The organism is Streptomyces griseoloalbus, assembly GCA_014650015.1.
GTDB lineage: Bacteria > Actinomycetota > Actinomycetes > Streptomycetales > Streptomycetaceae > Streptomyces > Streptomyces griseoloalbus.
In genome coordinates this window covers 1-57,550 of record BMUD01000023.1, presented here as the reverse complement: position 1 = coordinate 57,550, position 57,550 = coordinate 1, and the positions used below count along the sequence as shown (strand labels likewise).

The 57,550-nt window shown below is 72.8% G+C and carries 48 protein-coding genes and 2 pseudogenes (1 of these 50 cut by a window edge); 24 read left to right on the top strand and 26 right to left on the bottom strand.

Annotation, left to right across the window (positions count from 1 at the left end):
• Nucleotides 1–450: the 5' portion of a MarR family winged helix-turn-helix transcriptional regulator gene (locus IE178_RS28210; RefSeq protein WP_193514291.1), read on the bottom strand. It extends 15 nt beyond the left edge of the window; 450 of the gene's 465 nt are visible here — the first part of the coding sequence; the start codon lies at nt 448–450; the stop codon falls past the left edge of the window.
• A gap of 159 nt (nt 451–609) precedes the next feature.
• On the opposite strand from IE178_RS28210, the gene IE178_RS28205 reads away from it, so the two are divergent.
• Genes IE178_RS28205 through pcaDC form a run of 6 tightly spaced genes read left to right on the top strand, consistent with a single transcriptional unit; the run spans nt 610 to nt 5,848 of the window.
• Nucleotides 610–1,365, top strand: coding sequence for a CoA transferase subunit A (locus IE178_RS28205; RefSeq protein WP_193514254.1), 756 nt, complete (start codon nt 610–612; stop codon nt 1,363–1,365).
• Entirely contained in the window at nt 1,365–2,009 is a 645-nt protein-coding gene (locus IE178_RS28200) for a CoA transferase subunit B (RefSeq protein ID WP_193514253.1), read from the top strand. The genes IE178_RS28205 and IE178_RS28200 overlap by 1 nt, the downstream gene beginning before the upstream one ends.
• Nucleotides 2,006–2,785 carry a protocatechuate 3,4-dioxygenase subunit beta gene (gene pcaH / locus IE178_RS28195; RefSeq protein ID WP_193514252.1) on the top strand — a complete coding sequence of 260 codons (780 nt, stop codon included), beginning with the start codon at nt 2,006–2,008 and terminating at the stop codon, nt 2,783–2,785. The genes IE178_RS28200 and pcaH overlap by 4 nt, the downstream gene beginning before the upstream one ends.
• Nucleotides 2,786–2,790: 5 nt before the next feature.
• Nucleotides 2,791–3,396 (top strand): protocatechuate 3,4-dioxygenase subunit alpha, encoded by a 606-nt coding sequence (gene pcaG, locus IE178_RS28190; protein WP_193514251.1) that lies wholly within the window; start codon nt 2,791–2,793, stop codon nt 3,394–3,396.
• On the top strand, nt 3,393–4,724 hold the full coding sequence (gene pcaB / locus IE178_RS28185; protein ID WP_193514250.1) for a 3-carboxy-cis,cis-muconate cycloisomerase: 1,332 nt from the start codon (nt 3,393–3,395) through the stop codon (nt 4,722–4,724). The genes pcaG and pcaB overlap by 4 nt, the downstream gene beginning before the upstream one ends.
• A complete protein-coding gene (pcaDC, locus tag IE178_RS28180; RefSeq protein ID WP_184763198.1) occupies nt 4,721–5,848 on the top strand; it encodes a bifunctional 3-oxoadipate enol-lactonase/4-carboxymuconolactone decarboxylase PcaDC in 1,128 nt (375 codons plus the stop codon). The genes pcaB and pcaDC overlap by 4 nt, the downstream gene beginning before the upstream one ends.
• A 142-nt stretch (nt 5,849–5,990) precedes the next feature.
• On the opposite strand, the gene IE178_RS28175 is transcribed toward pcaDC, so the two are convergent.
• Nucleotides 5,991–8,675: an ATP-binding protein gene (locus tag IE178_RS28175; RefSeq protein WP_193514249.1), complete on the bottom strand. Its 2,685-nt coding sequence runs from the start codon at nt 8,673–8,675 to the stop codon at nt 5,991–5,993.
• Between the two features lie 332 nt (nt 8,676–9,007).
• Here IE178_RS28175 and IE178_RS28170 point away from each other — a divergent pair, with 332 nt between their 5' ends.
• The gene (locus tag IE178_RS28170; protein WP_193514248.1) at nt 9,008–9,976 is read left to right on the top strand and encodes a DUF2510 domain-containing protein; all 969 of its coding nucleotides are present in this window, start codon (nt 9,008–9,010) and stop codon (nt 9,974–9,976) included.
• Between the two features lie 168 nt (nt 9,977–10,144).
• On the opposite strand, the gene IE178_RS28165 is transcribed toward IE178_RS28170, so the two are convergent.
• Nucleotides 10,145–10,759 carry a TetR/AcrR family transcriptional regulator gene (locus tag IE178_RS28165; RefSeq protein ID WP_184763196.1) on the bottom strand — a complete coding sequence of 205 codons (615 nt, stop codon included), beginning with the start codon at nt 10,757–10,759 and terminating at the stop codon, nt 10,145–10,147.
• Nucleotides 10,760–11,089: 330 nt separating this feature from the next.
• On the opposite strand from IE178_RS28165, the gene IE178_RS28160 reads away from it, so the two are divergent.
• Nucleotides 11,090–12,070 carry a DMT family protein gene (locus tag IE178_RS28160; RefSeq protein WP_318280284.1) on the top strand — a complete coding sequence of 327 codons (981 nt, stop codon included), beginning with the start codon at nt 11,090–11,092 and terminating at the stop codon, nt 12,068–12,070.
• Between the two features lie 34 nt (nt 12,071–12,104).
• Here the strand turns inward: IE178_RS28160 and IE178_RS28155 are convergent, their stop codons facing one another.
• Nucleotides 12,105–14,159, bottom strand: a complete 2,055-nt coding sequence (locus tag IE178_RS28155) for a phosphocholine-specific phospholipase C (protein ID WP_193514247.1) — start codon at nt 14,157–14,159, stop codon at nt 12,105–12,107.
• Between the two features lie 679 nt (nt 14,160–14,838).
• Between IE178_RS28155 and IE178_RS28150 the strand changes: the two genes are divergently transcribed.
• Nucleotides 14,839–15,435, top strand: coding sequence for a response regulator transcription factor (locus IE178_RS28150; protein ID WP_318280283.1), 597 nt, complete (start codon nt 14,839–14,841; stop codon nt 15,433–15,435).
• A gap of 39 nt (nt 15,436–15,474) precedes the next feature.
• Here the strand turns inward: IE178_RS28150 and IE178_RS28145 are convergent, their stop codons facing one another.
• The 4 genes from IE178_RS28145 to lanKC form a co-directional block, all read right to left on the bottom strand.
• Entirely contained in the window at nt 15,475–17,451 is a 1,977-nt protein-coding gene (locus IE178_RS28145) for an ATP-binding cassette domain-containing protein (protein ID WP_193514245.1), read from the bottom strand.
• Nucleotides 17,448–19,241 carry an ATP-binding cassette domain-containing protein gene (locus IE178_RS28140; protein WP_193514244.1) on the bottom strand — a complete coding sequence of 598 codons (1,794 nt, stop codon included), beginning with the start codon at nt 19,239–19,241 and terminating at the stop codon, nt 17,448–17,450. The genes IE178_RS28145 and IE178_RS28140 overlap by 4 nt, the downstream gene beginning before the upstream one ends.
• 170 nt (nt 19,242–19,411) lie before the next feature.
• Nucleotides 19,412–19,540, bottom strand: coding sequence for a mycelium formation morphogenetic lantipeptide SapB (gene ramS / locus IE178_RS28135; RefSeq protein WP_006130296.1), 129 nt, complete (start codon nt 19,538–19,540; stop codon nt 19,412–19,414).
• A gap of 40 nt (nt 19,541–19,580) precedes the next feature.
• Nucleotides 19,581–22,199, bottom strand: a complete 2,619-nt coding sequence (gene lanKC / locus IE178_RS28130) for a class III lanthionine synthetase LanKC (RefSeq protein WP_193514290.1) — start codon at nt 22,197–22,199, stop codon at nt 19,581–19,583.
• Nucleotides 22,200–22,340: 141 nt separating this feature from the next.
• Between lanKC and IE178_RS28125 the strand changes: the two are divergent.
• Nucleotides 22,341–22,545: pseudogene (locus IE178_RS28125) on the top strand (ABC transporter ATP-binding protein); the annotation flags it as partial.
• Nucleotides 22,546–22,548: 3 nt separating this feature from the next.
• Here the strand turns inward: IE178_RS28125 and IE178_RS28120 are convergent.
• The 14 genes from IE178_RS28120 to IE178_RS28055 all read right to left on the bottom strand — a co-directional run bounded on the left by IE178_RS28120 (nt 22,549) and on the right by IE178_RS28055 (nt 37,541).
• Nucleotides 22,549–22,920: a group I truncated hemoglobin gene (locus tag IE178_RS28120; RefSeq protein WP_193514243.1), complete on the bottom strand. Its 372-nt coding sequence runs from the start codon at nt 22,918–22,920 to the stop codon at nt 22,549–22,551.
• Between the two features lie 164 nt (nt 22,921–23,084).
• Nucleotides 23,085–25,226 carry a discoidin domain-containing protein gene (locus tag IE178_RS28115; RefSeq protein WP_438874419.1) on the bottom strand — a complete coding sequence of 714 codons (2,142 nt, stop codon included), beginning with the start codon at nt 25,224–25,226 and terminating at the stop codon, nt 23,085–23,087.
• A gap of 187 nt (nt 25,227–25,413) precedes the next feature.
• Nucleotides 25,414–27,000 carry a glycoside hydrolase family 13 protein gene (locus IE178_RS28110; protein ID WP_193514241.1) on the bottom strand — a complete coding sequence of 529 codons (1,587 nt, stop codon included), beginning with the start codon at nt 26,998–27,000 and terminating at the stop codon, nt 25,414–25,416.
• Between the two features lie 36 nt (nt 27,001–27,036).
• The gene (locus tag IE178_RS28105; RefSeq protein ID WP_193514240.1) at nt 27,037–27,903 is read right to left on the bottom strand and encodes a carbohydrate ABC transporter permease; all 867 of its coding nucleotides are present in this window, start codon (nt 27,901–27,903) and stop codon (nt 27,037–27,039) included.
• Nucleotides 27,900–28,850: a carbohydrate ABC transporter permease gene (locus tag IE178_RS28100; protein ID WP_193514239.1), complete on the bottom strand. Its 951-nt coding sequence runs from the start codon at nt 28,848–28,850 to the stop codon at nt 27,900–27,902. Before IE178_RS28100 ends, IE178_RS28105 begins: the two co-directional genes overlap by 4 nt.
• Nucleotides 28,851–28,855: 5 nt before the next feature.
• On the bottom strand, nt 28,856–30,199 hold the full coding sequence (locus IE178_RS28095; protein WP_193514238.1) for an ABC transporter substrate-binding protein: 1,344 nt from the start codon (nt 30,197–30,199) through the stop codon (nt 28,856–28,858).
• A 136-nt stretch (nt 30,200–30,335) separates the two neighbouring features.
• Nucleotides 30,336–31,334: a LacI family DNA-binding transcriptional regulator gene (locus IE178_RS28090; protein WP_193514237.1), complete on the bottom strand. Its 999-nt coding sequence runs from the start codon at nt 31,332–31,334 to the stop codon at nt 30,336–30,338.
• A gap of 57 nt (nt 31,335–31,391) precedes the next feature.
• On the bottom strand, nt 31,392–32,060 hold the full coding sequence (locus IE178_RS28085; protein WP_193514236.1) for a GntR family transcriptional regulator: 669 nt from the start codon (nt 32,058–32,060) through the stop codon (nt 31,392–31,394).
• Nucleotides 32,057–33,058, bottom strand: a complete 1,002-nt coding sequence (locus IE178_RS28080) for a proline racemase family protein (RefSeq protein WP_184763184.1) — start codon at nt 33,056–33,058, stop codon at nt 32,057–32,059. The genes IE178_RS28085 and IE178_RS28080 overlap by 4 nt, the downstream gene beginning before the upstream one ends.
• Nucleotides 33,059–33,068: 10 nt before the next feature.
• Nucleotides 33,069–33,959, bottom strand: coding sequence for a dihydrodipicolinate synthase family protein (locus IE178_RS28075; protein ID WP_193514235.1), 891 nt, complete (start codon nt 33,957–33,959; stop codon nt 33,069–33,071).
• Nucleotides 33,956–35,326, bottom strand: a complete 1,371-nt coding sequence (locus tag IE178_RS28070; RefSeq protein ID WP_193514234.1) for an FAD/NAD(P)-dependent oxidoreductase — start codon at nt 35,324–35,326, stop codon at nt 33,956–33,958. Before IE178_RS28070 ends, IE178_RS28075 begins: the two co-directional genes overlap by 4 nt.
• Nucleotides 35,316–35,615 (bottom strand): (2Fe-2S)-binding protein, encoded by a 300-nt coding sequence (locus IE178_RS28065; protein WP_184763181.1) that lies wholly within the window; start codon nt 35,613–35,615, stop codon nt 35,316–35,318. Before IE178_RS28065 ends, IE178_RS28070 begins: the two co-directional genes overlap by 11 nt.
• Complete coding sequence (locus IE178_RS28060) at nt 35,612–36,817, bottom strand: NAD(P)/FAD-dependent oxidoreductase (protein WP_193514233.1); 1,206 nt, start codon at nt 36,815–36,817, stop codon at nt 35,612–35,614. Before IE178_RS28060 ends, IE178_RS28065 begins: the two co-directional genes overlap by 4 nt.
• Nucleotides 36,818–36,881: 64 nt before the next feature.
• Nucleotides 36,882–37,541 carry an MmyB family transcriptional regulator gene (locus IE178_RS28055; RefSeq protein ID WP_193514232.1) on the bottom strand — a complete coding sequence of 220 codons (660 nt, stop codon included), beginning with the start codon at nt 37,539–37,541 and terminating at the stop codon, nt 36,882–36,884.
• 222 nt (nt 37,542–37,763) lie between these two features.
• Here IE178_RS28055 and IE178_RS28050 point away from each other — a divergent pair, with 222 nt between their 5' ends.
• The 3 genes from IE178_RS28050 (at nt 37,764) to IE178_RS28040 (ending at nt 39,379) form a co-directional block, all read left to right on the top strand.
• A complete protein-coding gene (locus tag IE178_RS28050; RefSeq protein ID WP_184763178.1) occupies nt 37,764–38,420 on the top strand; it encodes a helix-turn-helix domain-containing protein in 657 nt (218 codons plus the stop codon).
• Between the two features lie 31 nt (nt 38,421–38,451).
• A complete protein-coding gene (locus tag IE178_RS28045; protein WP_193514289.1) occupies nt 38,452–38,991 on the top strand; it encodes a toxin-antitoxin system, toxin component in 540 nt (179 codons plus the stop codon).
• Nucleotides 38,992–39,142: 151 nt separating this feature from the next.
• Complete coding sequence (locus IE178_RS28040) at nt 39,143–39,379, top strand: hypothetical protein (RefSeq protein ID WP_193514231.1); 237 nt, start codon at nt 39,143–39,145, stop codon at nt 39,377–39,379.
• 56 nt (nt 39,380–39,435) lie between these two features.
• Here the strand turns inward: IE178_RS28040 and IE178_RS28035 are convergent, their stop codons facing one another.
• Both IE178_RS28035 and IE178_RS28030 read right to left on the bottom strand, forming a co-directional pair.
• Entirely contained in the window at nt 39,436–40,113 is a 678-nt protein-coding gene (locus IE178_RS28035; RefSeq protein ID WP_193514230.1) for a 4'-phosphopantetheinyl transferase family protein, read from the bottom strand.
• Nucleotides 40,110–40,970, bottom strand: coding sequence for a metallophosphoesterase family protein (locus IE178_RS28030; protein WP_438874418.1), 861 nt, complete (start codon nt 40,968–40,970; stop codon nt 40,110–40,112). Before IE178_RS28030 ends, IE178_RS28035 begins: the two co-directional genes overlap by 4 nt.
• A gap of 232 nt (nt 40,971–41,202) precedes the next feature.
• On the opposite strand from IE178_RS28030, the gene IE178_RS28025 reads away from it, so the two are divergent.
• Nucleotides 41,203–42,336, top strand: a complete 1,134-nt coding sequence (locus IE178_RS28025; protein ID WP_193514228.1) for an ATP-grasp domain-containing protein — start codon at nt 41,203–41,205, stop codon at nt 42,334–42,336.
• A gap of 180 nt (nt 42,337–42,516) precedes the next feature.
• Here IE178_RS28025 and IE178_RS28020 read toward each other — a convergent pair whose 3' ends face one another.
• The gene (locus tag IE178_RS28020) at nt 42,517–43,854 is read right to left on the bottom strand and encodes a 6-phospho-beta-glucosidase (protein WP_193514227.1); all 1,338 of its coding nucleotides are present in this window, start codon (nt 43,852–43,854) and stop codon (nt 42,517–42,519) included.
• Between the two features lie 88 nt (nt 43,855–43,942).
• Here IE178_RS28020 and IE178_RS36280 point away from each other — a divergent pair.
• The 5 genes and pseudogenes from IE178_RS36280 to IE178_RS27995 form a co-directional block, all read left to right on the top strand.
• Nucleotides 43,943–44,178, top strand: a pseudogene (locus IE178_RS36280) (IclR family transcriptional regulator domain-containing protein); the annotation flags it as partial.
• Between the two features lie 83 nt (nt 44,179–44,261).
• A complete protein-coding gene (locus IE178_RS28010; protein WP_318280282.1) occupies nt 44,262–45,455 on the top strand; it encodes a sensor histidine kinase in 1,194 nt (397 codons plus the stop codon).
• Nucleotides 45,452–46,120: a response regulator gene (locus IE178_RS28005; RefSeq protein ID WP_193514226.1), complete on the top strand. Its 669-nt coding sequence runs from the start codon at nt 45,452–45,454 to the stop codon at nt 46,118–46,120. Before IE178_RS28010 ends, IE178_RS28005 begins: the two co-directional genes overlap by 4 nt.
• Nucleotides 46,121–46,249: 129 nt before the next feature.
• On the top strand, nt 46,250–48,358 hold the full coding sequence (locus tag IE178_RS28000; RefSeq protein ID WP_193514287.1) for an MMPL family transporter: 2,109 nt from the start codon (nt 46,250–46,252) through the stop codon (nt 48,356–48,358).
• Between the two features lie 278 nt (nt 48,359–48,636).
• The gene (locus tag IE178_RS27995) at nt 48,637–50,043 is read left to right on the top strand and encodes a glycoside hydrolase family 16 protein (RefSeq protein WP_193514225.1); all 1,407 of its coding nucleotides are present in this window, start codon (nt 48,637–48,639) and stop codon (nt 50,041–50,043) included.
• 162 nt (nt 50,044–50,205) lie between these two features.
• On the opposite strand, the gene IE178_RS27990 is transcribed toward IE178_RS27995, so the two are convergent.
• Nucleotides 50,206–51,120 carry a helix-turn-helix transcriptional regulator gene (locus IE178_RS27990; protein ID WP_193514224.1) on the bottom strand — a complete coding sequence of 305 codons (915 nt, stop codon included), beginning with the start codon at nt 51,118–51,120 and terminating at the stop codon, nt 50,206–50,208.
• A 165-nt stretch (nt 51,121–51,285) separates the two neighbouring features.
• Between IE178_RS27990 and tkt the strand changes: the two genes are divergently transcribed.
• The 5 genes from tkt to IE178_RS27965 form a co-directional block, all read left to right on the top strand.
• Nucleotides 51,286–53,361 carry a transketolase gene (tkt, locus tag IE178_RS27985; protein ID WP_193514223.1) on the top strand — a complete coding sequence of 692 codons (2,076 nt, stop codon included), beginning with the start codon at nt 51,286–51,288 and terminating at the stop codon, nt 53,359–53,361.
• Between the two features lie 19 nt (nt 53,362–53,380).
• Nucleotides 53,381–54,529, top strand: coding sequence for a transaldolase (gene tal, locus IE178_RS27980; protein WP_193514222.1), 1,149 nt, complete (start codon nt 53,381–53,383; stop codon nt 54,527–54,529).
• A gap of 167 nt (nt 54,530–54,696) precedes the next feature.
• On the top strand, nt 54,697–56,241 hold the full coding sequence (gene zwf / locus IE178_RS27975; RefSeq protein WP_193514286.1) for a glucose-6-phosphate dehydrogenase: 1,545 nt from the start codon (nt 54,697–54,699) through the stop codon (nt 56,239–56,241).
• Complete coding sequence (opcA, locus tag IE178_RS27970) at nt 56,238–57,173, top strand: glucose-6-phosphate dehydrogenase assembly protein OpcA (protein ID WP_184763168.1); 936 nt, start codon at nt 56,238–56,240, stop codon at nt 57,171–57,173. The genes zwf and opcA overlap by 4 nt, the downstream gene beginning before the upstream one ends.
• Nucleotides 57,166–57,550: phosphoglucose isomerase-related protein (locus IE178_RS27965; RefSeq protein WP_498370646.1), on the top strand; the 385-nt coding region annotated here is incomplete at its 3' end. The genes opcA and IE178_RS27965, both read left to right, overlap by 8 nt.

Below are 57,550 nucleotides of genomic sequence, written 5' to 3'. Positions count from 1 at the left end.
CAGGGAGGAGGCCGGATCGCGCAGACCTTCGGCCGCGTCCGCCACCCGTCGGATCAGGTCGATGAAGACCGCCTGCTCCTCGGGGCCGAGCGGGGCAAGGAAGACCTGGTTCATGCGCGCGGTGCGCACCGTGAGCCTGCGGTGCGTGCGTACACCGTCGTCGGTGAGGCGCAACAGGAAGCGGCGGCCGTCCTGGGGGTCGCGGACCTTGTCGAGCAGCCCGCGTCTGATGAGCCGGCCGATCACCTCGGCGATGGTGGACCGGTCCAGTCCGACCCGCTCCCCCACGGTGCGCTGGTCCAGCCCCGGTTCCGCGACGAGCGCGTTGAGGACCGCGAACTGCGGCGAGGTGATCTCCTCGGAGACCATCGTGTTCCACAGCAGGTAGTGCGCCTGCTGGAGCCGCCGGGCCAGATGCCCGGGATGGGTGGTGAGGTCCACGGCGGCCATCTGCGCTCCCACGGTCGGAGTCATCGGTGCACCGTTTCGTCGGTGCACTGATTTTTATTGGTGGACCGAACAATACTGGACAGCACTGTCATCTCGTGGAAATACTCAGTGCCCTGACTAATCGAGGTCGGGTCGTCTGCAAGGGATGGGGTTCCTCGGATGGACAAGGTGGTCGCCTCGGCTGCGGAGGCGGTGGCTGACGTGCCGGACGGCGCGTCACTGGCGGTGGGCGGTTTCGGCCTCAGCGGTGTGCCGGACGTGCTGATCCGGGCGCTGTACGGGCGGGGGGTCGGCGGTCTGTCGGTCGTCTCGAACAACTGCGGGGCGCTGGAGTCCGGGCTCGCGGTGCTGCTGGCGGCGGGCCGGATCGCCCGGGTGACCGGTTCCTACATCGGGGCGAACAAGGAGTTCGCGCGGCAGTACCTGGCCGGCGAGCTGGAGGTGGAGCTCATTCCGCAGGGCACCCTCGCCGAGCGGCTGCGCGCCGGGGGCGCCGGCATTCCGGCGTTCTACACCCCGGCCGGGGTGGGCACGCAGGTCGCCGAGGGCGGACTGCCCTGGCGCTACGACGGTTCCGGCGGGGTGGTGCTGGCCTCACCCGCGAAGGAGGTCAGGGAGTTCGACGGCACGGAGTACGTGCTGGAGCGCGGGATCCGTACCGACTACGCGCTGGTGCGGGCGGCGAAGGGCGACCGGCACGGGAACCTGGTCTTCAACAAGTCCGCCCGCAACTTCAACCCCCTGGCCGCGATGGCGGGCCGGGTGACGGTCGCGGAGGTGGAGGAACTGGTCGAGCCCGGCGCCCTCGACCCGGACGCGGTGCATCTGCCCGGCGTCTTCGTGCAGCGGGTGGTCGTCCTGAGCCCGGAGCAGGCGGCGGACAAGAGGATCGAGCGGCGGACGGTGAGCGGCTGATGGCCTGGACACGGGAACAGATGGCGGCGCGCGCGGCCCGGGAACTGAGGGACGGTCAGTACGTCAACCTCGGCATCGGCCTGCCCACGCTGATCCCCAACCACCTCCCGGCCGGCGTCGAGGTGGTGCTGGAGAGCGAGAACGGCATCCTGGGCACCGGCCCGTATCCCGCCGGGGACGCCGTCGACCCCGACCTGATCAACGCCGGGAAGGAGACCGTCACCGTCCTTCCGGGCGCCTCCTTCTTCGACTCGGCGCTCTCCTTCTCGATGATCCGGGGCGGACACATCGACGTCGCCGTCCTCGGCGCGATGCAGGTGTCGGGCCGCGGTGACCTGGCCAACTGGGCGATACCCGGCAAGCTCGTCACCGGTATCGGCGGCGCGATGGACCTGGTCCACGGGGCCCGCACCGTGATCGTGGTGATGACCCACACCGCGAAGGACGGCGCACCGAAGATCGTGCCGGAGTGCGCGCTGCCGCTGACCGGCAAGGCGTGCGTGGACCGCATCATCACCGACCTCGGCGTCCTCGACGTCACCGACGACGGGCTCGTCCTCGTCGAGACCGCTCCCGGCGTGACCGCCCGGGAGATCACCGCGAAGACCGGAGCCGAACTCACCATCGGGGAGGGCCTGTCGTGACCGACGCGCTGACGCAAGCCGACATCGACCAGGAGATCGCGGCCGAGCACGCCGCGTACGAGAAGCGGGTCGCCGACGGCGGGCCCGTCGAGCACCACCCGCGCCGCGACTACGCGCCGTACCGCTCCTCGCTGCTGCGCCACCCCGAGCAGCCGCCGGTCGCCATCGACGTGTCCCGGGACCCGGAACTGGTGGAGCTGTCCTCCCCCGCCTTCGGCGAGCGGGACATCACCGGGATCGACAACGACCTCACCCGGCAGCACAGCGGGGAACCCGTCGGGGAGCGCATCACCGTCTCCGGGCGGCTGCTGGACCGCGGCGGCCGTCCCGTGCGCGGTCAGCTGGTGGAGATCTGGCAGGCCAACTCGGCCGGCCGGTACGCCCATCAGCGCGAGCAGCACGACGCCCCGCTGGACCCGAACTTCACCGGCGTCGGCCGCACCCTCACCGACGCCGACGGCTTCTACCGTTTCACCACGATCCAGCCGGGCCCCTACCCGTGGCGCAACCACGTCAATGCCTGGCGTCCAGCGCACATCCACTTCTCCGTGTTCGGCTCGGCGTTCACGCAGCGGCTGGTGACGCAGATGTACTTCCCGAACGACCCCCTCTTCCCGTACGACCCGATCCTGCAGTCCGTCACCGACGACGCGGCGAGGCAGCGGCTGGTCGCGACCTACGACCACGGCCTGTCGGTGCCGGAGTTCTCCCTCGGCTACCACTGGGACATCGTGCTCGACGGGCCGCGGGCCACCCGGATGGAAGAAGGGCGCTGACCACCATGACGAAGATCGACACCACCGACCCGGACAACGTGCCGCCCACCCCCTCGCACACCGTCGGTCCCTTCTACGGCTACGCGCTGCCGTTCCGCGGCGGCGAGGACATCGCGCCCGTCGGCCATCCGGACACCGTGACCGTGCACGGGTACGTGTACGACGGCGCGGGCAGGCCGCTGCCGGACGCGCTGCTGGAAGTGTGGGGACCGGACCCCGAGGGCAGGGTGCCGACGGCGGACGGTTCGATGCGCCGGGACCCGGCGAGCGGCGGTTTCCTGGGCCGCAACGGCGTGGAGTTCACCGGCTTCGGGCGGATCCAGACCGACGCGAACGGCCACTGGTACGCCCGCACCCTGCGCCCCGGAGCACGCGGCCGCAACGCGCCGTACCTCAGTGTGTGCGTCTTCGCCCGGGGCCTGCTGGTGCACCTGTTCACCCGGATCTACCTCCCGGACGACGAGACGGTCCTGGCCGGCGACCCGCTGCTGTCCCGGCTCGACGCCGGCCGGCGCGACACGCTGATCGCGGGAGACGAGGGCGACGGCACGTACCGTTTCGACATCCGCCTTCAGGGCGAGGGCGAGACGGTCTTCCTGGAGTTCCAGTGACATCAGCCGATTCCGACACCGGTCTGCTCGCCCCCGGGTGGGCCGCGTCCCCGGCCGCCGCCGAGAGCGGTGACGGGGCGCTCCTGCGGGCGCTGCTCGACGCGGAGGCCGCGCTGACGCGGGCCCAGGTCACCCTGGGGATGGCCCCGGCGCGGGCGGCGACGGCGGTGACGGAGGCGGCCGACCCGAGCCGCTTCGACCTCGCGTCCCTCGCCGAACGGGCCCGGGCCGCCGGGAATCCGGTGATCCCGCTGGTCGCGGATCTCACCCGGGCGGCCGGCGAGGAGTACGGCCCGTACGTGCACCGGGGGGCGACCAGCCAGGACATCATGGACTCGGCGATGATGCTGGTCGCCCACCGCACCCTCGGCCCGCTCCTCGCCGACCTGGACCGCTGTCAGCGGAGCCTGGCCCGACTGGCCGCCGGGCACCGCGACACCCCGATGCCGGGCCGGACGCTCACCCAGCACGCCGTACCGACGACGTTCGGGCTGAAGGCCGCCGGCTGGCGGTCGCTGGCGCTGGACGCACGGGACCGGGTGACAGCGGTACGGGACTCCCTGCCGGCCCAGCTCGGCGGCGCGGCGGGAACCCTGGCCGCCTTCACGGCGTACGGGGCGCACGACGCGACCGCCCTCCCCGCCGTCTACGCGACGGAACTCGGGCTGCGCGCGCCCGCACTGCCCTGGCACACGCTGCGCACGCCGGTCGCCGATCTGGCCGGCTGTCTCGCCTTCACCGCCGGCGCGCTGGGCAAGCTCGCGGCGGACGTCCTCACCCTCTCCCGCACGGAGGTCGCGGAGGTGGCCGAGGGCAACGGTGGCGCCTCCTCCGCCATGCCGCACAAGGCGAACCCGGTGCGTTCGACCCTGATCGCGGCGGCGGCCCGGCGCGCACCGCACCTCGCGGCCACGCTGTACGGCGCACTGGTCGCCGAGGACGAGCGGCCGGCCGGGGCCTGGCACGCCGAGTGGGAACCGCTGAGGGATCTGCTCCGCCTGGTCGGCGGCGCCGCCCGGGACGCCGCCGAACTCACCGGGGGCCTGCGGGTGCGTCCGGACGCGATGCGCGAACACCTGGGTCTCACGCACGGGTTGATCGTCTCCGAGCGACTGTCCGCCGAGCTGTCGCCCGTACTCGGGCGGGCCCGGGCCAAGGAGCTGCTGACCGAACTCGCCCGACGGGCGTACGAGGAAGGACGCGAGCTGAGTGAACTACTCGCCGAGGAAGAGGAGTTGCGGGACTTCGACCTCTCCTCGCTCACCGATCCCGCCCACTACACCGGCTCCGCCGGAGAGCTCACCGACCGTGCCCTGGAGCGACCGTGACCGACACACTCCTCAACCACCGCGCCGAGGGCCCCGCTTCGGCGCCCCCGCTGCTGCTCGGGCCGTCGCTCGGCACGTCGTACGCCCTGTGGGACAAGGTGGCGCCCGAGTTGTCGGGCGCGCACCGGGTGGTCCGCTGGGACCTGCCCGGGCACGGCGGCTCGGCGGCGGGGCTGATCGGTCCCGGTGCGACCGTCGGCGATCTCGCCGGTCTGGTGCTCGCGCTGGCCGACGCGCTCGGCATCGAGAGGTTCGGGTACGCGGGCGTCTCGCTGGGCGGCGCGGTGGGGCTGCAGCTGGCCGTGGACCATCCGGACCGGGTGTCGTCGCTGGCCGTGATCTGTTCCTCGGCGCACTTCGACGGGGCGAAGCCGTGGGAGGAGCGGGCGGCGCTGGTGCGGCGCGAGGGTCTGTCGGGGCTCGCGCAGAGTGCGGACGCCCGCTGGTTCACGCCCGGGTTCACCGTGCCCGAGCTGGTACGCGATCACCGGGAGGCGGACCCGGAGGCGTACGCCGCCTGCTGTGACGCGCTGGCCGCGTTCGACGTGCGGGGGCGGCTCGGGGAGATCCGGGTGCCGACGCTGCTGGTGGCCGGCCGGGAGGATACGGCGACGCCGCCCGGGCATCTGCGGCAGATCGCGGACGCGGTGCCGGGCGCCGCGCTCGTGGAGATCCCGGGGGCCTCGCATCTGGCGCCCGCACAGTGCCCGGAGGCGGTGCTGACCGCGTTGCGGACGCACTTCGACGGTGCCGCCCGGCGCGGGACGGAGGTCCGGCGCGAGGTGCTGGGCGACCCGCACGTGGACCGGGCGCAGGCGCGGCAGACGCCGTTCACCGCTCGGTTCCAGGATTTCATCTCCCGCTACGCCTGGGGCGAGATCTGGACCGACCCGACGCTCACCCGCCGTGAACGCAGCATGATCACCCTCACGGCGCTGGTCGCGCACGGCCACTACGACGAACTCGCGATGCATGTCCGCGCGGCCCGGCGCAATGGACTCACCCCCGAGGAGATCGGCGCGGTGCTGCTGCAGACGGCCGTGTACTGCGGGGTGCCTGCCGCCAACTCGGCGTTCGCGACGGCCCAGCGGGTGCTGGCGGAGGAGGACGAGGAGGCACCGTAGACCAGCGGGGGCCGACGCGGAGAGCGGGGAGACGCCGCACATTCGGCAGGGGCCGGCGGGGACTGCGCGCAGACACCGCACACCAGCCGGGCCGGCGGGGGGACGCCGTGGGCCGGCGGATGCCGCGGTGTGGGGTGTCGTGCTATCGCAGCCCCACGCCCGTCTCCAGCTCCGCCCGTGCCCGCTTCACCAGGCCGTCCGCGCCGCACGACCGGGCCAGTGCCAGGCCCCGCTCCAGGTCGGGCACGGAGCGGGCGAGGACGCCGTACTCGATGCGGGCCGCGGCGTGTTCGTACTGACAGGGCGAGGACTCCAGGTAGGTGACCGCCTGGGCGGCGAGGCGGACCGCGCGCTGGCCGGTCTCCAGGGCGGCGGCGACGCGCAGGGCCTCTCCTATGGCGGTGTCCGTACCGAAGCGCTCGGCGTTCCGGCGGACGTCGACGGCCAGCCGGGCCGCACGGGCGGGGTCCTCGGTGGCGAGGACACGCGCGAGGTCGGCGGCCCCGTAGACGTGCACGGGGTTGTGGTGGCCCCGTGCGGCGGCCGCCTTCTCCGCCGCCTCCAGTTCGTTGATCCCGTCCTTGGTGCGGCCGACGGCCAGCAGCAGCCGGCCGCGCACGGAGCGCGGGTCGGGCAGCACGATCGTGGACGGGTAGGGCGGTGCGAAGCCGTGCCGTTCCGCCACCTCCCAGGCCTGGTCGACATGGCCGCGGGCGAGCAGGGTGTCGACGAGGTTGCAGGTGGCCGTCCAGTACAGGGGCAGTCCGCGCCCGACGCGCTCGGCGAGGCGCAGGGACTCGCGCAGGGAGGCCTCCGCCGCCTCCAGCCGTCCCCGTCTGCGGTGCGCGAGACCGACGTAGGCATGTGCCAGGGCGAGATGGCCACCGCCCCAGCCCGCCGTGTCGTAGGCGTGCAGGGCCTCGTGGTAGAGGCTTTCGGCGCGGTCGAGGCGGTCGGTGTAGGCGTAGGCATCGGCCAGCATCAGCAGCAGCTCGACGCCCCACTCGGAGTCGGTCCAGCCGAGGCCGGGCGCGAGGCGACCGTTGACGAGGGCGCGGTCGCAGATCTCGACGATCTCCTCGGCGTTCTCACCGCGCATCATGGCGTCGAAGCCGCGCACGATGAGCAGCGCGCGTTCGGAGTTGTCCCGGCCGGTGCAGGTGGCGGCCAGTTCGGCCAGCCGCTCGGAACGATCGGGGGAGGCGGCCTCGCCGGCGTAAATGCCCTCCCACATGAACTGTACGGTCCGCAGCCTCATCTGGGCGGGGCCGGGTTCGAGCCGGGCGGCCTCCGCCTCGACGGTGCGGACGGCCTCCTCCATCTGGTCGTTGTGCAGCAGCGCCTGGGAGAGGCGGACCACGGCGTCCACCCGTCGGTCGCCGTCGAGGCCGGGCATGCCGAGGGCGACCCTCAGATGGCCGATGGTGCGGGCGGGTGCGGTGAGGAAGGTGGCGCAGCCCAGTTCGTAGAGGACCTGCGCGTGGACCTCGGGACGGGGCGGTTCCTCCAGGGCGCGTTCGAGGCAGCGGCGGGCGGCGTCCGGGGCGCCGACGGCGAGGTGTTCGCGGGCGGCCTCGCGCAGTTGCCAGACGAGCTCCTCGTCGTCGTCCGGGTGCACCTCGAGGAGGTGGCGGGCCGCCGCGGCGGCGCCGCGGCCGGAGTCGGTGACGATGCGGGCGGCTATGCCGTGCATGGCACGGCGCAGGGCGTCGGGAATGGAGTTGTAGACGGCGGTGGCGATCAGGGGGTGGACGAACTCGAGGTCGGCGGGCCCGGTGCGGCCGGTGGCCGGGTCGGGGGAGGTGAGGATGCGGGCGGTGCGCAGGAGTTCGGCGCAGCGGACGGCTTCGTCGTGGGTGAGGGTGGCGAGCCGGGCCACCAGGTCGACGGTGATGTCGCTGCCGAGGATGGCGGCGGCCCAGGCGAACCGGGTGGCGTCTATGCCGAGCTGTTCCAGCCGGGCGACGAGGCCGCGCCCGCGGGCGGAGCGGTTCAGGTCGCGCAGTTCACCGGCGTGGGCCTCGACGGGGTCGAGTCCGCTGTCCTGGACCTTGGCGAGGAGTTCGACGGTCTCGTAGGGGTTGCCGCCGGTGACGGCCCACACCTCGCGGCAGAACGCGGCGTCCGCGGTCTCGCCCAGCGTGGCGCGGGTGAGTCCGGCGGTGGCTTGCGGGGTGAGGGCGCTGAGGGTGGTGACGGGGCGGTCGGCCGCGGCGGCGACGGCGTCCAGGTACCGGGCGCTCACTCCGGAGGTCTCGCCGGGCCGGCGGGCGACCACGACGAGGACGGACAGGTCGGCGAGGCGTTCGGCGAAGGCGGCGAGCCAGTAGAGGGTTTCCTGGTCGGCCCAGTGGGCGTCGTCGATGAGCAGGACCAGCGGCCAGTCCCTGTGGGCCAGCCGGCGAACGGCGGCGACCAGGCCCTCGCACACGCCCTGCGGGTCGGCGTGCCGGTCGCCGGGGGCCGCCATGCCGAGGGCGGGGCCGGCGATGTCGTACCACTCGCCCAAGTACTCGCGGGCCTCCTCCGGCAGCATCGACACCAGTGCGGGCTGGAGGAGTTGGCGTACGACGTTGAAGGGGACGGAGCTCAGGGTCTCGCCGCCCCGGGTTGACCACACCGTGCAGCCGCGCTGTTCGGCGATGCGCCGGGTCTCGGCCAGCAGCGCGGTCTTGCCGAGCCCCGCCTCGCCGCGGAGCACCAGCAGGCCGCCCGGTGAGGAACGGTCCGCGCACAGGGTGTCGACGGCCTCTGCGATGGCGGCGATCTCCTCGTCGCGCTCCCACAGGGCAGCCGAGGGAGCGGCCGGGGGCCGTACCTCCGTCATCCCGCTACCTCCCCGACTCGCCCGAATGACGTACAGGTCATGAGCGTAGCCGTCCGGCCGCCCGAGCGGTGGCCGGTCGGGCAGGCTGCTGCCGTGACGGGTGACACCGGGCACGAGGAGTCGACGCGGGCCGCCCCTCACCAGGGGGCTTGGTGGTCAACCACTTCCGAGGGGAGGGCCAATGAGGATCACCGGGGTGGGTCGGGTGGTGCGGGGGTGAGGGGCGGCCGGGTGCTCGGGAGGCACGGTGGGGGTACGGATGGGGGTGCGGGTGGAGGCTCCGGTGGGGGCTCTCTCATCCGGCTTTCACCGACGCCTCATACGGTGGGGGCATGACGCAGGTGACTCCTCCCGGGTGGTACCCCGACCCCGGGCAGACGAATGACGGACCGGCCACCGAGCGCTGGTGGGACGGAACGGCCTGGACGGACCAGGTCCGCCCGGCGGGGTCGGCCGCCGCCTGGGGGCCCCCGGCGCCGGGCACCGCGGCCGGTCCGGGGTATCCGGCCTACCCGGCGTACCCCGCTCCGGCGCCGCCCGGCCGGGGGCACCGGGTGCGGAACGGGATAGCCGTGGCGGTGGCCGTCGCCGTGCTGGCGAGCATCGGTGTCGGGGTGTACGTGCTGGCGGACGACGGCGGTGGCGGTGGTTCCACGGCCTCGCAGGGGCCGGGTGGACGGGACGGCGGGCCGCCGGACGGAGAGAACGGCGGGCCGGACGGGGATTCCGGTGGTGAGCGGCCCGGGCCGGACACCTCCGAGCCCCCGCGGATCGAGAGCGGGTCGGTGACCGACGGGCTGAGCGGGATCAGTCTGCCCATCCCGGACGGCTGGTACGGCCAGGAGCTCCAGGTCGGTGCCGCGGTGACGTCGAAGGACGCGTACGACTGTCCCGGCGACACCTCCAAGACCTGCACCAAGGGCGGGGCGTACTCGGCGCCGGCCCTGGCGCTCGGTGCCCGTGGGTCCACCGCCGAGGAGGTCGCCAAGGCGGACATCGCCGAGAACGCCGAGGAGAGCTACGGCGGTGCGTCCTACGGGAAGATCACCTCGCACGACGTGCTGGCCTCCAGGGCCGTGACCGTGGCCGGACAGAAGGGCTATCTGGTGCGCTGGAAGGCGGTCACCAGCAAGGGATCCGACGGGTACGTCCAGTCGCTCGCCTTCCCCTCCCCCGCGCAGCCGAGCCGGCTCGTCGTGGTCCGCTTCGGGGTGGACACCGACCAGAAGGAGGCCGTCCTCGACGAGATCACCGAGGGCATCGAGGTGTCGTCGGGCGGCGGCAGCGGTCAGGACGTCTGACGTCCCGCACATGACGGCCGGGTGGGGCACCCCTCCGCTCAAGAGGTGTCCCACCCGGCCGGAGTGCGCGCCGCCCCCGTCCCCACGGTGCGGCGCGGTCAGGTCGCCGTCCGGTCGTCCCGGGAACGGCGGCCTGCGTCTCATGGGAGGCGCGTCATGCGAGGCGCCTCATGCGAGGCCGAGCGTCGGCAGTACGGCGGCCTCGACGAACCGGAGTAGATAGTCCGCGTCCGCGTTGTGTCCCTCCAGCACGGGCCTCACCCGCAGCACGCCGAAGATCTGCGCCGGGATGAACTGCAGCGCCGGATTCCCGGCATCGACCTCCCCGCGTTCGACACCGCGCCGCAGGATCCCCTCCAGCGCGGCGATCTCCGGGTCGACCAGCGCCTCGCGCAGCGCCTGCGCCAGTTCCCGGTCCTGGACGACCGCGTGCCCGAGAGCCTGGAGCAGCGTGGCGTCCTTCGGGGACCACTCCCCCGCGCACCGCGCCACCTCGCGCAGATCCCCGGCGAGGGTGCCGGTGTCGATCCGGGCGAACCGGGCCTGCCGGCTGGAGCGCAGGGCGGCGGCGACGAACTGGGGCTTGGTCCGCCACTGGCGGTAGAGCGTGGATTTGCTGCACCGCGTGCTGGCGGCGACGCCCTCCATGGTGACGGCGTCGTAGCCGCACTCGCGGATCTGGTTCAGCACGGCGTCGAAGAACTCCCGCTCACGCTCGGGCGTGATCTTGGAGCGGCGCGAGGTTCCGACCGGCCCGGGTCGGTCCGCGTCCTGCGACGTCATCGGCTCGGCTCCCCGCCCCTCGAGTGTGTCGTACGCCTTGTCGATACACCACTGTACCGGTACGCAGCCGTACCGGTACGCAACCGTATCGGTACACTGGCGTATCGGTACGCTCCCGTACCGATGAGAGTCGGTACCCGCGCGCACCTCAGCACCACCACCGCACCGCCACAGCACCACCGTCAGCGAAAGGGCCGGGGGAGACATGCCCGCAAGGAGCCTGAACCGGCGGAGTCCGACGCATCGGCGCGCCCGCCGCTTGTCCGTGAACTCCTGCTGGTGGAGGGGCTCTTGTTCGTCCGCACATCGGGCGCTCGTCGGGGCGGGCCGATGAGCGCCGTCCTCGTGGCCGTGCTGCTCTCCCTCGTCTCCGCCGTCGCCTACGCGGCCGCGGCCGTCGCGCAGGAACGACTCGCCTCCCGGACCTCCGGCGCCGGCACGCTGCGGCTGCTGGGCAGCGGCGCCTGGTGGTGGGCGGTCGCGCTGAACGCCTCGGCCGCGCTGCTGCATGTGGTGGCCCTCACGTTCGGTCCGCTGACGGTGGTCCAGCCGCTGGGCGCGCTCACCTTGGTCGCCGCGGTGCCCATGGGGGCGCGGATGGCGGGACGGCCGGTGAGCGGGATCGAGTGGCGGGGTACCGCGTTCACCCTCGCGGGTCTGGCGGCGGTGCTGGTCACCGCATCCGGACCGGCACCCGACGACGTCCTGGGCGTGCCCGAGGCGCTGGTCCTCGCGGGCGGCACGGCCTGCCTGATCGGCATGCTGTCGTGGCCGGGCTCCCGACCGGGGCTGCGGCACGCGAGCGCGTCGGGCGTCGCCTCCGGGGTGGCCTCGGCGCTCACCCAGACGGTGACGGTCGCGGTGACGGACCGGTCCGGTCCGCTGCTCGGCGTCCAGGTGGTCGTGGTGGCGCTGCTGGTGGCGGCCTTCGCGGCCGGCGGGCTGCTGCTGTCTCAGACCGCCTACCGGGGCGGCCTGGGCGCCCCGCTCGCGGTGGTCACCCTGACGAACCCGCTGACGGCCGCGGTGATCGGCCTCTCCCTGCTCGGGGAGCGGTTCCGCGACGGCCCGGCGGGCGTGCTGCTGGCCCTGACCGGCGCGGCGCTCGCCTCCTGGGGTGTGCTCCTGCTCAGCCGGGCGACGCCCCGCCCCGCGGGAGCCCCGGTGGCTCCCGCGGCGCCGCAGCCGCTCGCCCCGTTGGCCGCGGTTCCGGCGGCCCGGCCTCCCGTGGAGGGCCGCCGGGTCGCCGGTGTGCCGCTCCCGGAGACGAGGCCGGCGGCGGACCGACGGCCGCGGGACACCGCGGCCTGAGACGTCACCCCCGGCCCGTCCAGCCGGCCGGCGGTCAGTCCGTGACGATCGCCGGGTCGCTGATGCCCGGGCGGCCGTTCTCGACGTGGCCCACGAAACGGCGCAGGAACGACGCGTCGGTCGCGGAGGTGACCGTCAGGTCGTACCAGCGGTGGCTCGTGCGCAGGTCGATGGTGCGGTGCACGGTGGCACCGGGGCGGACGATGACGGTCGTGGGGCGGTCGGCGTAGCCGTCGGCCAGCGACAGCCGGGCCGTGCCGGACCCCCCGTTGACGAACGTCAGCCGGATGTCGTCGCCGGTGTGGCGGGCGGTGACCTCACAGCCGGCGGACGCGTTCCTCCCCCGGAAGACGCGGAGGAATCCGTTCGGCCCGTGCACGGTCAGGTCGTACGAGCCGCCGGAGTACGCCGAGTTCCAGGTGTCCGAGATCTCCTTGCCGGCCTCGGTGGTATAGGTCCAGGGGCCGTCGGTGCGGTTGCCGGACGTGACCAGGAAGGCCGCGCCCGCCCTGGCGCCCGAGGTGAAGGAGAGCGTGAACTTCCCGGCCGCCGGGTCGACGGAACCGTCCACGGCCGGGGCGTACCTCAGCGGGCGGGCGGGGCGCGGCCCCCGTTCCTGCCGGGGCAGGCTGGAGTCGGCCGGGGGCGTGGGCCGGTAGTCGGGATGGCGGTCGCGGTCCCGCGGTTCGTAGGCGTCGGTGTCCGGAAGACGGGCCGGCCGGCTGTCCTCGCGGGAGAAGTCGAAGGCACTGGTGAGGTCGCCGCAGATGGCACGCCGCCACGGCGAGATGTTCGGTTCGCTCACCCCGAACCGGCGCTCCATGAACCGGATGACCGAAGTGTGGTCGAAGGTCTCGGAGCAGACGTAACCGCCCCTGCTCCAGGGCGAGACGACCAGCATGGGCACGCGCGGTCCCAGTCCGTAGAAGCCCTCCCGGTGAGTGGCGCTGCCCTCGAAGACGTCCAGCGAGACGTCGACGGTGGACCTGCCCTGCGCGGCCGACTTCGGCGGCAGCGGCGGCACCACGTGATCGAAGAAGCCGTCGTTCTCGTCGTACGTGATGAACAGGGCGGTCTTCGCCCACACCGCCGGGTTGGAGGTGAGCGCGTCCAGAACCTGGGAGATGTACCAGGCGCCGTAGTTCGACGGCCAGTTGGAGTGCTCGGAGAAGGCCTCGGGCGCGGCGATCCAGGAGATCTGCGGCAGCCGCCCGGCCTTGACGTCGGCACGGAGCTCGTCGAACCAGCCGTCGCCGTTCTTGACGTCGGTGCCGGTGCGGGCCTTGTCGTACCAGGGGTCGCCGGGCACGGCGTCGCGGTACTTGTTGAAGTACAGCAGGGAGTTGTCGCCGTAGTTGCCGCGGTAGGCGTCGTCGATCCAGCCCCAGTGGCCGGCCGCGTCCAGACCGTCGCCGATGTCCTGGTAGATCTTCCAGGAGATCCCGGCCTCCTCCAGCCGCTCGGGGTACGTCGTCCAGTCGTAGCCGAGCTCGTCGTTGCCGAGGACCGGGCCGCCGCCCTTGCCGTCGTTGCCGGTGTGACCCGACCACATGTAGTAGCGGTTGGGATCGGTGGAGCCGATGAAGGAGCAGTGGTAGGCGTCGCAGACGGTGAAGGTGTCGGCGAGCGCGTAGTGGAAGGGGATGTCCTCACGGGTCAGGTACGCCATGGTCGTGGTGCCCTTGGCGGGCAGCCAGCGGTCGTACTTGCCGTTGTGGTAGGCCTCCTGTCCGTCGGACCAGCCGTGCGGCAGCCCCTCCAGGAACTGCATGCCGAGGTCGTCGGCCTGCGGGCGGAAGGGCAGGACCTCCGTGCCGTCGCTCTTGGTCTGGTGCCACACCGACCTGCCGCCGTCCAGGCTCACCGGGTGCGGGTCGCCGAAGCCGCGGACGCCGCGCAGCCTGCCGAAGTAGTGGTCGAAGGAGCGGTTCTCCTGCATGAGGACGACGATGTGCTCGACGTCCTCGATCGACCCCGAGCGGTGGTTGGCCGGGAGCGCGGCGGCCCGCTCGATACTCGCGGACAGCGCGCCGAACGCCGTCGTGGTGCCCGCGAGTTGCAGGAATCGGCGCCGGTTGACTTCGGGCATGGATGAGGGCCTCTCGTACGGTGCCGGATGCTGAGGGGGTGCGCGCGAGAGGAGTGTTCCAGGAGCAGCGAACGTCGCGGAAGGGCGCAGTGGCGCGGGCGTGAAGGTCGTCGGTACGTGAGGTGCACAGCTCGTCCGGCAGCGGCCCGATCGGCGTGCCTCGCTGTGACGATGGGCGAAAGACCGAAGGCACCCGCCGACAGCCCACCGGCTCCCGTTCCGGGCCGAGTTGACGGGGGGCGGGGCAGCGCGGCCCGTCCGCACGAACGGTGGGATTCACGCCAGATTGGGCGATGACTGTTTCCAGCCGCGGGCCGGGTGGGGCGAACTCGCTGCCCCGGTACTTGTCGTCCGGCGTGGTACGGCCGCTCCGGCCGGCGATGTGCCGCCGTGGCCAGGGCGACGGGACCGCCGGCGGGGGCGTGACGGCCGACTGCCGCATTCCGCATCGGCGGGCGCCGTCCGCCGGAGGGTGTGTGTCTCCGCCGTTTCCGCCCGGGCGGAACATGGCCGGCCACCTTCTCAGGGGGCGCCGGAAGCGGCGGAATGCGTCCGATGTGGTTCGCACGTGCGTACGTGTCGTGTTCTTCCGCAACGGATCAGGGCACACGGCCCGTGGCGCGGGAGGAGTGTGGGGGTCGGCTGCCCCCTGCGCAGCCGCTGACAAGGGGTGGGGGAGATGGTTCGTACTGTCGTGGTGCACGACGAGGAACTGCTGCGGTCGGCACTGGTGCAACTGCTCAGATCCGATGTCGCGCTGGAGGTCTCGTCCATGTCACCCGGCGCCGGCCCGCCGGACGAGGAGGTGTTGCCGACGGACGTGTGGGTCGTGGACGGTGACTGCCTGCAGGGGCCGGGGCAAACGCACGACGCGCCGTTCCGGGCGCGGGGCGGGGACCGGCTCGTCGTCCTGACGACCGCCAAGCGGCCGGGGATCCTCCGCCGGGCGTTCGACGGCGGTGCCCTCGGGCTGGTCGACAAGAACGCCCCGGCGCACCGGCTGATCACGGCGGTGCACACGGTCGCCAAGGGAGAACGCTTCCTCGACGAGACGCTCACGGTCGCCCTGCTGGAAGGCGCGGCGATGCCGCTGACCACCCGCGAACTGAGCGTGCTGTCCCTCGCCTCCCAGGGGGCGCCGATGTCCGAGATCGCGGCCCGTCTGCACCTGTCCCGGGGCACCGTCCGCAACTACATGGCCACGGCGATCCGGAAGGTGGGCGCCCGCAACCGGGTCGACGCGATACGCATCGTCCAGAGTGCCGGATGGACGTGACGGGCGTGCGGTGACCCCGCTCGGGACGGCCGGCCGCGGTCAGGCCTCCCGGGCCGGGCCGGCGTTCCAGTGGCCCGTCAGGTCACGGTAGAGCGGCGAGCGCTCCAGCACCTGCTCGTGCGTGCCGCACACCGCCTCCGTCCCGTCCAGCACCAGCACCCGGTCGGCGCGGACGGCCGATGACAAGCGGTGCGCCACCACCAGCAGCGTTCCCGGGCGCCGCGCGAGGGCCTCCTCCGCGCGTGCCTCGGACGCGGGATCGAGATGGCAGGTGGCCTCGTCGAGCAGCAACAGGGACGCGGGGGCCAGGTAGGCACGTGCGAGCGCGAGGAGCTGCCGTTCGCCCGGGGACAGTTCGGCGGGCCGCGCCGGTGCGTCGAGCCCGCCCAGGCGCTCGACCAGCGGCCGCAGACCGAGGGCCCCGACGGCGGCGTCGAGGTCCGCGCGGTCCGCGTCCGGACGCAGATACGCGAGGTTGTCACCCACGGTCCCGGAGAAGACGTACGCCTCCTGGGGCACCAGCACGCGCAGCGCGGCGAGTTCGGCGGGTGCGCGCCCGGTCACCTCCCGGCCGGCCACCCGTACCTCGCCGCCACTCGGCGCGAGCGTCCCCGCGATCAGGCGGGTGAGCGTCGACTTGCCGATGCCGCTCGGTCCGACAACGGCGAGGCGCTCGCCCGGGGCGACGCACAGGTCGAGCGAGTCGAGGACCGGTTCCGCGCGGGCGCCGTAGGACAGGGTCACGGACCGCATCTCCACCGCCGCGGTCGGTCCGCCGGGCGCCGGGCGTCCCCCGTGAACCGGCGACCGGGCGCCGACGTCAGTGGTGCCGGCGGTCGCCCGGTCGGGGGCGGGGGCGGCCCTGACGGCTGTGCCGGCGGTCGCGAAGCGCGCAGGCCGGTACGCGGGCTTCGGCCGCGCGTAGTGCCTGCCCGTCACCCCCGCCGCTTCCACCGCTTCCGCCGTTTCCACCCCCGCCGGCTCCGGCTTCGGCTCCGGCTCCAGCTCCGGCCCCGGCTCCGGGCCGATGATCCGGTCGAGGACGACCAGCAGCCGGGCACCCGCCGCACCGAGCGCGGTCATCAGCGTGTGCAGGGCGGGCAGCAGCGACTGCACGAGATAGGTGAAGGCCCCCAGCAGCGCGCCCGCCGTCACTCCTCGCCCGCGCAGCCACGGCACCGCCAGCAGCAGCGCGAGGACGGGCAGATGACCCGCGACGCCGAGTGCCGCCGTGCGCACCGCCGCCCAGCCGGCCAGGACACGGGCCGCCGCGGCGGCCTCGTCGACCAGCTCCGCGCCGCGACGCGCCGCCTCGGGCCCGGTCCCACAGGCCGTCAGGTCGCGCAGCGCCGCCCGTGACCGGGCCGCGTGGTCGCCCAGCGCCTCGTCGGCCGCCAGAGCGCGTCGCTGAGCCGCCGCCATGGGCCGCAGTGTCACCAGGAACAGCACCAGGCCGCCCGACAGCGGCGGCAGCACCACCACGAGGAGGGCGGGGTGCAGCGACAACAACCCCAGCAGCGCTCCGGCGGCGGTGAAGACGAAGGAACGCAGGGTCAGGACGAGACCGGCGAAGCTGTCCCGGGCGATCTCGACCTGATTCGTCAGCCGGGAGACGGTCGCCCGGTCCGTCCCGCCGGACCCGCCCAGCATGGCCCGGGCCAGGGACCGGTCGACCTGGCGCCGCACCAGGCCGTCACGCAGCGGCTCCGTCAGCCCGGCCAGCTGGGTGAACACGCCCCGGATCACCGGGGCACCGAACAGTACGGCGACCAGCGCGATCGCGAGCCACAGCAGCCCCCGGCGCACGTCACCGGCGAGGAACCCCCGGTCGACGGCTCGGGCGACGCCGTAACCCACGAGGAACGCCTGCCCGGTCTCGGCCAGCGACCAGAGCGCGAGCCGGGCCAGCACTCCCGTACGGCGGGCGAGGAAGCGGCGGGCGGGCGGCGCGATGCGGCGCAGCGCCCCGGACCCGTCACCCGTGCCCCGCGCGCCTGCGTCCGCGACGCGCGTCACGGCCGCGCCTCCTCGGGTCGGGGCCGGCGCGCCGTGCTCGCTCCCGGTGCCGCGGCCTCGGTGCTCCCGGCGCCGAAGACCGCCCGGTAGCCGGCCGTGTCCCACAGTTCGCGATGGGGCGCGACGGCCCGCACTCCCCCGTCCTCCAGCCAGATCACCAGATCCGCCCGGGCCGCCACCGACGGGCGGTGCGCGACGACCAGCCTGGTTCCGGGCCGCACCGAGTGGCGCAGCGCCCGGTCCACCTCGTGCTCCGTGGCGGTGTCCAGACTGGACGTCGCGTCGTCCATGATCAGCAGCCGTCCGGCGTGCGCGAACGCCCGGGCGAGCCCGAGGCGCTGGTACTCGCCGCCCGAGAGCGGCGCCGCGGGCAGCGGGGTGTCGTAACCGCTCGGCAGCCGGCGGACGAAGCCGTCGGCGCCCGCGGCACGGCAGGCTTCCCGTACCTGCTCGGGCGACACCTGCCGGGGGCCGGTGGCAACCGCTTCGGCGACCGTGCCCTCGGCCGGCGCCGGGCGCTCGAAGGCGTAGGCGACCTCGGTGCGCAACGCCTCCCGGGTCAACCGGTCGAGCCGGACACCGTCCAGCAGCACCTGTCCCTCGTCGGGGTCGATCAGCCGTCCCGCCACGGCGGCCAGGACGGACTTCCCCGCTCCGCTGCGGCCGACCACCGCGGCGGTGGCGCCGCCCGGCACCCGCACACCGTCGGCACGCAGGACCTGCCTGCCGTCGCGCACCACCCGCACGCCGCACAGTTCGAGATCACCCGGTCCGGTCGGGGGAAGACGTCGCGTTCCATAGACCAGCGTGGGCATACGTGCCAGGGCCAGGGTCCGGTTCCGTGCCTCGCGGCCCCGCACCACCGCGCCCAACAGTGAGGCGGCGCCACCGACGCCGGCCGTCAGCTGCGCGTAGCGGCACACGGCGAGCAGCCCGCCCACGCTCAGGGCGCCCGACGCGAGACGCAGGCCGCCGACGGCCGTGGCGGCCAGGGTGAGCAGGGGGACCAGGACACCGCTTCGGCCCAGGGCCCGTCCGTGCAGCGCCCACATGCGCCGGCCCAGGGCGGCGAGTCGGCCCAACGGTGCCAGCACGCGCGCTCGTTCACGGGCGCCGGTCCCCGCAGCGGCGATCGTCGCCGCGCCCTCCAGGGCCTCCAGCAGTCGGGACGCGATCTGCGACTGCGCGTTCTGGTAGGCGGCCACCGAGGCACCGGTGTCCCGGGCGAAGGTCCGCAGCACCAGCACCAGGGCGGGCAGCCCGGCCAGCACGCAGGCCGCCACCCACACGTCGACGACGGCCAGCGCCGCGAGCGCGCCCACCGGCGTGACCATCGAGGCCGCCAGCGCCGCCCGGGCCGCCGGGGCGCCCCCCGCGTCGGCGGCGTTGAGGGTCAGGCGGGTCCCGACGTCCCCCGGATTGAAGGGCCGCGCGTGGTCCGGTACGGCGCGCAGCAGGCTGTCGAAGGCGCGGGAGCGAAGGGACGCCGTCCACACGGCGTTGCAGCGGCCGGTGAACAGGGAGGTGAGGCTGTCGAGCAGCAGTTCACCGAGGAGCAGCGCGGCACTCAGGGCCAGCCAGTGTCCCGCGGCGCCGTCGGCTTCGCCGTTGCCGTCGCGCAGGAGCAGATCCAGTGTGCGGCCGAGGGCGAAGGGCTGGGCCACCGTCGCCACGGACGCCCCGACCGAGCACAGCAGCACCAGCACTTCGGGCAGGCGCCCCGGCGCCGCGCCGTCGGCTCCGTCCCGCGCCCTGCCCGCCCGCCGCGCCCGGAACCCGGTCGTCAGCACCGGCCGACCTCCTTCCGTCCGTGCACCGTGAGCGAACACCGGCCGCGTACCCGGCGTGCCGGGTGGGCCGGGCGTCCGCCGAAGCGGGCTCCGGCGCCCCGGGCAGGAACCCGGGGCGCCGGAGCCGAGCGACGTGACTCACCACGTCGCCGCGGCGGTCAACACCGGTGTCAGTTACAGGTGGTGACGCTCAGGCTGCTGTCACCGCAGAGCAGCAGGCTCGCGCGGCTGCCGGTCTCGACGTCCCCCATGGCCTCTTCCTTGGGGGTCTCCATCGACTGCAGGTCGAACAGGTTCATGACATTTTCCCTTCGTGGGACAACGGGTTGTCTTCTTTCCTCACGACCCCTGGAGGGGCCGGGTCATGGGGCCGCCCGGCGTGCGCGGCGGCGGTAGGAACGGCAGCCCGGCGGGCGCGGAACCGTGGGCGCAGGCGACGGCCAGCAGGCATCCTGCCGTGCCCGTGGAAAGGTCCATGGACAGGCGCATCATCTGCTCACCGGGGAAGGCGAGCCGGTCGCGGTAGCTCATGGCGTGCCAGGACAGCGCGTCGAGCTGACGCCGGACGGCCCCCGGGCCGGTGCCGGGTACCCGGGCCGTCGTGCGGGCGAGGTACAGCACCATCCCGGACACACCCCGGTACAGGCCCGGCTGGGCGTAGAACATGGCCTGCGCCGCGGCCACGATCTCGCCTCTCGCCCGCTCGAACTCCTCGTCCTCCCGGTGCGCCAGGTAGTCGTCGAGCACCATGCCGATGCCCACGCTGCCCGCACCCAGGTAGGGCATGGTGCGCCAGCCCTCGTCGACCTGCAGCGCGCCGCCCGCCCCGCGGACGCAGCGGGCGAGGTCCTGGCGCAGCGCGTCGCGTGCGAGGTCGAGCAGAGCGGGGTCCCGGTCGCGTTCGTACAGCCGCAGGAAGAGCAGGGCGCGTCCCGCCGCGCCGTACAGCAGCCCCGCGCGTCCGCGGCCGGTGCTCCCGTCCCCGGCGGGCCCGCCCCGAGCGGTCAGCTCGGCGCAGCGCCGGGCCGCCGCGCGCAGAGCGGTCTCCCCGGTGGCCGCGGCCAGCGAGTCCAGGGCCAGGCCCAGTCCGGCGGTACCGCTGTGCAGGTCCGGGGCCAGGTGGTCGAAGGGCTGGTCGAGGAGCAGCTCGGCGAGGTCGAGGGCGCGATCGCGGTGGCCGAGGTACTCCAGTGTCCAGGCGAGGCCGGCGAGTCCGTCGTGGAAGCCGGACGGCATGCCCGACGGCGGTTGCTTGGTCCGCTCCAGCAGCCACTGCTCCCCGTCCTCGTCCCTTCCCGCCCCGCTCTCGGCCAGGGCGTACAGCACTCCCGCCGCGCCGTGGCCGAAGGCCAGGCCGCCACCGGCCGTGGCGAACTGCGCGATGTCGCCGGGGAAGAGCCGATCGGTACGGGACGGTGTCGCCGACGCGCGGATGGCGGCGGCCATCGAGTCCCGGCTGCGGGGCCAGTCGTCGGGCCGGACCGGCACCATCGGCTCGGCCGTCCGTCGCGCCGCCGGGGCGCCGGTGGGGGCCGTGGCGCCACCCGTGATCTCGTCGACCGCCGCGTCCAGGAAGGCCCGGTCCACCGGGAACTGACCGGCCACCACATCGGCGAGATGGGCCGCCTTGCGCCGGTCCAGTGCCAGCAGACTGGTGAGCGGGAGGAACAGCGCGAGCCGCAGACAGGCCAGCGCGTACCGGTCCACCGCGACCCCCCGCCGGTCGGACGGCGCCACGAACCCCGGGTTGGCGACGGTCTGCCGGCCGGCTTCGCCGACCTGGTGCGCCGCCTCGAAATCCAGCAGGACGACGCTGTCGTCCTCGCGGATCATGATGTTGAACAGGTGCAGGTCGTTGAAGACCACGCCCCGGGCGTGGACCTCCTCGACGGCACGTTCCACCCGCGCGTGGACGTCGAGGGCCCAGGCCGTGTACTCGGCCAGCCGCTGCTCACCGGGGTCGGCCTCGATGAGTGGGTGGCGGCGGGCGAAGAACGTGTTGAGCGGTTTGCCGTCGACGTACTCCAGCACCAGGAAGTGGTGCTCCCCGACCGTCAGGTGATCGAGCACCTCGGGAGTGCAGTCGAGGCCGGACAGACGCTGCAGCGCCCGGCGTTCGCGGTGCAGCCGGGTCACGGCGTCCGCGCCGTCGGCCGCCAGACCGGCGTGCGGACGGGCCTCCTTGAGGACGACCCGCTCCCCGGTGCGGGAGTCGCGGGCGAGGTAGACACCGCCGCCGTTGGAGAAGTGCAGCGCCGACTCGACGGTATAGGGCAGGCCGCCCACGGTCAGCGCGTCCCGGGCCCGAAGGTGCGGGCGCAGGAAGGCGGGCGGATCCACCCAGTCCGGCACGCGGAAGACGGGGCCGCGCAGGTCGGGCACCAGCACGCCGTCGGGACCGGTCACGGCCGGCCGCAGCTCCCCCTGCTCGTCGTAGCAGTTGCGCCGGGTGAAGCCGCCGTACCGGACGTGCACCGGGCCGTCGCCGAGCCGTAGGTCGCTCAGGATGTACGGTCCGGGTTCGCCCGCCAGCAGCTCCGACAGCTCGCCCGCGAGCCGTTCGAACCGCGCCTCGTCCGCCGGGTACACGGTGATGAACTTGCCGCTGCCCGCCCGGTCCGCGTACTTGGCGTTGCGCTGGTGCAGCAGATAGCGGCTGGGGACGAACTTGAAGGCCGTGCCGCCGGCGACACAGTGCCGCCACACACGCTCGAGCACGGACTCGGCGTTGTCCAGACAGGCGGAGACGTGGATCTTCCACCCCTGGTCGGGCAGGTCGGCGTCGACCGGACGCAGGGCGAGCCAGTCCCCGCTCTCGTTGCGCTGCCATCCCGGCGGGACGGGCAACGAGGCCGCGGCGTACCGGGAGCGCCCGCTTCCGGCCGGGGAGACGGTGCGGTGCGGAGCGTCGTAGAAGTACGGGTCCGCGTCGCAGTACACGGCATAGCCCTTGTTCACGCCGTCTCCCTCCCACCGGTTGCCGACGGGCACGACGGTGTCACGCGGCGTACCGTCCCGCACAGTCACCACTGTCATCACTCCGACGTGCGGAACGCACAGGTAACTTCGCGGGAGGCCGACCGGGAGCGGGCCCGCTTCGAGGAGGCGGTGTACCTGGGCGAGCGGGTGATCGTGCTGTCGGCCTCGCCCACCGTGGTGCGGGAGCAGCCGAAGGTCGATCTGCCCGTCGAGCGGGACCGGTTGAGCACGCGTGGCGCCGCGCTTCGCCGAGCTGCGGACCCATGTGTACGAGCGGATCCAGTCGGCGAAGCGCGGGACGACGGCCTCGGTGGACGAGACGTGAGGGTCAGGCGGTGACGATGTCCTGCTTGAGCGGCAGCAGGGTTTCCGCGACGATGCCGATGGTCTCCTCGTCCACTCCCGCTTCGCCGAGCGAGGCGGCCAGGTGTTCCACCACGCGGCCGAAGGCGGCGTCCGTGATCGCCAGGTGCTCGTGGGCCTTGCGCATGGAGCGGCCGGAGTAGGGGCGGGTGGACCCGAGGGCCTGGCCGATGAAGCGGCGCTGGTGCTGCTTGAGGCGGTCCAGGTCCACCCCGGCGAAGTACGGCTTGAGGTCGGGGTCGCCGAGCACCTTGTCGTAGAAGATGTCGACGACGGCCGCGACGGCGTCCTCCCCTCCGAGTTGCTCGAAGAGGCTCTGCTGCGTGGTGTCGGTCATACCGAACAGCGTGGGGCCCCCGTCTTGCCGGTTCGTGAGGGGGCCGTTTCCGAGGTGTCAGAACCACCTCCGGCGCGGCCGGGACGGCGGGGAACGTTTCGTAACCGGGACCTCACACGCCGAGTGGCCGTCTGAAACGCCGCGCCGGAGGGGCCTGGAGGGGATCAGCTCGTCAGGTAGGCCTCCACCTCGCCGAACTGGGCGGCCGGCCAGCCGGTGTTTCCGGTGACGTGCAGCCGCAGGTGGCGGATGTTCCCGTTGACCGCAATGGTCACCGTGTTGCCGGTGGCCGGGTCGAAGCGGTAGTCCTTCGGGGCGGCCAGGGTCGAGTACGCCGAGCCGTCGGTGCTGCCCTGTACGGACAGGGTCTGCGTGCGGGCCTGCCACGCGGCCTGCGGCGGCAGCTTCAGCACCACCCGGCGCACGGCCTGCGTGGAGCCCAGGTCGACCGTCAGGGACTGCGGGAAGGCCTGGTTGGCCGACTCCCAGTAGGTGTTCGCGTCGCCGTCGACCGCCTTGCCGGGTGTGTAGACGTCCTGGGAGCCGGTGGCCGTGGCCGTGCGGCCCTGGGCGAGGTTGCGGTCCGGGTCGGGGTCGGGGTCGCCCTGGCCGGGCTGCGGCCAGGTCGAGCAGTCCGACCAGGTGCTGTTCCAGCCGGAGTTGCCGCCGCCGTCGGTGACGGTGAAGGTGCCGAAGCCGGACGGGTACGGGCAGTTGTAGACGCCGGCCGATCCGACGCCGGTGGCGGTGACACCGCGGAAGGTGGCGGCGCCCTGGGTCTCGGCCTGCACCACGACCGTGCCCACCCTGTTCACGGTGGCGCCGTCGACGGTGACGTTCTTCGCGGCGTATCCGCGTCCGCCGCCGGAGACGAACTCGAAGGCGCTGTACGGGCTGTCGGTGATGGTCGTGCCGGTGATCCTGACCTGTGCCTCGATGGCACTGTCGTAGGAGTCGACGCGCAGGGCGCCCATGGGGTGGTTCCAGTTGGGGTTCATGGCACCGGTGCGGACCAGGGTGTTGCCGTCGACCGTGATGGTGCCGGCCAGCGGGTGGAAGGGGTCGAGGAACTTCTGGTTGGAGATCGCGATACCGCTGCCGAGGGCGTTGGTGTCGGTGACCAGGTTGTTCCTGACGGTGATGTCGGTGCCGCCGTAGATCGCGATGCCGTTGGCGAGGTTCGGCTGCGAGATGGTGTTGTTCTCGAAGCTGCTGTTGGTGTTCGGCGCGTACAGCGACCACATGGCGAGCGCGTCGTCGCCCTGGTTGCGCAGGAAGTTGTTGCGGACCTTCACGCCGCGCGCGTTGCCGTTGAGGTTGAGGCCGTCGGCCGTCATGTCCAGGAAGCGGTTGTCCTCGACGACGAGGTTGTCGTTGGTGCCGGTCAGCCAGAGGCCCACCTTGAGGTGCTGGAGCCACATGCCGGAGACGGACGAGTTCGGGCCGAGCGAGCCGTTGACGAAGTTGTCCGGGCTGGAGTCGACGCGTTCGGTGACCTCGCCGATGACCGCGAAGTCCTTGATGCGGACGTTGCCCGAGGAGCTCGGCTGGTCGATGAAGCGGGAGGTGCGCACGATCGAGTGCCAGTGACCGGCGCCCTGGAGGGTGACGTTCTGTACGCCGTTGAGGGAGGAGGTGAGCCGGTACTCGCCCGGCGGTATCCACACCACTCCACCCTGCGCCGCGGCGATGGCCTCCCGGAACGCCTGCGTGGAGTCGCCCCGGCCGCTCGGGTCGGCGCCCTTGTCGGTCACGGAGACGGAACCGGCGGGTCGCGCGGCGGGCCCGGCCACCTGCTCGAAGTCGGCGACGTCGACGGTGACCTGGACGCCGGTGGCCTGGAGGGCGACCTTGTCACCGGCCTGGACGTCACGGCCGAGCAGCAGCCGGGAGTTGGCGTAGAAGTGGTGGGTCCTGGCGCCCGGGATCCAGCCGGTGTCGACATAGGAGTACTTGGACGTCACCGGCAGGGTCTTGGCCAGTCTCTGGCCGTTGACGTACACGTCGAGCGTGCCGGACTGGCCGTCGGGGACGCTGTGGGCGACGTTCACGGCGTTGGCCGCGCGCGGCACCGTGAACTCCACGCGCTGGCCCGCGTTCAGGCGTATCGCCTGGCGGCCGGAGGCCTCGGAGGCGAGGGTGCCCTGGGTGTGGTCGGGGCCGATCCTCGACCCGGTGGTGGTGGCGGACTCGGCCTCGACCGAGGTGAAGGGGAGGGTGGCGCCCGCCGCGGCGTGGGCGGGCGCGGGCGCGAGGGCGACGAGCAGGCCGGCGGCCACGGCGACGGCCGTACCGATGGCTGGCATGCTCCTGACAGTGAATCCCTTGGTCGCGGACGTACTCATGTGCTGATCCCTTCGTGGTGGGGGTGCGGGACGAGCGGGGTGCGGGTCGCGGGCACGCAGCCGAATCGCGGTGGCAGACGCTCAGCCGCACCGCGGTGTCGGACGCGTAACCGCACCGCGGTGTCAGACGCGTAACCGCACCGCGGTGTCAGACGCGTAGCCAGACCGCGGTGTCCTTCGGCAGCCGTCCGTCGACGTCCAGGGGACCGCTCGCGAGGAGGATCTCGGCGTTCTCGGGCAGGGCGACCGGGGTGTCTGCGAGGTTCACCAGGCAGCGCGTGGCCTCGGCGCGGGCGAAGGCGAGGACGCCTTCGGGGGCGGGGAGCCACGTGAGCGGTCCCTCTCCGAACGCGGGGCGCAGGCGGATCGCCCGGCGGTAGAGGGAGAGCATGGAGCCGGGATCGTCGAGCTGGCGGTCGACCGCGTAGGCCGCCCAGTCCTCGGGCTGCGGCAGCCACGGCGTCTCCCGCGAGCCGAATCCGGCGTACGGCGCCTCGGCCACCCAGGGAAGCGGCACCCGGCAGCCGTCGCGTCCCGGGTCGACGCCGCCCGACCGGGCGTGCATCGGGTCCTGGATCAGCTCGCGCGCCACCTCCACCTCGGGCAGCCCCAGCTCCTCCCCCTGATAGACGTAGACGGCGCCTGGCAGGGCGAGGGACAGCAGGGCGGCGGCGCGGGCCCGGCGGGTACCGAGGGCCAGGTCGGTGGGGGTGCCGAAGGCCTTGGCGGCGAAGTCGAACCCGGTGTCGGCACGGCCGTAGCGGGTGACCGTGCGGGTCACGTCGTGGTTGCAGAGCACCCAGGTGGCGGGGGCGCCCACCGGGGCGTGCTCGGCCAGTGTCTCGTCGATGGAGGTGCGCAGCCGGGCCGCGTCCCAGGGGCAGGTCATGAAGGAGAAGTTGAACGCGGTGTGCAGTTCGTCGGGGCGGAGGTAGCGGGCGAAGCGTTCGGTGTCCGGGAGCCAGACCTCGCCGACGAAGACGGCCCCGTACTCCTCGGCGATGGCCCGCCAGGCGCGGTAGACGTCGTGGAGTTCGTCGCGGTCGACGTAGGGGTGCGGGTCGCGGCCCTCGGCGAAGTCCGGCAGCCGGGGGTCCTTCGCCAGCAGCGCGGCGGAGTCGATGCGCACACCCGCCACGCCCCGCTCGAACCAGAAGCGCAGGATGTCCTCGTGTTCCTGGCGGACGGCGGGGTGGGCCCAGTTGAGGTCCGGCTGCTCCGGGGCGAACAGGTGGAGGTACCAGTCGCCGTCGTCCAGCCGGGTCCAGGCGGGGCCGCCGAACTCCGACCGCCAGTCGTTCGGGGGGAGTTCGCCGTGCTCGCCGCGGCCCGGGCGGAAGTGGAACAGGTCGCGCTCGGGGCCGCCGGCGAGGGCGGCGCGGAACCAGGGGTGCTGGTCGGAGACATGATTGGGCACGATGTCGACGATCGTGCGGATGCCCAGCTCGCGTGCCTCGGCGATGAGTTTCTCCGCCTCGGCGAGCGTGCCGAAGGCCGGGTCGATCGTCCGGTAGTCGGCGACGTCGTAGCCGCCGTCCTTCATCGGGGACAGGTACCAGGGGTTGAACCACAGGGCGTCCACGCCCAGTTCGGCGAGATGGTGCAGCTTGGCGCGGACGCCCGCGAGGTCGCCGGTGCCGTCGCCGTCACCGTCGGCGAAACTGCGGACGTACACCTGGTAGATGACGGCGGAGCGCCACCAGTCGTCGCTTCGGGCAGGGGTGGGCTGTCCCACGGTGCGTGCCTTTCTCTTCTGTGAAGGGTGCCGGTGTCAGCCCTTGGTGCTGCCCGCGCTGATCCCGGCGATGATGTGCCGCTGGAAGACGAGGAACAGCGCGACCATGGGGATGCTGGCGATCACCATCGCGGCGATGAGCACGGTCAGCTGGATGTTCTGCGACAGTTGCACGAGGGCCACGCTGATCGGCTGTTTGTCGGTGTCGGAGAAGACCATCAGCGGCCACAGGAAGTCCTGCCACACGGCGACCAGCGCGAAGATCGACACCACGCCGAGCACCGGCCGCGACATGGGCAGCACGATGGACCACAGGGTGCGCAGCTTCCCCGCGCCGTCCATCTCGGCGGCCTCCAGGACGTCCCTGGGCAGTTGGTCGAAGAAGCGCTTGAGCAGATAGAGGTTGAAGGCGTTGGCGACGGCGGGCAGCCAGATGGCGAGCGGATCGTTGAGGAGTCCGAGGTCCGCCACGGTCAGGTACTTGGGTACGACCAGGGCCTGGGCCGGGACCATCAGGGTGGCGAGGATGCCGCCGAGGATCAGCTTGCCGAACGCGGGCCGGAGCCTGGACAGGGCGTAGGCGGCGGCCGTGCAGAACACCAGCTGGAACAGCCAGGCGCCGGCCGCCTGCACCACCGTGTTCCACAGGTGGGTGGGCAGCCGCATCAGCTCCCAGGCGTCGGTGTACCCGCTGGTGCTCCAGCTCTCCGGGACGAGGGTGGGCGGGGTGCGCGCCACCTCGTCCGGTGACTTCATCGCGCCGCTCGCCATCCAGTAGACGGGGAAGAGGAAGGCGAGCGCGAACAGCACGACGATGCCGGTGAACACGGTCCAGTACGCGGCTCTGCCGCGCGGGCGGGCCAGCACCGCCGGGGAGACGAGGGTGCGGGTGGTGCTGCTCATACGGCCTCCTCTCCGGAGCGGGTGAAGCGGAGGTAGACGGCGGAGAACAGGCCGAGCAGGGCGAGGAGCATCACGCTCAGCGCGCAGGCGCCGCCGAAGTCGTTGTAGAGGAAGGCGTACTTGTAGATGAGGTAGAGGACGGTGACCGTGGAGTTCTCGGGTCCGCCACCGGTGATCACGAAGGGTTCGGTGAACACCTGCATGGTGGCGATGATCTGCAGGAGCATCAGCATCAGGATGACGAACCTGGTCTGCGGGATCGTCACATGGCGGACGCGCTGGAGCAGGGTCGCGCCGTCCAGTTCGGCGGCCTCGTACAGCTCGCCGGGGATGGACTGCAGGGCGGCCAGGTAGATGAGGACGGTGCCGCCCATGTTGGCCCAGGTGGCGACGATGACGAGGGAGACCAGGGCGGTGTCGGCGCCGTTGGTCCAGTTCGACGTGGGCAGGTGGAGCAGGCGCAGCGCCTCGTTGGCGAGGCCGGCGCCCGGATCGTAGAACCACTTCCACAGCAGGGCGCTGACCACGGGCGGGATCATCACCGGCAGGTAGACCACGACCCGGAAGAAGGCCTTGGCGTGCCTCAGTTCGTTGAGGACGAGGGCCAGTACGAAGGGGATCGCGAAGCCGATCAGCAGGGCGAGCAGGGTGAAGGTGAGCGTGTTGCGCCAGGCGGCGCCGAACTCGGGGTCGTCGAGGACGCGGGTGAAGTTGGCGGTGCCGACCCATTCGGCCTCCGAACCCGGCGTGTACTCCTGGAAGGCGATCACGACCGCCCGGATCGCCGGGTACCAGGAGAACAGCGCGAAGCAGACGAGGCCGCCGGCGAGGAAGCCGTAGGCGCGCAGATGGTCGGCGAGGCGGCGCCGTCTCCGGTCCCCTGCCGGGGACGGCGCCGGCACCGGGCGGACCCGCGGGGCCGCGGCCGGTCGTTCGGCCGTCTTCATGCCGGTCAGCTCCGGGCCAGGATGCCGTCGATCTTGCCGGAGGCGTCCTTCAGCAGCCGGTCGATGTCCGCGTCCTCCTTGGTGAGGACGGCGGAGACGACCCCGTCGAGGACGGAGTAGAGCTGCTGGGCACTGGGCGGCTCGATCTTCATCTCCAGCTGCTGGTTGCCGTCGAGGAAGGCCCGGTAGTTCTCCACCGGGATGTTGGCGTTGGCCTTCTTGACCTGCTGGTCCTTCTCGTCGGCGGCGCCGGTGAACAGGCGGGGCTCGGGCAGGCCGACCGGGGCGTCGTTCCTCTTGGCGCGGGCGTAGTCGCCGAGGAAGCCGTCACCGGGGGTGAGGAACATGTGGTCGAGCCACTTCAGGCCGGCGCGGATCTGCTCGGGTGAGGCGTTCTTGTTGAACATGTAGCCGTCGCCGCCGATGAGGGTGGCCCTGCCGCCGGGCATGGGGACGATGGCGATGTCCCGGTACTCGGCGCCCTTCTCCTTGACCAGGATCGGGATGTTGTCGGGGGCGGCGAGGTACATGCCGAGCTTGCCGGCGCCCATCATCTGCTGGGCGTCGTTGATGACGAGCAGCTGCTTGCTGCCCATCGACTCGTCCTTCCACCGCATGTCGTGGAGGGTCCGCAGCACGGCGCGGCCCTCGGGGGTGTCGACGGTGGCCTTCTCGCCGTCGGGGCTCACCACGTCGCCGCCCTGGGAGTACAGCTCGGCGGTGAAGTGCCAGCCGCCCTGGTTCTGGGCGCTGTAGTCGGCGTAGCCGACGGTGCCGTCGCCGAGGGCGGCGATCTTCTTGGCGGCGTCACGGACCTCGGCCCAGGTGGTGGGCGGTCGGTCCGGGTCGAGGCCGGCCTTCTCGAAGAGCGCCCTGTTGTAGATCAGGCCCATGGAGTAGCCGGTGCGCGGGATGCCGTAGACCTTGCCGTCGGCGGTGTAGATGTCGCGCAGTTGCCGCTGGATGGTGTCGTAGCTCTTCAACTCCTTGACGTACGGAGTGAGATCGGCGGCCTGGTTGATGTCGACGACGTGCCCGGCGTCGGTGAAGTAGGTGTAGAAGACGTCCTCCATCTGCCCGCCGGCGAGTTTGGCGTCGAACGTCTTGGGGTCCTGGCAGGGGAACGCGTCGTGCGGGACGACGTCGATGTCCGGGTTCTTCTTCTCGAAGGCGGCGATGTCCTCCTCGAAGAACTGGCGGTCGACCTTGGCGCTCTTGGGCGGCATGCAGTTGACCGTGATGCGGGTCTTGCCGCCGGCGGCTTCGTCGTCGTCCGAGCCGCAGGCGGTGAGCGCGAGCGCGCCGACGCCCAGGGCGACCAGAGAACGGCGGATCCCGGTGCTTCTCATCGGTGGACCCCTTAAGGGACAGGAGCGAGTGAACCCCTCGGAACAGGAGCGGTGGGCGGGGCACACTCAAGCACCGACGACATCGGTCCGCAAGATGTCGCGCAGAATTTGCAATTATCCGACAGTCGGGCGGATCTCAGGAACGGGGTGCTTGAGCGGTCGACCCCCGTACCACCAGCTCGGGCTCGAACAGAAGCTCCTCGGCGGCTACCGCACTGCCGCTGATCTGCGCGTTCAGCAGTTCCACCACCGCCTTGCCCATGGCCTCGATGGGCTGCCGGACGGTGGTGAGCGGGGGCTCGGTGCAGTTCATCAGCGCCGAGTCGTCGTAACCGACGACGGAGATCTGCCCCGGCACGTCGAGTCCCTTGCGGCGGGCGGCCCGTACGACACCGAGGGCGAGGGGGTCGCTGGCGCAGATGAAGCCGGTGACGCCCCGCTCGATGAGCCGGGAGGCGGCGGCGTGACCTCCCTCGATGGAGAACATGGCGCGGGCGACGTGCTCCTCGGGGACCTCCCCCGCGACCGCGCGCGCGGCGGCCAGTTTGCGCGCCGAGGGCATGTGGTCGCCGGGGCCGAGCACCAGCCCGATCCGCTCGTGCCCGAGCGAGGCGAGATGCCGCCAGGCCTGCTCCACGGCCACGGCGTCGTCGCACGACACGGCCGGGAAACCGAGGTGTTCTATCGCGGCGTTGACGAGGACGACGGGGATGTTGCGCTCGGCGAGCCGCCGGTAGTGGTCGTGGGGCGCGTCGGCCTGGGCGTACAGCCCACCGGCGAACACGACCCCGGACACCTGCTGCTGGAGCAGCAGGTCCACGTAGTCCGCCTCGGACACGCCGCCCCGGGTCTGGGTGCACAGCACCGGCGTCAGCCCGAGCTGGGCCAGCGCGCCGCCGATGACCTCGGCGAAGGCGGGGAAGATCGGGTTCTGCAGCTCGGGCAGGACCAGGCCGACCAGCCGGGCGCGCTCACCACGCAGCTGGGTGGGCCGCTCGTAGCCGAGCACGTCCAGGGCGGAGAGCACAGCCTGCCGGGTGGCCGCGGAGACCCCCGGCTTGCCGTTGAGCACCCGGCTGACCGTGGCCTCGCTGACCCCGACCTTCTTCGCCACCACAGCAAGTCGTCGCGTCATGAACGCAAGAATAGCGCAAGAACCGCAAGCCGCTTGCGTTGCTACGCAAACGCGCTGTCAAGGTGCCGCCCAGAGCCCCCGGACATGCCCGAGGTGGCGGGTCATCACGGCACGCACGGCCTCCGTGTCCCGGGCGAGCAGCGCGTCGAGTATCTCCAGATGCTCCTCGGCCGACGCCTCCAGCCGCCCCTGCTCCACCAGCGCGGTCAGCCCGTACAGCCGTGCGCGCCGCCGCAGGTCCCGCACGACCTCGACGAGGTGCCCGTTGCCGGCGAGTGCCAGCAGCCCCAGATGGAAGCGCTGGTCGGCCTCGATGTACGCGATGAGGTCGCCGGCCGCGGCGGCGGTGACGATCTCCTCGGCGACCGGGCGCAGCGCCTGGAGCGCCACCGGGTCCACGGTGCCGGCCAGTTCCGCCGTCGTCGGGATCTCGATCAGCGAGCGGATGTGGGTGTACTCGTCGAGCTGCCGGTCGGAGACGGCGGTGACCCGGAACCCCTTGTTGGGCACCGTGTCGACCAGCCCTTCCCTGGCGAGGTCGAGCATGGCCTCGCGCACGGGGGTGGCGGAGACACCGAAGCGGGTGGCGAGCCCGGGGGCCGAGTACACCTCGCCCGGGCGCAGTTCCCCGGCGATCAGCGCGGCCCGCAGGGCGTCCGCGACCCGCTCGCGGTAGCTGGGCTTGCGACCGCCGAGGGACCGCAGGGCGGGACGGTTCGCGTTCACAGGACGAACCCCGCCGGGAACGGGTCCCGCGGGTCCAGCAGGTACTGCGCGGTGCCGGTGATCCAGGCGCGCCCGGTGAAGCTGGGCAGCACGGCCGGGCGGCCCGCCACCTCGGTGGTGCCGAGCAGCCGGCCGGTGAACCGGGTGCCGATGAAGGACTCGTTCACGAACTCGGTGTGCAGCGGGAGTTCGCCGCGCGCGTGCAGCTGCGCCATGCGGGCGCTGGTGCCCGTGCCGCAGGGCGAGCGGTCGAACCAGCCGGGGTGGATCGCCATGGCGTGCCGTGAGTGACGGGCGGTCGAGCCGGGCGCGGCCAGGTAGACGTGGTGACAGCCCCGGATGGTCGGATCCTCGGGGTGGACGGGCTCGCCGGCGGCGTTGACGGCGTCCATCAGCGCCAGGGCCGCGGTGAGGATCTCGTCCTTGCGGGCCCGGTCGAAGGGCAGGCCGAGCCGGTCCAGCGGCAGGACGGCGTAGAAGTTGCCGCCGAAGGTGAGGTCGTAGGTGACCGTGCGTCCGTCGGGCAGGGTGGCCTCCCGGTCGAGGGCGACGGCGAAGGACGGGACGTTGCGCAGGGTCACCGCCGTGGCTGCCCCGTCCTCGACCGCGACCTCGGCGACGACGACCCCGGCGGGGGTGTCCAGGCGGATGGTGGTGACCGGTTCGACGACCTCGACCATGCCGGTCTCGACCAGCACCGTCGCGACGCCGATCGTGCCGTGCCCGCACATGGGCAGGTAACCGGAGACCTCGATGTAGACCACGCCCCAGTCGCAGTCGGGGCGGGTCGGTGGCTGGAGGATCGCGCCGCTCATCGCGGAGTGGCCGCGCGGCTCGTTCATCAGCAACCGCTTGACGTCGTCGCGGTGTTCACGGAAGTACAGGCGCCGCTCGTTCATGGTCGCGCCGGGGATGGTGCCGATGCCGCCGGTGATCACGCGGGTGGGCATGCCCTCGGTGTGCGAGTCGACGGCGTGCAGGACGAGCTTGCTGCGCATGACCGCCCCCCTACGCCAGTCCGGCCGCTACGGCCTTCTCGGTGGCCGCGCGGACGGCCGCCTCCTGCTCGGGCTCCAGCGGTACCCGCGGTGGACGGCAGGGGCCGCCGTACCGGCCGACGAGGTCCATGGACAGCTTGATCGCCTGGACGAACTCCACGCGTGAGTCCCAGCGCAGCAGCGGATGCACCTGCCGGTACAGCGGCAGCGCCGTGGCGAGGTCGCCGCCGACGGCGGCGCGGTAGAGCTCCGCGCAGGACCGGGGCAGCGCGTTCGGGTAGCCGGCCACCCAGCCCTTGGCGCCGGCCACGGCGAGTTCCAGCAGGACGTCGTCCGCGCCGATCAACAGGTCGAGTTCGGGGGCGAGTTCGGCGATCCGGTAGGCCCGCCGGACGTCCCCGGAGAACTCCTTGACCGCGTGGACGTGCCCCTCGCCGTACAGCCGGGCGAGCAGTTCCGGCACCAGATCGACCTTGGTGTCGATGGGGTTGTTGTAGGCGACGACCGGCAGTCCGGCGGCGGCGACCTCGGCGTAGTGGGCGACGACGGAGCGCTCGTCGGCACGGTAGGCGTTGGGCGGCAGCAGCATCACGGCCCGGCAGCCGGCCTCGGCCGCGTGCTCGGTCCAGCGGCGGGCCTCGGCGGACCCGTAGGCGGCGACACCGGGCATCACGCGTTCCCCGCCGATCGCGGCGACGGCCGTCTCGACGACCTTGGCGCGCTCCTCGGGGGTGAGCACCTGGTACTCGCCGAGGGAGCCGTTCGGTACGACGCCGTCACAGCCGTTCGCCACCAGCCAGGCGCAGTGTTCGGCGTAGCGGTCGTGGTTCACGGAGAGGTCGTCGTTCAGCGGCAGGGCGGTGGCGACGAGGAGGCCGCGCCAGGGACGGTGGTCGGTCATGAGTGTCCTTCCTCGGTGTGCTGTTCGGCGAGTACACCCAGCGGCACGGGGCGTGCGAACGGCCGCCGGGAAGGGGTGGGTCCACAGCCGGCGAGCCCCGCGACGGCCGGCCCGCACATCCGGCCCTGGCACCAGCCCATGCCGGCCCGGGTGAGCAGCTTGACCGTCCGGGCGTCCCCGGCGCCGAGCGTGAGGGCCTCGCGGACCGCGCCCGCCGTGACCTCCTCGCAGCGGCAGACCACGGTGTCATCGGTGACCCGGTCGGTCCAGCGGGCGGGCGGGGCGTAGACGGCGTCGAGGGCCGCCGCGGACCTGCGCATACGGGCGCGGGCCCGGGCGGCGGGCGCCCACTGACCCGGATCCGGTGCGGTCCCGCGCAGCCGGGCGGCGATCGAGCGGCCGGCGATGTGTCCTTCGGCGAGGGCGAGCGCCGCACCGCCGACGCCGGTGGCCTCGCCCGCGGCCCACACGCCGGGTACGTCCGTGCGCTGCTCCCCGTCGACGGCCACGGTGAGTCCGTCGAGTCGGCAGCCGAGGCCCTCGGCGAGGTCGGTGTGCGGAAGCATGCCGTGCCCCACCGCGAGCGTGTCGCACGGCAGGTGGCGTTCGGTGCCGGGCCGGACGCGGCCGTGCGCGTCGAGTGCGGCGACGGTGACACCGGTCAGCCGGTCGTCACCGTGGGCGCGGACCACGGTGTGGCGGGCGAGGAACGGTACGCGGTGGCGCAGCAGCCGGGCCGCGTAGCCGGCGCCCTCGGGGAACTTGCCGGCCAGTGACCGGACGTGCCGCGGCAGGCGCCCGGGGCCCGCGGACTCCACCAGCGCGGCGACCTGTACGCCGGCCGCGGCGAGCCCGGTCGCCACCGGCAGCAGCAGCGGCCCGGTCCCGGCGACCACGGCGGTCGGGCCCGGTACGACGAGGCCGCCCTTGAGCATGGCCTGCGCACCGCCCGCGGTGACGACGCCGGGGAGGGTCCAGCCGGGGAAGGGCAGTACGGTCTCGTATCCGCCGGTTGCCAGGAGCACGGCGGTGGCGTGCACCTCGGCGGGCTCCTCCTCGTCCGGTCCGAGCAGCGCGTGCACGGTGAGACCGTCGGACGTCCGCTCCACGCACCACACATGATGTTCCGCCAGGAGTCGGACGGAGCTCGCGGCGAGCCCGTCCCGCAGCCGGATCCAGGTGCGCCACTGGTGGTGCAGGGCCTCGGGGCGTCGCGCACGCAGCCCTGCCGCGGGCTGCCGGTGGAACTGCCCGCCCGGTTCCGGCGCCGCGTCGACGAGGGCGACCCGTACGCCACGTGCGGCCGCCGCGAGGGACGCGGCGAGGCCGGCCGGCCCCGCCCCGATCACCGCGAGGTCAGTCCGCATGGCCGGTCCCCTCCTGGGTGCGGATCACGTCGCCCGGCCGCGCGGGGACCAGACAGGCCCGTTGGTTGGGGCGGCCGTTCACGGTGACCAGGCAGTCGAAGCACACCCCGATCCCGCAGAACACCCCTCGGGGACGTCCGCCGCCCCGGGTGGAACGCCAGGCGGTGATGCCGGCCGCCCACAGCACGGCGGCGACCGTCCGGCCGGGCAGCGCCTCGATCCGCCGCCCGTCGAACGTGACCGTGAACGCGGGGCCGGGTCGCGCCCCGGCACGCTCCAGCGGATTCACTGCTCGGCCTCCTCTGCTTCGGCGGACGGAGCGCCCGTGCGGCGGGTCAGGTCGGCGGCCCGCGGGGGAAAACGGTCGGGACGGAAGGGCGTGAGGTCCAGGGCGGCAGTCCGTCCGGTCAGTGACTGGGCGATCAGCAGCCCGGTGCCGGTGGCCAGGCCGATGCCCGCGCCCTCGTGACCGCACGCGTGGTACAGGCCGGGCGCCCGGGGGTCGGGCCCGATGGCGGGGAGGTGGTCGGGCAGGTACGGCCGGAAGCCCATGTACGTCCGCATGGCCCGGACGCCCGCCAGGAAGGGGAACAGGCGTGTCGCGCCCGCCGCCAGTGCCCGCACCGCCGGGAGCGACAGCGACCGGTCGAAGCCGACCCGTTCCCGGCTGGCGCCGATCAGTACCGGTCCTGCGGTCGTACCCTCCACCACCGGCGAGGTCTGCAGCGCCGCCGAGTCGCTGGCGACGTCGGCCACGTAGTCGGCGGCGTACACCTTGTGCCGGATGCGGGGCGGCAGCGGCTCGGTGACCAGGACGAAGCCGCGTCTGGGGAGGACGGGCAGGGACACTCCGGCGCGCGCGGCGAGTTCGCCGCCCCAGGTACCGGCCGCGTTGACGACCGCCGGGGCGTGGAGGTCGCCGCGGTCCGTGCGCACACCGCACACCGCGCCGTCGGGGGCGCGCAGCACCCGGGTCGCCTCACGGCCGGTGAGCAGCCGGGCGCCGGAGGCGCGCAGAAGGTGGGCCGCCGCGAGGGCGGGCATCACCTGGGCGTCCTGCGGGTAGTGCACACCGCCCGCGAGGCCGGGCGCCAGGTGCGGCTCGAGATCGCGCAGCCGGTCGGCGGGCACGGGTTCGGCCGTCACCCCGGCCGCCCGCTGAGCGGCCGCGAACTCCCGCAGCCCGGACGCGGTTTCCGGTGTTCCGGCGACGACCAGGCCGCCCTTGGCCTCGTACTCGACCGGCTTGCCGAGGTCCTGGGCCACCTCCGCCCACAACCGGTTCGACAGCAGGGCGAGTTCGAGTTCGGGTCCGGGCGCCTTGTCGGATACCAGGAGGTTTCCCTCGCCCGCGCCGGTCGTCCCGCCGGCCACCGGGCCCCGGTCCACGACGGTCACGGCGAGGCCCTCCCGGGCCGCGTACAGGGCGCAGGCGGCGCCCACCATCCCGGCGCCCACTACCACGACATCGCAGGTCAGCGGCTCGCTCACGCCAGTACTATGTCACACAGCACCTGCGCTGGGAACAGGGCGGACGATGCCTGCGGGGACCGGTTCAGTCGGCGGCGGGGACCACTCTCAGGTGGGAGGCCGCACGGCGCGCCCTGCGGGCCCCGGTCGGGACACGGGGTGCCTCGCGCAGGACCAGGGTCAGCCGGACACAGTCCATGTCCCGGAGGGTTCCGGTGGTCTCGACGACGATGCGGCAGTCCGTGGCGCCCCAGCGCGGGTCGGGGTGCAGCAGCGGCCGTACGGCGCCGTCGTGTTCGGCGGCCTGCTCACCGACGGCACGCAGCCAGTGCGGCAGTCCGTGCCGGTAGGCGGCCTCCATGATCGGATCCTGGGCGATGTCGCGGCGGATGGCCTGCAGCCCGTGGTCGTGGCCGTGCCGCTCGACGGTCTTGGCGAAGTGGGCCAGCATCGGCAGGCACCAACTCGACTCGTGGTCGCCGAGCACCGTGGCGGCGTCCGGGTGGAAGAGGACGAACCGCAGGAAGTTGTCGACGGGCAGGGCGGTGGGGTGCGGCTCGACATCCTGGAAAAGTGTCCGGAAAGCACTGTTCGTGAGCCGCACGTCCCAGCAGTGGTCGACCACCAGGGAGGGGAAGGGGGCCGCCTCCAGGAGCGCGGCGTAGTCCTGCAGATAGGCCTGGGCCTCGGGAGTCTCGGGGGCGGGCCGCGGTGCCGGCCGCTGCCCTCCTGCCTGATATGCCATCGGGAGGTCACCCCTCTTGCCTGTGCGGCCCTGACGCGGCGCCCCGATCCTGCTGCCCGGACGTGAGGCGTGTCAACTATCGTGGCATTTCATGTCGGTTGACGGCTGAAATTGGCCACAGTTGTGGCGAGACCTGGATGTGAGTTCGAACCACGGCTAGTCTCCGTGAAGTTCACGGCAATCGCTTGTGAGAAGCCTGTGAGAGACGTAGGAGATCTTTCGGTGACGGGTGGCTTCGAGGGTCCGGGCACCGCGCCGACGACCGCGCTGCCGGCCGTCGTCGCCCGCGTCACCGCACTCGCCGACCGGCTCGGCGTGGCGCACTCCGAGGTCTTCGACGTCGGCCGGCTGTCCGTCGCCTCCGGTGTGCCGGAATCCGTGGTCAAGGCGCTGCTGAGCGGCCGGTCCGCGGGGGAGCCCGATGTGCAGGCCCGGTTCGTGCAGCGGCTGGACCTGCTGCGCCGCACCCGGCTGAAGCCCAACGGCCGCAAGTACACGCAGCAGGAGATCGCCGACGGCGCGGGCATGTCCCGGCAGCAGGCCGGTGCCCTGATCAACGGCGACCGGCGGCCCACGATGGAGCACTGCGACGCCATCCAGCGGTTCTTCCGGGTACACGCCGGTTTCCTGACCGCCGAGGACCCCGAGGCGCTCGCGAGCGTGCTCCAGCACACCGAGCAGGAACTGCTGCAGAAGCTCGCCGACCGGGAGCGGCGGGCGGCTGCGGAGGCCGACGACCCGTTGGAGCGGCTGCTGCAGGACCACGGTGTGCGCGGGATCGCCTGGCGGGCCGCGCAGCTGCCCACCGACCAGCACCGCGACAAGGTCGCGGAGTGGCTGGACATGCTCCTGGAGAGTGTCCAGCGGCCCAAGTCGTGACCTGGGGAGAACTGTGGGCATCGGTAGGGAAATGCGCCGCCTGTGCGCCGAGTTGCTCGCGGAGCTGACGCTTCCCGTCCCGGCACGGCCCGCCGATCTGTACGCCGCCCTGTGCGAGGGGATGAGCAGGCGCCGCGGGCGGCCCGTGCGGTTCCGTACGGCCGTCTTCCCGCCGGGGACCGCGAGCGGGCTGTGGCTCGACATGGCGGACCAGGACCTCGTGGTGATCGAGGAGCGCACCGCGCCCGACCACCAGTTGGTGATCCTGGGCCATGAGCTGTGGCACATGAAGGCCGGCCACCGCGGTCACCACGTCGAGGGTGCCGAGGTCGCGACGCGGCTCCTGGACGAGGCCCCCGACGAGGACGCCTTGCGGGCGACCGTCCTGAGGGTCGCCGCGCGCACCCGGTTCGACCTCGCCGAGGAGAAGGAGGCCGAGGCCTTCGGCCTGCTGCTGGCCAGCAAGTGCCGGACGAGGCTCGCCGGTTCGTCGTTGCGCGGACCGGTGCAGCGGGACCACCTCGCGGGCCGGATCGGGGCGTCGCTGGGATACCTGGGTCCGCGGGGCTGAGCGGGCGCGCCCCGGCGCGCGAGCCCCTCCGCGCGGGCGAACCGGGCCGCGTCGCGGCCCGGTTGTCAGTGGCGGACGGCAAGCTGGAGGTACGCCCCCTCCAGTGCGGGGGCGCAGGACCCATGACGACGACACGGGGAGATGCCGAGCGATGCCCACCGCCGTACTGACCGACCGCGAGCGCACCGCCGTCCAGGCCTATCTACGACTGCTGTACACCGTGCGCGCCACCTTCGACACCCAGCCCGCCCCGCCGGACGCGCCCAGGCACGCGATCGTCCCGCCCTCCGTACTCGCCGAGGCGGAAGCGGCGCTGGCCCGAGCGGGCCTGGCGGGCAACGAGGAGGCGTTCTTCCGCATGCTGCGCGACTGGCACCCCGAGCCGTAGCGGGCAGGCGTCCCGTGGCGGCGCGGCAAGAGCCGCTGCCACGGGACGCCCCCGGTTCAGATGTGCGGGACCGCGATCGCCGTGGCGATCAGGTTTCCCCCGGTGGTCCAGCGGCCGGTGAAGTGGTCGACGACGCGGCCACCCACCCGGGGTCCGGGGACCAGGAGGGTGGCGCGGAAGCCGCCGTGGGTGTCCGCACCGGGGTCGAGGGAGAAGGAGATGTCGGCCTCCAGGAAGTCCAGCCACTTCCCGGTGAGCGGGAACCAGGCCTTGTAGACGGCCTCCTTGGCGCTGAACAGCAGCCGGTCCCAGTGCACGGCGGGCAGTTCCCCGGTCAGCCGTCCGACCCGCGCCGCTTCCTCCGGCAGCGCCACGCTGGACAGCACGCCCTCGGGCAGCGGCCCGTGGATCTCGGCGTCGATACCGAGGGACGCCAGGTCACCCGCGCGGACCAGGGCCGCGGCGCAGTAACCCTGGCAGTGGGTCATGCTGCCGGCCAGCCCTTCCGGCCAGATGGGGGCACCGCGTTCACCGGGCAGCACGGGCTGCGCCGGCACGCCGAGCTTCTCCATGGCACGGCGCGCGCAGGAGCGCACGGCGGTGAACTCCCGGCGGCGTTTGAGGACGGCCCGCGCCACCAGCGCCTCCTCCTCGGGATACAGGGGAGCGTCGACGCCCTCGTCGCCGTAGGCCTCCACGGCGACCACCGTCTGCGGCAGCAGTTCCTCGATCATCGGCCCTCGTCCTCCCTCGGCACGATCCGGCGCAGCCGCCCCGGCGGTTGTGCCCGCTTGCGCCACTCGCGCGGATAGCCCACCGACACCTCCTCGAAGCGGACACCGTCCTGCCACGTGGTCCTGGGGATGTGCAGGTGGCCGTAGACCATGGTGTGGACGGGGAATCTCCGGTGCCAGTCGTCGGTCAGCATGGTGCCGCACCACATGGCGAACTCGGGGTACCACAGCACGTCCGTCGGATGGCGGTGCAGCGGATAGTGGTTGACGAGGACGAGCGGCAGACCCTCCGGTACCTCGGCGAGCCGGCGTTCGGTCTCGGCGACCCGGGCCCGGCACCAGGCCTCCCGGCTCGGGTACGGATCGGGGTGCAGCAGATGCTCGTCGGTGCAGACGACACCGGTGCCGTGCGCGTACTCCAGTCCCTGGTCCTTGGTGGCGCAGCCGGACGGCAGGAAGGAGTAGTCGTACAGCAGGAACAGCGGTGCGACGACCACCGGGCCGCCGGGCCCCTCCCAGACCGGGTAGGGGTCCTCGGGTGTGATCACCCCGAGTTCGCGGCACTGTTCGACGAGATGGTCGTAGCGGGCGACGCCGCGCAACGTGACCGCGTCGCTCGGATGGGTCCACAGCTCGTGGTTGCCCGGCACCCAGACGACCTTGGCGAACCGGCCGGCGAGGGTCTTGAGGACCCAGCGGATGTCCTCCACGGTCTCCGCGACGTCACCGGCCACCAGCAGCCAGTCCTCGTCCGACTCGGGCCGCATCTGTTCGACCAGGGCACGGTTCTCGGCGTAACCGATGTGCAGGTCGCTGATGGCCCACAGCTGCCCGCCGCCGCCTGTCCCCGACATCACCCGTCGTCCCTTCAGCCGTCACGAACGGCACCACGAGATCACATTCGTGCCGCCGGGACAAGCACGACCCGGCGTATGCCCGTGGTATCAGGAGCTGTCGCGGAAGCCGTATGATCTGCCGCACCACCGCCATGAAACGCCCTTCGCACAGGGCGGTTTGGCGACCCCTCATAAGTCCTGCCCGGGCAACGGGCCGCTGAGCCCTGCCCGCGAACCGTGAAAGGCGGCCTGCATGGTCTCTCGCGTACGCGTCTGGCTCAACCGCACGTACGCGGAGAACGTGTTCTTCATGGATCAGCTGCGGAGAAATCCCAGCGACCGGGCCGTCGAGATCCATGCCACCCACGGCGACCCCGACTCGCCCGTGCTGGCCGCCGCCGACACCGCCGAGCTGGAACCCGAGGGCCTGTCCCCCGCGGCGTACGTCGAGTACGCGCTCGCCCAGTGCGAGCGGCGGGGCATCGACGTGTTCGTCCCCCGGCTGCACCAGGCGGCGATCGTCGCGCACCGCGCCGAGTTCGAGGCCGTCGGTACGGCGCTGCTGGCGCCGCCTCCCGAGGCGGTGGCCGTGTTCCACGACAAGGTGATCGCCTACGAGGCGGTCCAGGCGATCGGGGTGCCCGTGCCGCCGTGGTGGCGGGTGCGCGACGCGGACGGGCTCCTCGCGGCCGTCGAGGCGTTGGAGGCGCGGGGTCACCGGGCCTGCTTCAAGCCCGCGTCCGGAGCGGGCGGCGTGGGCTTCCGCGTGATCACGCGCGCCCCGTACTCACTCGCGCAGCTGAGCGGCTTCCCGAACCCCCATGTGCCGCTCGGCCTGGTGCTGGACGCCGTACGGCAGGCCGATGAGCCGGTGGACTGGCTGGTGATGCCGCGTCTTGAGCAGCCCGAGGTGTCGGTGGACTGCCTCACCGGGCCCGACAACCGGATCCGGCTGGCGGTGGGGCGCACCAAGAACGGCCGGCGCAGGGGCTTCACCCTGCACGAGCAGTGGCTGGAGCCGGCCCGGCGGATCGCGGAGGGCTTCGGGCTGCACCACCTGTCCAACATCCAGTTCCGGATGCTCGGCGAGCGGCCCATGCTGATGGACGTCAACACCCGGCCGGCGGGCGGGCTGCACCAGCTGTCGCTGTGCGGTGTGAACGCCCCGTGGGCCGCCGTGCGGCTGGCGCTCGGCGAGGACCCCGGCGAGATGACGCCGCCGTTCCTGGGCCAGGACTACACGGTGGTGTCCGGTCCGCGTCCGCTGCTGCCCGTGCCGTCGCCGCAACTGCGCGCCGATGTGCTCGCGGCCGCGCCCGCGCTGGGTGCCGTACCGGCTCCTGCGGCGCCCGTGGAGCCGAGGACGGCGACCGGAGCACGCTCGTAGGAATTTTTTTCCGGGAAATCTCCGCCGGGGGTGTATCAGGGGCCCGGCTGCGTGCTCTTAACGGTGAAGGCGACTTGGGGAAGCCGCCGGGGGGGGAAGCACGGGGGAACGGGGGGAGCTCGGGTCGGTCGGCCGCTGTCACGGGGGGCGACCGGCCGACCCGAAGCCGGTTCCGGCCGGCTATCCGAGGTAGGCGAGGCCGGGGTGGACGGCGGTGTAGCCGTCGACGAGACGCCGGGCCACGTTCACGGAGTCCACCAACGGATGCAGGGCGAACGCCTTGACGGCTGTCGCACGGGAGCCCGAGTGGGCGGCGGCCAGCACCTCGCGCTCGACGGCCTTGACGGCGCAGACCAGACCGGTGGCGTGATCGGGCAGCGGGTCCACGGACACGGGGTGCGCGCCGTTGGCGTCCACGAGGCAGGGCACCTCGATCACGGCGTCCCCGTCCAGCGGGGAAAGCGTGCCGCGGTTGCGGACGTTGAGGATCAGGGTGGTGCGTTCGTCGCGGGCGATGGCCCGCATCAGGGCGAGGGCCACCTTCTCGTAGCCGCCGGACAGATCGTCGGCCTCACGTTCCCCCGCGCCCGCCGCTTCCCGGTTCTCGGCCATGTAGGTGGCCTCGCGCTCGGCACGGGTGCGCTCCCACAGGTCCAGGGCGGCGGCGCCGGGGTCGCTCGCCCCGGCGTAGAACCGGGCCTGCTGGTCGTGCAGGAAGGCGCCCCTCGTCCGCTCCGCCCGCTGGTAGGCGCCCACCGCCTCGCGGTTGAAGTAGTAGTAGTGCAGGTACTCGTTGGGGATCGCGCCCAGCGACCGGAGCCAGTCGGCGCCGAAGAGCCGGCCCTCCTCGAAGGAGCCGAGCAGCGCGGGGTCGTCGAGCAGGCGCGGGAGCTCGTCGCGGCCATCGACCCGCAGACCGCGCACCCAGCCGAGGTGGTTGAGGCCGACGTAGTCGATCCACGCCTCCCGCGGGCGCGCGCCGAGCACCCGGGCGATACGGCGGCCCAGGCCGACCGGTGAGTCGCAGATGCCGATGACGCGGTCGCCGAGGTGGCGGGACATGGCCTCGGTGACCAGGCCGGCGGGGTTGGTGAAGTTGATGACCCAGGCGTGGGGGGCGAGTCGGGCCACCCGGCGGGCGATGTCGACGGCGACGGGGACGGTGCGCAGACCGTAGGCGATGCCGCCCGCGCCGACCGTCTCCTGGCCCAGCACGCCCTCGGCGAGGGCGACCCGTTCGTCGTTCGCCCTGCCTTCCAGGCCGCCGACGCGGATCGCGGAGAAGACGAAGTCGGCGCCGCGCAGCGCCTCGTCGAGGTCGGTGGTGGCGGTCACCTCGGGGGCGTCGGGCACGCCGTCGGCCTGCTCGGCGAGGACGCGGGTGATCGCGCGCAGCCGGCCGGCGTCCACGTCGTGCAGGACGACCCGGGTCACCCGTCCCTCGGCGTGGTCGGCGAGCAGCGCCCCGTGGACCAGCGGCACGCGGAATCCTCCGCCGCCCAGAATCGTCAGCCTCACAACCGCACCCTTCCCACCACGACGAACGTGCACGACCCTACTCGCGGCGCGGGCGTTACGGTGGGCCGCGCGACCGCGCCCCGAGCACCCTGCCTCCCTGTCGCGGCGGACGCCGGCCGAGGTGCGGCGCTCGGGCGTCGCGGTGGGCGACCGCCGGATCACCTCGGACGCGCTGTCGGTGGCCGCCCCGGTGCGAGGGCCGGACGGCGCGGTGAGCGCCGCCGTGTCGGTCGTCGTCCGCCAGGCCGACGCGCGGGTCCCGTCCTGATCCCGGCACTGCGGCCCGCGGCCCGCGGCATCTCCCGGTTCTGGGCCGGCCGCCCGACCGCGAAATCCCTCTCACCGGTGAGGACCGGGCTCCCCCGCCCTCGTGATACTGGAACGGCCCCCGCCCCGAGGAGCCGCTCATGTCCCTCCGGTCCGCCTTCACGCCGGTCGTCACCCGCTGGCGCACGGCGAATCCGTACGCGCTCGACACGGCACTCGCCGCGCTCGTGCTGTTCGCCGTGTCCCTGCAGTGGATCTTCCCCGACGAGGGCGACGACCGGCTGACGTGGCAGGGCTGGCTGCTGGGCGCCGCCACGGCCGTACCGCTGATCTGGCGGCGGCGGTCGCCGTGCGCGTCCGCGTGGGCCGTGTCGTCCGCCACCCCGGCGCAGGCCCTCTACCACGCGCCCCCGCCGGACGTGATGTACGGCGGGATGGTCGTCCTGTACACCATGGCCGCCCTGGCCCGGCCCTGGCAGCGCCGGCTGATGCTCACGGGCTGGGTGATCGGGGTCGTGGTGACCATGCGGCACCAGGCCGACAAGCAGCCCTTCGAGTACGCCTTCCATCTGATGGGCCTCGTCTGCGCCTACGCCCTCGGGATGCTCGCCCGGGTCCAGCGCGCCTACACCACCGAGCTGGAGGACCGGGCCCGCCGGCTGGAGCGGGAGCGTGCCGCGGACACGGCGCGGGCCAGGGCGGAGGAACGCTCCCGGATCGCCCGGGACATGCACGACATCCTGGCGCACGCGGTGAGCCTGATGGTGGTGCAGGCGGAGGCCGGGCCGGTGGTGGTCCGCAAGGATCCCGAGCGCGCGGAGGCCACCTTCGACACCATCGCCACGACGGGCCGGGAGGCGATGGCCCAACTGCGGCGGATCCTCGGCGTGCTGACGGAGGAACGGCCGGAGGGCGAGGTCGCGCGGCTGCCGCAGCCGAGCGTGGCCGCCCTGCCACGGCTCGTCCGGCAGGTGCAGGAGTCCACCGGGCTGCGCACCGAACTGCGCACGACCGGTGAGCCCTGCCCACTGCCCTCGGACACCGAGGTCGCGGCCTATCGTGTGGTCCAGGAAGCACTCACCAACACCGTGAAGCACGCCCGCGCCTCCCGCGCGGTGGTGGAGCTGGACTGGGCGGAGGACCACGTGACCCTGACGATGACGGACGACGGACGGGGCCCGTCCGCGCCGGTCGGCGGACACGGGCTGATCGGCATCCGGGAGCGGGCCGCCGCCTGCGGGGGCAGCGCCGAGACCGGCAGCGGCCCGGACGGCGGCTTCCGGGTCGTGGTGCGCCTGCCCGTGGCCGCCGACCGGCAGGGGGCCCTCGGGTGAGCATCCGGGTGGTCGTCGCCGACGACCAGGAGCTGGTCCGGGCCGGTTTCGGCATGATCCTCGACGCCCAGGACGACATCGAGGTGGTCGCCGAGGCGGGCGACGGCGAGGAGGCCGTCGCGGCGGTCCGCCGGCACGCCCCGGACGTGCTGCTGCTCGACATCCGCATGCCGGTGATGGACGGCCTGGACGCGGCCCGTCGGGTGTGCGCGCAATCGGCGTGCAAGGTGGTCATGCTGACCACCTTCGACCTGGACGAGTACGTGTACGAGGCGCTGTACGCGGGCGCCAGCGGCTTCCTGCTGAAGGACGTCCGCCGCGACGACCTCGTCCACGCGGTACGCGTCGTCGCGGCCGGTGACTCGCTGCTCGCCCCGGCGGTGACCCGGCGGCTGGTCGCGGACATCGTGCGGCGCCGCCGGGAACGGGCCGCCGAGGCCCCGACCCCGCAGCGCCTGGACGCGCTCACCGCCCGCGAGGTGGAGACCCTGCGGCTGCTGGCCCGGGGCCTGTCCAACGCGGAGATCGCCACGACCCTGTTCGTCAGTGAGCACACCGTCAAGACCCACGTGAGCAATGTCCTGAGCAAGCTCGGTCTCAGGGACCGGGTTCAGGCGGTGATCCGCGCCTACGAGACGGGCCTGATCACCCCGGGCTCCCTCTGAGGGGTGAGGGAGGGGGCCGTCTCCCCCGTACGGGCGAGGGCCGCGAACCCCTCGCTCCGGCGATCCGGTGACCCGCCCCGCGGCACGAGTCTGGGGGCGATGACGAACCATCACTCGCCGGGAGGGACCGTGCTCTTCGCACTCGCCCGGGCGGCTACCCGCCGCCCCTTGACCGTGATGCTCCTGTGGGGGCTCTTTCTGCTGCTGGGCTTCGGGCTGGGGACGGGCGTCTTCGCGCGGCTCTCCGACAACGTGCCCGAAGTCCCCGGAACCGAATCGGAGTCGGCCGCGCGGTACCTGGACCGGGTGGACCCGGCGGGCGAGTCGATCTCCGGCGTGGTGGCCGGCACCGCCGTCGCGGACCCGGAGCTGCGCGCCGACGTCGGGCGGGCCGTCGCCGACGTCCGCCGGGTCGCCGGGGTCGCCGCCGTGCCCGACCCGTACGCCACGCCCGGTCTGACCGCCGAGGACGGGCAGGCGTTGATCATCCCCGTGACCCTCGAAGGCGGTCTGGACGACGATGCCGAGGAGCGGACGCTCGACGCGGCGGCCGACCGGATCAGGGAGATCGACGCCCCCGACGTCCATGTGAGCGGAGGTCCGCTGCTGGGACGGCAGCTCGGTGAGCGGGCCCAGGAGGACGTGAAGAACGCGGAGTTGATCTCCTTGCCGGTGGTGCTGGCACTGCTGCTCGTCGTGTTCGGCGGGCTGCGGTCGGCCCTGCTGCCGCTGGTGATCGCGGTCAGCGGGATCGCGGGGGCCTTCCTGGCGCTGTTCGGCTTCAGCGAGGTCACCGACATCTCCGTGTACGCGATCCAGGTGACGACGATGCTGGGGCTCGGGCTCGCCGTGGACTACGCGCTGCTGATGCTGGTGCGTTTCCGGGAGGAGCGCCGGCACACCGAGGACGTCGTGGAGGCGGTGCACCGCACGGTCGCGGCGGCCGGGCGGACGGTGCTGTTCTCCGGGCTCACGGTGGCCGTCAGCCTCACCGGGCTGCTGGTCTTCCCGAGCGTGTTCCTGCGCAGCATGGGCCTCGCGGTCGCCGCCGTCGTGGTCATCGACATGCTGGCCGCGCTCACCCTGCTGCCCGCGCTGCTGGTGCGGTTCGGCGGGCGGATCGCCCCGGCGAAGACGCGGCCGGAGGGCGAGGAGGGCCGGTTCTTCGCCCGGCTCGCCCGCTTCGCGGCCCGGCGCAGGGTCGCCGTACCGGCCGTGGTCGTACCGGCGCTGCTGGTCCTGGCGTTGCCCGTGTCCGGGATGAGCATCGCCGTGGGGGACGCCCGGCAACTGCCCACGGACACCGAGGCCCGGCAGCTGCACGACACCGTCGGCGACCACTTCCCGCCGGGCACCGGGGTCTCGCCGATCACCGTGGTGGTCCGGCCCGGCGCCGATGCCGCGACCGCCGACCGGATCCGGGCCCTGTCGCCGGGCACGAAGACACGTGACCTGCCGGGCGGCACCTCGGTGATCGAGATCCGGCCGCCCGGCGAGGCCGACGGCGCGGAGGCGACCGAGCTGGTCGAGCGGGTGCGGGAGGTGCGCGGCGACGCACCGGTCGAGGTCACCGGCACGGCGGCCCGGCTGGTCGACTTCCGCGAGATGCTCGCCGAGCGGGGGCCGTGGGCGGCCGTGACCGTCCTGGCCGGCATCTTCGTGCTGCTGTTCGCGTTCACCGGTTCCGTGCTGCTGCCGCTGCGGACCATCGCGACGACCCTGCTCAGCCTGGCGGCCGCGCTCGGAGCGGTGGTGTGGGTCTTCCAGGACGGTCATCTGGCCGGGCTGCTGGGTGCGGAGGGTCTGGGCGCGCTCAGTCTCACCGCGCCACCGCTGATCGTCGCGATCGCGTTCGGGCTCGCCATGGACTACGAGCTGTTCATCCTGGCCCGGATGCGCGAGGCACGGCGGCTGACCGGCGACGAAGGGGAGGCCGTGGTGACCGGCCTGCGCCGCTCCGGCCGGGTGGTGACCTGCGCGGCGCTGCTGCTGGCGGTCGTCTTCGCGGCCTTCATGACGGGCGGCTTCTCACCCATTCTGCAGATCGGCCTGGGCCTCACCCTGGCCGTGCTCATCGACGCCACCGTCGTGCGCATGCTCCTGGTCCCGGCCACCATGGCCCTGCTCGGCCGCCGGGCCTGGTGGGCCCCGGCCCCCCTGCGCCGGGCGCACGACCGCTTCGGCCTCCACGAGGAGCCGGCGAAAGAGCCCCGGCCACGGGTGCCGACCGGGGTCTGAGCGCCCCGCGCGGCATGGTCGAACGGAGCGGGAAACGCGGCGTCCGGGATCCTCCCGGGCGCCGCGCCCGTCGTGCGGGCCTGGCGCGCTTGCACCCATTCGCGTCATTCGAGAGGTGAACCCTCCACGCCCCAGAGGACTTTCTCGGTGACACCTCTTGACGACGCAACGGCCACAGACCACATTGGCGGCGATATGAGAGCGCTCTCAGGCGATGTTCCGGGCTCTCGACGGCACCTCTTCGAACAGACCACCCGTACCCGAGAGGGCTTCCCCACATGAGCGACACCTCCGGCACACCCCGCACTCCGCGCAGACCCCGTCCCCTGAGGCGGGCGCTCCTCGCCGTCGTCAGCACGCTGGCCCTCGCCGCGGGCGCCGCCACCGCGGCGAGCCCCTCCGCGAGCGCTTCCGTGCCGCCTCCCCCGTCGGGCTGGACCCAGGTCTTCGCCGACGACTTCGTGGGCTCCGCGGGCAGCGGTGTCAACACCTCCAACTGGCAGTACGCGACCGGCAAGGGCTACCCGGGCGGCCCCGCCAACTGGGGCACCGGCGAGATCGAGACGATGACGTCCAACCGGGACAACGTCTCGCTCGACGGGAACGGCAACCTCCGCATCACCCCGCGGCGCGACGCCTCCGGCAACTGGACGTCCGGCCGCATCGAGACCAACCGCACCGACTTCCAGCCCCCGGCCGGCGGCAAGCTCCGCGTGGAGAGCCGTATCCAGGTGCCGAACGTCACCGGCGCCGCCGCCAAGGGCTACTGGCCGGCGTTCTGGATGCTGGGCGCCCCCTTCCGGGGCAACTACTGGAACTGGCCCGCCGTCGGCGAGCTGGACATCATGGAGAACACGCAGGGCAACAACACCGTGTTCGCCACGATGCACTGCGGCACCTCGCCCGGCGGCCCCTGCAACGAGACCAGCGGCATCGGCGGTTCGACCACCTGCCAGGGCACGACGTGTCAGGCCGGTTTCCACACGTACCGCATGGAGTGGGACCGTTCGACGAGCGTGGAGGAGATCCGCTTCTCCCTCGACGGCAACACCTTCCACACCGTGCGGGAGAACCAGGTCGACGCGACGACCTGGAGCAACGCCACGGACCACGGCTTCTTCATCATCCTCAACGTGGCGATGGGCGGCGGCTTCCCCGACGCCTTCGGCGGCGGCCCGGACGCGGGCACCCAGCCCGGGCACTCGATGCTCGTCGACTACGTGCAGGTGCTGTCCTCCGGTGGCGGTGGCACCACTCCCCCGCCGACCGGCAACCGCGACGCGTACGGCGCCATCCAGGCCGAGTCCTTCGACGCCCAGTCCGGCGTGATGACCGAGTCGACCTCGGACTCGGGCGGCGGCCAGAACGTGGGCGCGCTGGCCAACGGTGACTGGCTGCAGTTCAAGGGCGTCAACTTCGGCTCCACCGCGGCCCGTCAGTTCTCCGCGCGGGTGGCGAGCGGTGCGGCCTCCAACGTCAGCGGGCTGGTCGAGGTACGCCTGGACAGCCGGAGCAACGCGCCCATCGGCAGTTTCGCGGTGGGCAACACGGGCGGCTGGCAGTCCTGGCGGACGATCCCGGCGAACATCGGCGACGTGACCGGCACGCACGACGTCCATCTGACCTTCACCAGCGGCCAGCCGTCGGACTTCGTGAACGTCAACTGGTTCACCTTCGGCCACTGAGCACCCCCCACACCGGCCCTCATCGGCCGGGAAGAAGGGGCCCCACGCGCGCGTGGGGCCCCTTTCGCCTGTCCGGACCCGTCCGTTCGCACCTCCCGTCCCGCCCGCGCCCGTGGGCCGGACGGGCCGCCCGCGACCACCGCACCTGCCCCGCGACCTCGGTCACCGCAGCTCCGCGCGGAACGCCGCGGGGGTCGTGTCGGTGTGCTGCTGGAAGAACTTGGAGAAGTTCGCCGCGTCCGGGAACCCGACGGCCGCCCCCACCCGGCCGATCGGCAGATCGGTGTGCGCGAGGAGGCGCTTGGCCTCCAGGATCACGCGCTTGTCGATGAAGACCTTGGGCGTCTCGCCGGTGGCGGCGCGCACCGCGCGCACCAGGGTGCGCCGGGAGTAACCGAGCGCGTCGGCATAGGCGCTGACGCTGTGGTTGGTGGCGAAGCCGTGCTCCACCGCGTCCCGGAACAGGGTGAAGGTGGTGCCGGAGGGCTCCCGGGCCGCCTCGGCCGAGCTGGCCGCGAGATGGGCGAGGCGCAGCAGGAACGCGGTCAGGGAGTGCCGCAGCACGGCCGTGTGCAGGCTCAGCGGCAGGGTGGCCGTGTCCTCGTACTCGCGGCGCAGTTGGCCGAGGGCGGCCCTGAGCGCGGTGAGCTGGGCCGGGTCCGGGCGGAGCAGGGGCTGCCGGTCGTAGCGGTAGAGGCCGGTGGCCTCGACGGTGGCGCGGGGCAGGAAACCGGGCTGCATGGCGAGGACGGTTCCGAGGTACTCGCTCCCGGGCGAGAAACGGTGGACCTGCCCCGGGCGGATCCACAGCAGGTCGCCCGCCGTGGCCTCGTACTCGGTGAAGTCGACCATGTGCCGGACCGGTCCGCCGTCGAACAGCATCACGATGTGGAAGTCGATGCGGTGCACCCGGTCCAGCGGCGCGTCGGCGCGCCAGGTGCGGTCGGGGCCCATCGGGGCGATCTGCATGCCGACACCGAGGACACTCCGGTCGACCGGGAAGGGGAAGGTTCTGATCCCGTCACCGTCGTCGCCGCCGCCGCTTCGCCCTCCGCCCGCCGGGTCTCTTCCTGCCATGTCTCCCATGTCCGTCATCCGTCTGCCGCGCACACCTCGATCGTGCGCCCGGTGTCCCACATTCACCACAGGCTGGCACACCGCGACCTTCCCCCGAAAAAGTCAGACTTTTACTTTTGAACGCGTAACGGCAGCTCCACCGCTCGGATCGAGGGTTTCTTGAAGATGAGCACACAGACACCGCACCGGCTGGACTGGACCGGACTCGACCGGCGTGCCGTCGACACCGCCCGCCTGCTGGCGGCGGATGCCGTGCAGCGGGTCGGCAACGGCCACCCGGGGACGGCGATGAGCCTGGCCCCGGCCGCCTACACGATCTTTCAGAAGGTGATGCGGCACGACCCGGCCGACCCCGAGTGGACCGGTCGCGACCGCTTCGTCCTGTCCCCCGGTCACACCTCGCTGACCCTCTACACCCAGCTGTATCTCGCCGGCTACGAGCTGGGCCTCGACGACCTCGAGGCGTTCCGCACCCACGGCTCCAAGACGCCGGGGCACCCGGAGTACGGCCACACCGCCGGCGTCGAGACCACCACCGGTCCGCTCGGCCAGGGCGTCGCCAACGCCGTCGGCATGGCGATGGCCGCCCGCTTCGAGCGCGGCCTGTTCGACCCGGAGGCCCCCGCGGGCGAGTCCCCCTTCGACCACACCGTCTGGGCGATCGTCTCCGACGGCGACCTCCAGGAGGGCGTGTCCGCCGAGGCCTCCTCGCTCGCCGGCCACCAGCGGCTCGGCAACCTCGTCCTGCTCTACGACGACAACCACATCTCCATCGAGGGCGACACCGCCACCGCCTTCTCGGAGGACGTGCTGAAGCGCTACGAGGCCTACGGCTGGCACGTGCGGCGCGTCGAGCCGGAGGAGAACGGCGACATCGACGTGCGCGCCCTGTACGCGGCGCTGAACGCGGCGCGGGCGGAGACCGGGCGGCCCTCGATCATCGCGATGCGCACGATCATCGCCTGGCCCGCCCCGAACGCGCGGAACACGGAGGCGTCGCACGGTTCGGCCCTCGGCGCGGACGAGGTCGCCGCCACCAAGCGCGTCCTCGGCTTCGATCCCGAGCGAACCTTCGAGGTCGCCGACGAGGTCCTCGCCCACACCCGCCGGGCACTGGACCGGGGCGCCGAGGCGCACGCCGCGTGGGACAAGCGGATCGCCGACTGGCGCGAGGCGAACCCGGAGCGGGCCGAGCTGTTCGACCGGATCGTCGCCGGACGGCTCCCCGACGGCTGGGAGGAGGCGCTGCCGGTGTTCGAGCCCGGCAAGGCGGTCGCCACCCGGGCCGCCTCCGGCAAGGTGCTGCAGGCGCTCGGTGCGGTCGTACCGGAGCTGTGGGGCGGTTCCGCCGACCTGGCCGGCTCCAACAACACCACCATCGACAAGAACAGTTCCTTCCTGCCGGCGGGCAACCCGCTCCCGGAGGCCGACCCGTACGGCCGCACCGTCCACTTCGGCGTCCGCGAGTTCTCGATGGCCGCGGAGATGAACGGCATCGCCCTGCACGGCAACACCCGCGTCTACGGCGGCACCTTCCTGGTGTTCTCCGACTACATGCGCAACGCCGTCCGTATGTCCGCCCTGATGCAGCTCCCGGTGACCTACGTGTGGACGCACGACTCCATCGGCCTCGGCGAGGACGGCCCCACCCACCAGCCCGTCGAACACCTGGCCGCACTGCGGGCCATCCCCGGGCTGAACGTCGTCCGCCCCGCCGACGCCAACGAGACCGCGATCGCCTGGGCGGAGATCATGAAGCGGCACACCACCCGTCCGGCCCCGCACGGTGTGGCGCTCACCCGTCAGGGCGTACCGACGTACGCGCCGAACCCCGACGCGGCGAAGGGCGGTTACATCCTGGCCGAGTCCGCCGGACCGACCCCGGACGTGATCCTGATCGCCACCGGTTCCGAGGTGCGACTGGCCGTCGCCGCGCGGGAGATGCTCCAGGCCGAGGGGATCGGCGCCCGGGTGGTGTCGATGCCGTCCGTGGAGTGGTTCGAGGAGCAGCCGCGCGCCTACCGCGAGCGGGTCCTGCCGCCGTCCGTGAAGGCCCGCGTTGCGGTCGAGGCCGGAGTGGGACTGACGTGGTACCGGTTCACGGGTGACGCAGGACGCATCGTCTCCCTCGAACACTTCGGCGCCTCCGCCGACGCGAAGACCCTGTTCGCCGCATACGGCTTCACCCCCGACAACGTCGTGGCCGCCGCCAGGGAATCCCTGGCCGCCACGCGCGGTTGACGCGACCGCGAGAGAGAAGATGATCACTGTGAGCGAAGCAACCGCGAGCGCGGGAGCACTGAGGCGACTGTCCGACGCGGGCGTGTCGGTCTGGCTGGACGACCTGTCCCGGGAGCGCCTGACCTCCGGCAGTCTCGCCGCGCTCGTCGAGGCCGGGACCGTGGTCGGTGTCACCACCAATCCGTCGATCTTCCAGGCCGCCATCGGGTCCGGAGCGGGCTACGAGGAGCAGCTCGCCGACCTGGTCGTGCGGGGTGTCACCGCCGACGAGGCCGTGCGGATGATGACCGCCGCCGACGTCCGGGCCGCCGCCGACGTCCTGCGGCCCGTGTACGAGGCGACCGGCGGCCGGGACGGCCGGGTCTCCATCGAGGTCGACCCGCGGCTGGCGCACGACACGGCGGCCACGGTCGCCGAGGCCCGGCAGCTCGCCTGGCTGGTGGACCGGCCCAACGTGATGATCAAGATTCCGGCGACCGCGGCCGGCCTCCCCGCGATCACCGAGGTGATCGGCGCCGGGATCAGCGTCAACGTCACGCTGATCTTCTCGCTGGAGCGCTACCGCGAAGTCTTGGACGCCTACCTCACCGGTCTGGAGCAGGCGCATGCCGCCGGGCTCGACCTGGCCGCGATCCACTCCGTCGCCTCCTTCTTCGTCTCCCGCGTCGACAGCGAGATCGACAAGCGGCTGACGGTGCTGGGCACGGGCGAGGCCCTCGCCCTGAAGGGCCGGGCGGCCCTCGCCAACGCGCGGCTCGCCTACGAGGCGTACGAGGAGGCCTTCGCGGGTGCGCGCCGGCCGGCGCCGGCCGGGGGTTCCCGGGCCAACAAGCAGCGCCCGCTGTGGGCGTCCACGGGGGTGAAGGACCCGGCGTACAAGGACACCCTGTATGTGGAGGAGCTGGTCGCGCCCGGCACCGTCAACACGATGCCCGAGGCCACGCTGAGGGCCACCGCCGATCACGGGGTGGTCCGGGGCGACACCGTCACCGGCGGTTACGCCCAGGCGCGGGCCGACCTGGCCGCCGTGGAGCGGCTCGGGATCTCGTACGACGAGGTGGTGCGGCAGCTGGAGAACGAGGGCGTCGCGAAGTTCGAGGACGCCTGGCAGGAGCTGCTCGACGCGGTGACGAAGTCGCTCGACAGCAAGGGAGCTGACGCGGAATGACCGACGAGACGACACCCCCGACGGCGGACACCCCCGACGGGACGGAGGCGCCCGAACCGACGGCGGACGCCCCCCACGACAAGCCCGAACCGGCTTCGGACGCCCCGGTGACCGCGGCGGCTTCGGACGCCCCGGTGACCGCGCCGGAGGAACCGGCGGAGGCCCTGATGGCCCTCCCCGCGCCCGAGGCCGACTGGTCCAACCCGCTGCGCGACCCCCGGGACCGCCGCCTGCCCCGGGTCGCGGGCCCCTCCGGCCTGGTCATCTTCGGGGTGACGGGCGACCTGTCCCGCAAGAAGCTGATGCCGGCCGTGTACGACCTCGCCAACCGCGGCCTGCTGCCGCCCGGCTTCTCGCTGGTCGGATTCGCCCGCCGGGACTGGGAGGACCAGGACTTCGCGCAGGTGGTGCACGACGCGGTCGAGGAGCACGCCCGCACGCCGTTCCGCGAGGAGGTCTGGCAGCAGCTCGCCGAGGGCATGCGGTTCGTCCCGGGCGACTTCGACGACGACGCGGCGTTCAAGCACCTGCGCTCGGCCGTCGAGGAGCTGGACGCCTCCCGGGGCACCAGCGGCAATTACGCCTTCTACCTCTCGGTACCACCGAAGTTCTTCCCGAAGGTGGTCCAGCAGCTGAAGAAGCACGGGCTGGCCGACGCCCCCGAGGGCTCCTGGCGGCGCGCGGTGATCGAGAAGCCGTTCGGGCACGACCTGAGGTCGGCCCGGGAACTCAACGCGATCGTGCACGAGGTGTTCGACCCGGAGCAGGTCTTCCGGATCGACCACTACCTGGGCAAGGAGACCGTCCAGAACATCCTGGCGCTGCGCTTCGCCAACCAGATGTTCGAGCCGATCTGGAACCGGTCCTTCGTCGACCACGTGCAGATCACCATGGCCGAGGACATCGGCATCGGCGGCCGGGCCGGCTACTACGACGGCATCGGCGCCGCCCGCGACGTCATCCAGAACCACCTCCTGCAGCTGATGGCGCTCACCGCCATGGAGGAGCCCGCCTCCTTCGACGCGGCCTCGCTGCTGACCGAGAAGCTGAAGGTGTTCCGGGCCGTGCAGCTCCCGGACGACCTGGGCCGGCACACGGTGCGCGGGCAGTACCAGGGCGCCTGGCAGGGCGGCGCGAAGGTGCCCGGCTATCTGGAGGAGGAGGGCATCGACCCGGCCTCCGCCACGGACACCTACGCCGCGATCAAGCTCGAAGTGGACAACCGGCGGTGGGCGGGCGTCCCCTTCTATCTGCGCACCGGCAAGCGGCTCGGCCGCCGGGTCACCGAGATCGCGGTGGTGTTCCAGCGGGCGCCGCACTCCCCCTTCGACTCCACCGCCACCGAGGAACTGGGCGAGAACGCGATCGTCATCCGGGTCCAGCCGGACGAGGGCATGACGGTCCGGTTCGGCTCCAAGGTGCCGGGGACGTCGATGGAGCTGCGGGACGTGACGATGGACTTCGCCTACGGCGAGTCGTTCACCGAGTCCAGCCCGGAGGCGTACGAACGACTCATCCTGGATGTCCTGCTGGGGGACGCCAATCTGTTCCCCCGCCACCAGGAAGTGGAAGAGTCCTGGAGGATCCTCGACCCGATCGAGGAGCACTGGGCGTCTCACGGCCGGCCGGCGCAGTACGCCTCGGGCAGCTGGGGACCCGCGGAAGCCGACGAGATGCTCGCACAAGACGGACGGAGCTGGCGCAGGCCATGAAGATCGACCTGACCGACACCACGGCAAGCAAGGTCAACAAGGCGCTGGTGCGGGGCCGCCGCGCCATCGGCACACCGGCCGTGGGCATGGTCCTGACGATGGTGATCGTCACGGACGAGGAGAACGCCTACGACTCGATCAAGGCGGCCGAGGAGGCCTCGCACGAGCATCCCTCGCGCACCCTGGTCGTCATCAAGCGGCACGCCCGCACCCCGCGCGAGCGCACCCACTCCCGGCTGGACGCCGAGGTCCGGGTCGGCTCGGAGGCGGGCACCGGCGAGACGGTGGTGCTGCGGACCTACGGCGAGGTGTCCGAGCACGCCGACTCGGTGGTGCTGCCGCTGCTGCTGCCGGACGCGCCGGTGGTGGTGTGGTGGCCGGCGGACGCGCCCGAGAACCCGGCGAAGGACCCGCTGGGCGCGCTGGGCCAGCGCAGGATCACCGACCTGTACGCGGTCGAGAACCCCATGGACATGCTGGAGGCCCACAGGCGCGCCTACGCACCCGGCGACACCGACCTCGCCTGGACCAGGCTGACGCTGTGGCGCTCCATGCTGGCGGCGGCGCTGGACCAGGCGCGGGCGACGGTGACCTCGGCGGCCGTGGAGGCCGAGGCCGACAACCCGGCCGCCGAACTGCTCGCGCGCTGGCTGGAGGCACGGCTGCGGGTCACCGTCGACCGGGTGGTGACCGCCGGGCCGGTCGTCACGGCGGTCCGTCTGGGCACCGCGGACGGCGAGGTCGTCATCGACCGGCCCGAGGGCCCGCTGGCCACGCTGACCCTGCCGGGCCAGCCCTCGCGGCGGCTGGCGCTGAAGGTCCGTCCCACTTCCGAACTCATCGCCGAGGAGCTCAGGCGCCTCGACGCGGACGAGATGTACGCCATCGCCCTGCGCGGCGAGGCCACCGAGGAGATCCCCGCTCATGTCTGACGTCCCCGAGCCGACCCGGCGCCCCGAGTGGGCCGCCCTGGAGAACCACCGCACGGACGCGCTGCCGCAGCCGGACCTGCGCGAACTGTTCGCCGCCGACCCGTCCCGCGCGCAGCGGTACGTCGTACACGTGGGCGACCTGCGCATCGACTACTCCAAGCACCTGGTCACCGACGACACCCTCGCCCTGCTGACCGAACTGGCCACGGCCACCGATGTGTTCGCCCTGCGTGATGCCATGTTCCGCGGGGAGCGGATCAACACGACCGAGGACCGGGCTGTGTTGCACACCGCGCTGCGGGCTCCGCGGGACGCGGTGATCGAGGTCGACGGGGAGAACGTCGTCCCGGCCGTGCACGCCGTCCTCGACCGGATGG

Bases quoted from the DNA above. Each gene is read 5' to 3' on its own strand.
- ramS (WP_006130296.1), bottom strand. From the start codon at position 19,540: ATGAACCTGTTCGACCTGCAGTCGATGGAGACCCCCAAGGAAGAGGCC.
- IE178_RS28070 (WP_193514234.1), bottom strand. From the start codon at position 35,326: ATGCGGACTGACCTCGCGGTGATCGGGGCGGGGCCGGCCGGCCTCGCC.
- IE178_RS28045 (WP_193514289.1), top strand. From the start codon at position 38,452: ATGCGCCGCCTGTGCGCCGAGTTGCTCGCGGAGCTGACGCTTCCCGTC.
- IE178_RS28080 (WP_184763184.1), bottom strand. From the start codon at position 33,058: ATGCGCAGCAAGCTCGTCCTGCACGCCGTCGACTCGCACACCGAGGGC.
- IE178_RS28115 (WP_438874419.1), bottom strand. From the start codon at position 25,226: ATGCCAGCCATCGGTACGGCCGTCGCCGTGGCCGCCGGCCTGCTCGTC.
- IE178_RS28165 (WP_184763196.1), bottom strand. From the start codon at position 10,759: ATGACGTCGCAGGACGCGGACCGACCCGGGCCGGTCGGAACCTCGCGC.
- IE178_RS28100 (WP_193514239.1), bottom strand. From the start codon at position 28,850: ATGAAGACGGCCGAACGACCGGCCGCGGCCCCGCGGGTCCGCCCGGTG.
- IE178_RS28010 (WP_318280282.1), top strand. From the start codon at position 44,262: ATGTCCCTCCGGTCCGCCTTCACGCCGGTCGTCACCCGCTGGCGCACG.
- IE178_RS28095 (WP_193514238.1), bottom strand. From the start codon at position 30,199: ATGAGAAGCACCGGGATCCGCCGTTCTCTGGTCGCCCTGGGCGTCGGC.
- IE178_RS28155 (WP_193514247.1), bottom strand. From the start codon at position 14,159: ATGCCCGAAGTCAACCGGCGCCGATTCCTGCAACTCGCGGGCACCACG.
- IE178_RS28055 (WP_193514232.1), bottom strand. From the start codon at position 37,541: ATGGCATATCAGGCAGGAGGGCAGCGGCCGGCACCGCGGCCCGCCCCC.
- IE178_RS28035 (WP_193514230.1), bottom strand. From the start codon at position 40,113: ATGATCGAGGAACTGCTGCCGCAGACGGTGGTCGCCGTGGAGGCCTAC.
- zwf (WP_193514286.1), top strand. From the start codon at position 54,697: ATGGCCCTCCCCGCGCCCGAGGCCGACTGGTCCAACCCGCTGCGCGAC.
- IE178_RS27995 (WP_193514225.1), top strand. From the start codon at position 48,637: ATGAGCGACACCTCCGGCACACCCCGCACTCCGCGCAGACCCCGTCCC.
- IE178_RS28175 (WP_193514249.1), bottom strand. From the start codon at position 8,675: ATGACGGAGGTACGGCCCCCGGCCGCTCCCTCGGCTGCCCTGTGGGAG.
- IE178_RS28200 (WP_193514253.1), top strand. From the start codon at position 1,365: ATGGCCTGGACACGGGAACAGATGGCGGCGCGCGCGGCCCGGGAACTG.
- IE178_RS28040 (WP_193514231.1), top strand. From the start codon at position 39,143: ATGCCCACCGCCGTACTGACCGACCGCGAGCGCACCGCCGTCCAGGCC.
- IE178_RS28075 (WP_193514235.1), bottom strand. From the start codon at position 33,959: ATGACCGACCACCGTCCCTGGCGCGGCCTCCTCGTCGCCACCGCCCTG.
- IE178_RS27990 (WP_193514224.1), bottom strand. From the start codon at position 51,120: ATGGCAGGAAGAGACCCGGCGGGCGGAGGGCGAAGCGGCGGCGGCGAC.
- opcA (WP_184763168.1), top strand. From the start codon at position 56,238: ATGAAGATCGACCTGACCGACACCACGGCAAGCAAGGTCAACAAGGCG.
- pcaG (WP_193514251.1), top strand. From the start codon at position 2,791: ATGACGAAGATCGACACCACCGACCCGGACAACGTGCCGCCCACCCCC.
- IE178_RS28105 (WP_193514240.1), bottom strand. From the start codon at position 27,903: ATGAGCAGCACCACCCGCACCCTCGTCTCCCCGGCGGTGCTGGCCCGC.
- IE178_RS28205 (WP_193514254.1), top strand. From the start codon at position 610: ATGGACAAGGTGGTCGCCTCGGCTGCGGAGGCGGTGGCTGACGTGCCG.
- IE178_RS28025 (WP_193514228.1), top strand. From the start codon at position 41,203: ATGGTCTCTCGCGTACGCGTCTGGCTCAACCGCACGTACGCGGAGAAC.
- IE178_RS28150 (WP_318280283.1), top strand. From the start codon at position 14,839: ATGGTTCGTACTGTCGTGGTGCACGACGAGGAACTGCTGCGGTCGGCA.
- tkt (WP_193514223.1), top strand. From the start codon at position 51,286: ATGAGCACACAGACACCGCACCGGCTGGACTGGACCGGACTCGACCGG.
- IE178_RS28160 (WP_318280284.1), top strand. From the start codon at position 11,090: ATGAGCGCCGTCCTCGTGGCCGTGCTGCTCTCCCTCGTCTCCGCCGTC.
- IE178_RS28170 (WP_193514248.1), top strand. From the start codon at position 9,008: ATGACGCAGGTGACTCCTCCCGGGTGGTACCCCGACCCCGGGCAGACG.
- IE178_RS28090 (WP_193514237.1), bottom strand. From the start codon at position 31,334: ATGACGCGACGACTTGCTGTGGTGGCGAAGAAGGTCGGGGTCAGCGAG.
- tal (WP_193514222.1), top strand. From the start codon at position 53,381: ATGATCACTGTGAGCGAAGCAACCGCGAGCGCGGGAGCACTGAGGCGA.
- IE178_RS28120 (WP_193514243.1), bottom strand. From the start codon at position 22,920: ATGACCGACACCACGCAGCAGAGCCTCTTCGAGCAACTCGGAGGGGAG.